The sequence below is a fragment of the Psychrobacter sp. JB385 genome, from assembly GCF_900163785.1.
Lineage (GTDB): Bacteria > Pseudomonadota > Gammaproteobacteria > Pseudomonadales > Moraxellaceae > Psychrobacter.
Window position 1 is genome coordinate 1 of the sequence record NZ_FUKN01000012.1, and the last position, 57671, is coordinate 57671.

Sequence of the window (57671 nt, forward strand, 5' to 3'; positions counted from 1 at the left end):
GTGGTTCGCCCATGTGAGAGTAGGTCATCGTCAGCTCCTTATTCTGACTAGCCCCTTGATACTAACGTATCAGGGGGCTTTTCTTTGCGTGGCTGTTTCAAGAATTCAAACACCCTACATATTAGGTTCTATTCAACGGACTTTGCAGCTACCTTCACGTTGATAGAAGCAAAAGCCCACATCATTATTCAGATAAGTGCTTTATCTGCAACTTCTATAGGGCTTATTCTATATATTCCTATCTCTACAGCACTGTCTACCTTTATCTCTCTATCAAACCATCTACCTATTCAATGTCACTATCTAAGCAATGTTAACCAATTGACATAGACTGTATTCCTATATGGATATTGTTGGATTGAGCTATTAGTGCTAGATTCATAGAACTTAAAATAATCAGTTTACTAGGACGACTCTTAGAAAATGGTTGATCTGCTATTCAATATCGATATTTTGATAATATAGTGAAAAATCACAATGGACTGCTTTGATAAACTTTATGAAAATAGGGAAATTATGAATAAATTGGGTGTTTTTTCTTTGATTGGTGCAGCACTGATAATGGGCAACACTGCCAATGCCGCTAAACTATCTGCTGCTTCTGCTGCCGAGTATGCTCAAGGTACTTATCCTGAGTACTTCGATCTCTTAAAGTTACCAAATGATGCAATCGTTCCAGCGGATGTGCGTAAAAACGTTGAGTTTCTCGATGTCGCTTTTCGTAAGCGCGGCTTTGTCACAAAGCATTTAGAAAATGATGGTAAGCCCATGCTTTTTGCCGAGCAGCCAAACGCTGATCCTAAACGCAAGACGGTGCTCTTTTACATGCATCTAGACGGTCAGCCAGTGGTCGCTGAGCAATGGGATCAAAAGGACCCGTGGATACCTGTACTTAAACATCGTGTCGCAGATGGTGAATGGGAAGAGATAGATTCCGCGAAACTGTTCAATGGTTCGGTCGATCCTGAGTGGCGTGTTTTTGGGCGCTCTTCTGCCGATGACAAGGCACCAATCATGATGCTTTTGGCCACCATGGATGCCATAAAAGCTAGCGGTGCTGCTCAAGGTGTGAATGTAAAAGTAATACTGGATAGTGAGGAAGAAAAAGGATCGCCTTCAATCAATAAGGTCATGTCAGCTAATAAAGACCTATTGCGCTCAGACGTTATTGTTATTAACGATGGACCTATGCACGCAACCAATCAGCCGACACTGATTTTTGGTAATCGAGGCGCTGCTCAGGCGCGCCTGACAGTTTATGGTGCTAAAGTACCGTTACACAGTGGTCACTATGGTAATTACTCGCCCAACCCTGCTCAGCGCTTGGCGACGCTGCTTGCCTCCATGAAGGGTGAGGATGGTCGTGTCACCATACCGGGGTACTATGATCGCGTGAAGCTCACCACTGCCGATCGCAAAATTATGGCTGCCGTTCCAGACGACGAAGCTGCGATACAAAAGCGTCTTGGTATCTCAAAGCCTGACAAAGTAGGGAACAACTATCAAGAGGCAATGCAATATCCATCACTCAATGTTCGTGGAATGGCGTCGGCTGCTGTTGGTGATAAAGTCGCTACTATCGTGCCTGATATGGCTGTTGCCGAGTTGGATCTACGTACAACGCCAGAGTCCGATGCCAACTACCTTACCAAGCTTGTTGAGACGCATATTCAAAAACAAGGCTATTACTTAGTGACAGGCGAACCCACTGATGACGATAGAGCGCGCTTTGATAAGTTAGCAAGCTTTTCTTATCAGAGTAAAGGTGGTAACGCTGCGGCGACGCCGATGGATGCCCCTATAGGCAAATGGGCGTACCAGTCGATGGTAGAGGCATTCGGCGCAAAACCTGCGCCAGTCCGTATTCGTATGATGGGCGGTACTGTGCCAACGGCGGAGATTGTAGATGCTTTGCAGGTGCCATTCGTCATTGTGCCGCTAGTGAATGCTGACAATAATCAGCACGCTGCGAATGAAAATATGCGCATGGGCAATTATATTAATGGCGTACGTACTCTTTATAGTTTAGTGACTAGTCCTTTATAAATAGAGGTGAAATCGGACAGTAATGCCTATGGTTAATTGACAATGACATTAGCACAATGTTCCCACCTGATTTCTTCTTAAATGAGAAGGTAAAACATCGTAGCGCCAATTGTAGTGTGGTTCGCCTATGTGAGAGTAGGTCATCGTCAGCTCTCTATTCTAAAGTAAAAGCCCCCTTCGCTAATGCGGATGGGGCTTTTCTTTGGCTCCAAATTAGGGTTTATCCAATTTGATTCGATAATTGCATTACTATGCATGTACTCACATGATTCTCACCTTTATTACAATGCAAATTCACTTTATTGAAATTGTTTTTAGAATATTATTTATACTATTATTTTTACTGGCAGTGATACAATATTTTATACTGTTGACTATTAGTTTATTTCTTAAATTAAATAGGGATTCACATGCCTGATAAATCTTTTCTAGAAAACTATTCTCTCTATAGAAAATTTCGAATTGACGTGCTTCCAAGGGCATTGAATCAATGGCCTGTTGTAAGTATAAATATGTCCTGTCCAAAATGTAAGTCGAATCAGACCTTTGTTATGAATAACTATTATTGGGAAAATTTTGAATATCAGAATTATCCCTCCGAAGGTGTTAATGTTCGACTTGTATATCTCTGTACTCATTGTCAGGAATTTGAGCGTCTCTTCTATGTTAAGGCAGGCGATGATAAGCAGGGTGCATGGTATATGAAAATAGGACAATTTCCTGCTTGGGAAGTGTCTGGTGATGCCAATGTTGAACTTCTTCTTGGCAAGCATGCTGGTTACTACAAGAAGGGTTTAATTTGTGAGTCCCAAGGCTATGGTATTGGGGCCTTTGGCTATTACCGACGAATAGTTGAAGAAGTAATTGATGAATTGCTCGAAGAAATAGCTGATCTTCTATCTGGTCAAGAACTTGCTGCATATCAAGTTGCACTTGAGAAAACGAAAACAACAATTGTGACTGCTGACAAAATAGTGATTGTAAAAGACCTTTTACCAGCGATATTGCGTCCTGATGGAATGAATCCTTTGTCTGCACTACATTCAACTTTAAGCCAAGGTTTACACGCAGAATCAGATGAAGATTGCTTAGATTTAGCAGAGAACTGTAGAGAAATATTAGTCTTCTTGGTAAATCAAGTTGCAGCTAGTAAACAAACAGCAAAGTCATTCACTGCAAGTATGAGAAAACTATTGGATAAAAAATCAGAGAAGAATAATTCATAGGTGTATACTATTTAACCGATATAACCTCTAGATTTATTTGTCATTGTATTGAAAATTAAATATATTTTTCTTAAAAAGTGTACATAATCTTACTGGAGAGGACTAATAAAGATGCCATTTAATGATCTAATGACTGACACTGTAAACTTGTTAAAAAAGAATGGGGAAGTAATTTCAAATATTAGTTCAAGTGTGCAGAAGAATAAAATCTTTATCCAACGCTCTGATATTCTTATAGAGACAGGCGATTTAATTCAGCGTTCAATGAGTAATGGAGCAGAAGAAACATACAAGGTTATTGATCCAGGCTTTCATGAGAGATTTCATAGTATTCCTGCTGGCTACCAAATGGATGTGATTAAACTGGGTCTTCCGGAAGCCGAAGTTGCCGTTCAGAAAGCTGCCGTTCAGCATATTACTTATAACATCTCTGGAGTAAACAATCGTTTTAACCAAAACTCAATAGATAACTCTGTAAATATTGTGAATTCGAATTCAGAGATTCAAGAGAATATATCTGCTTTGCGCGATGAAATTGATAGACTCAACCTTTCTAAAGAAGAGCAACTGGCATCATATGAAGTTATCGACGCAGTTGAAACTCAATTCGAAGGTGGTAAGCCAAGTAAAGCGATTGTGCGGATGCTTTTAAATGGACTACCTAATGCAGGAAGTATTGCTACAATCAGTTCCTTCTTCCTTTCTTTATTGGATAAATTATGAAATTAGATGATTTCGTTGCAGAAACCTTAAAGCAGATTATTAAAGGAGTGGTGGTAGCGCAGGAGTATGGTCAGACTCAAAATGCGAATATAAACCCTATCACAGCTGTATTTCAGAATCCTGCTGAAGGGCAAACGTTTTGCCAAGAGACTGGAGTTTTATTACAAAGAATAGGGTTCGATATAGCAGTTACAGTAAATGAATCGCAAACTTTGGCAAATGATGGAGAGTCTGTAGGCTCTATATCTGTATCTTCAATAAGTTCAAATAGTTCGCAGAATAGCTCAGTAAGTAGAGTTCAATTTGAAGTTCCGATACTATTACCCACAACTGGCAAGAAAAGATAGCCAATTAATTAACGCAGCTGTGAAACTTTCGCTACGTTAGAGTTTCATTGTTTAACAGGGACTAAAGCTTAAACTATCTTGCTAAATTTTAAGACTTTAACTAGTGAAAACGAAGTACCTATTCCTCAAAACAACTCACCCACCTCAAACTCTTCTTCAAAATCAAACCCTAATTGCTCACCTTTACGCTGTCTCATCTGCTCAATACGCTGTTTACGCCCTGCGATGAGCCGCAATACCTCACGGCGCTCCTCTGTACTCATACTTAACCACAATTGACGCTCAGGACGACTGCGCAAGCAACCAAAGCAATACCCTTTTTTATTGCTTTGACAGATACCGACACAAGGGTTGTCTATGTCGAACAGCTCAAATTGTGGATTCATGGCGGCTCCATTGCTATTACGGTCATTCCTTTGACTGGCGCAAACTATTGTCACAGCCCTATTATGTCGCAAATAGTGAATAATAGTGTGCCGTTTTATTGTTACTATGTTTATAGGGCGAGTGTTATGCTGAATGTCATATTTAATATAAAACAATCACAATAAATCGAATAAGCGAGATGATATATGAACCTCATTTATATTCATGGATTGGACAGCGATGCCAATTCTACCAAAGGTAGGCTATTAGAAGAATATTGCAAGCAGTATTATCCTGATATCACCGTATTACGTCCTGATTTGAATCAAGCGCCTGAGCACGTTTTTGAGCACATACTGTCATTAATACAAGATGCTGATAATAAAATCGAGAACATTGAAGAAAATGCGCTTGCGTCTAACAATACTGTATTAATAGGCAGCTCATTAGGCGGTTATTTCTCTACCTTAATCAGTAACCATACTGGTTGCCCAGCGCTATTATTAAATCCCAGTACGCAGCCTCACCTCACACTACAACGATTTGCCCATGAAGCTATGTCAGGTAATGAGGATAAAGATACATCGTTCGATGATTATGTTTTGCATTCGACGTCAGGCGGCTGGGATATTACCAATGCTGATTTACAATGGTTTGCGGATCATCCGTTATCGACGGTGACTCATCCAGACAAAGTGGCGGTACTGATTAAAGAAGGCGATGAATTATTAAACCCTGAGTTGGCCAAAACCTTTTATCAAGAGCAAGGCGCGACAGTGACGGTGCAAGCGGGCGGTGATCATAGATTCAGTGATTTTGGTGAGCAATTACCGATGGTACTTAAGTTGATACAGCAGTTGGTTGAAAAATGCATCAAATAAATAGACGACATTATGTGACGTGCGCGACCGACTATTACCATTAAGGTCGCTATTTTTCGTTATAATGGTTCCATAGAATCAATCGCACATGAACAATTAAGGATGCATTTGTGAGTCAATATAATGCGCAATCGTTAGAAGTTTTAGAAGGGCTTGAGCCAGTACGTCGTCGTCCCGGTATGTATACCGATACCACACGCCCAAACCATCTAGCGCAAGAGGTCATTGATAACTCAGTCGATGAAGCATTGGCGGGTTATGCCAAAACCATCAAAGTTCAGCTGCATAGCGATGGTTCGCTGTCAGTGGAGGATGATGGGCGCGGTATGCCGACCGATATTCACCCTGAGTTTAATCAATCCGGTATTGAGCTGATTTTGACCCGTTTGCATGCGGGTGGTAAGTTTTCGACCTCTAACTATGAGGTGTCAGGTGGTTTACATGGTGTAGGTATCTCTGTCGTCAATGCACTATCGACACGTGTCGAAGTCACCGTATGGCGTGACAGCACCCAGTTTGATATGGCGTTTGAAAACGGCGCACCCGTGACGCCATTGACCGAGGCGGTCAGCTCAAACAAACGTAAGCGCGGTACCAGAGTGCATTTTTGGGCCGATGGTAGCTTCTTTGATACGCCCAAATTTAATGTCAAACAGCTTAAGCACAATCTCAAAGCCAAAGCCGTTTTGGCGGCTGGACTGACGATTGAGTTTGTGGATGATATCAATGATGAAAAAGTCGTTTGGCAGTTTACTGATGGCGTGGTTGAGTATCTAAACGAGCAGTTAGATGGGCTTGAGACATTACCGCAAGCGCCGTTTTATTATAATCATGAAGCAAAAAATGGCGCGCGCGCAGGCATTACCTTTGCATTGTCTTGGTTGCCTGAGGGTGGCACACCGATTCAAGAAAGCTATGTGAACTTGATTCCGACCGCGCAAGGTGGCACGCACGTCAATGGGCTACGCACGGGTATTTTAGAAGCCTTACGCGAGTTTTGTGATATTCATAACTTGCTACCGCGCAGTGTGAAATTGACGGCAGAAGATGTGTGGGATGGGGTCAATTATATCTTGTCGCTGAAGTTCTCAGAGCCGCAGTTTTCTGGTCAAACCAAAGAGCGCCTGTCCAGCCGTGAAGCAGCTGGCGCGGTACAGACCTTGGCAAAAGATGCCTTTAGTTTGTGGCTCAACCAACATGCTGATATGGGGACACAAATTGCCGAGCTGGCGATTAACAAAGCAGGTCGTCGTCTAAAGTCCGCCAAAAAAGTGGCCCGTAAAAAAATCACTCAAGGACCTGCATTGCCAGGTAAGTTAGCAGATTGTCGTGGTGATCTGCGTGATGGTGCGGAACTGTTCTTAGTAGAGGGTGACTCGGCAGGCGGCAGTGCCAAGCAAGCACGTGATCGTCATTATCAGGCCATATTGCCCCTGCGTGGTAAGATTCTTAATACGTGGGAAGTCTCGTCAGATACGGTGTTGTCTAGCCAAGAAATTCACGATATTGCGATTGCGATCGGTGTTGACCCTGCCTCTGATGATTTGTCAGAGCTGCGCTACGACAAAGTTTGTATCTTAGCCGATGCTGACTCTGATGGCTTGCATATTGCCACGCTGATTTGCGCGTTATTCGTCAAGCATTTCCCAGCCCTCGTCGATGCTGGTCACTTATTTGTCGCCATGCCACCGTTGTACCGAGTAGATGTGGGTAAAGAGGTGCATTATGCACTAGATGAGTCTGAGCTTGAGCAGATTTTGGCAAACGTACCGGGCAATAAAAAAGCGCAAATCACGCGCTTTAAAGGGCTTGGTGAGATGAGTGCCGAGCAGTTACGTGAGACCACCATGAACCGTGATACACGGCGTTTGGTTCAGTTAGACATGGACGATATGGTGTTAACTAATGGCATTATGGATATGCTATTAGCGAAAAAACGCGCCGCTGATCGTAAGTCATGGCTTGAAAACAAAGGCAACCTAGCGGATATCTCGTAAGTACGGTGAGAGAACTGTTTATCATTCGCTTATGACTGGTAGGTATTGATTGCTTTGACCTATCCGTCGATAAGCGAGTGAATCATAAAACCTATAAAATTCAACTTAGTAGCCTAGGCTTGATGATATGATACAGTTATCTTTTACTATATGGTGCCATCATGACATCAAAGGTTTTGAAACGTTCTAAAGTATTGCCGAAGCTCAGTAGAGCGCAGTTGGGCGATAAAATCCCCAAACGTGGGGGTAAAGTGACACCCGTGGTCGCGTCTGCCTTAATAAAAATGGCCGGCTGGCGCAATGTGGGTAAGATTCCAAATATTCCGCAAGCGGTAGTCTTGGCGCTTCCTCATACCTCTAACGTCGATGGTATGTATGCAATTCCATGCTTGTTTGCCTTGGATTTGAACATAAGTATTATGGCGAAGCATACCTTGTTTAAAATACCTGTATTTGCTCAGCTTTTACATTGGGTAGGGGTCATTCCTATCAATCGAGGCAAGAAAGGGTCGGTATTGCAGGCAAGTATTGATAAGTTCAAAACAGGTAAACCGCTGTTTTTAGGATTGGCACCAGAAGGCACGCGCCAATATACTGAAAACTGGAAAACAGGGTTTTACTATTTGGCAGTTGGTGCGGGCGTGCCTATTTTACCAGTGGCACTGGACTACAACACCAAAGAAGTTCGTTTTTTATCGCCTATTTACCCTAGTGGCGATATCGATGCCGACCTACCAAAAATTTATGCTCAATATAAAGGAGTGATGCCCAAGCATCCTGAGCGTTTATCGAAGCCGCTACAAGATATGAATAACTCGCCTGATTAAAGAATGCCTATGGCGTTTCATGGCAGTGACGATATAGCTGTGAATGGCTTATTATCCAATCAGTAAAAAAAGCCCTTGATATCATAAGATCAAGGGATTTTTATTAGATGCGCTTCGTGTTGATTGTCACAACTTTGGCAACTTGCCTAAAAATTTGGCTGACCATTTGAAGCGCTGACTCCGCCATCAACAGGTAGATTGACACCTGTAATCATAGAGGCGTCTTCACTGGCTAAGAAGGTAATCGCTGCTGCGATGTCTTCAGGCGTTGCCAAACGACCAAGGGCTGAGCGTGCGAAAAATTTATCCTGCTTTGATTCATTGTCTTGAATGGCGGTGGTCATATTCGTTTTCGTCACGCTTGGATTGACCGCATTCACACGAACGCCATCAGGGCCATGATCTAACGCTAAAGTACGCGTTAGGTTGGTGACGCCAGCTTTGGCCGCATTGTAGGCTGCCATATTCCAATCACCGCCCATCCCTGACAATGAGGAAACATTAACGATATTGCCTTTGGTGGCGATGAGGTATGGCATGACCGCTTGAGAGACGTAGAAGTTGCCGTTCAAATTGATATTGATGGCAGTATTCCAATCTTCAGTAGATAAATCTGTTATCTTACCTTGTATGGCTTTACCAGCGTTATTGACCAAAATATCGATTTTTTCAAACGTATCTACCGCCGCTTGCACCATTTCTTGTACTTGGCTTTGCACGCTGATGTCACAAGTAACGCACAAATAGTTATCAGTGTGAATCCATGTATGATCTTCTGGAAACTCTTTTGCGGTTTCCTTTAAAGTTTCAGCTGTACGTCCAACCAAAACAACGTTCGCACCTTCTTGCGCGAAGCGGATGGCGGTTGCACGCCCAATACCTGAACCTGCTCCTGTTACGATCACGGTTTTTTCTTTAAAACGCTTCATCATTGTCAATCCTTGTTATTATATGGTATTCGTGAAATAGGCTTTATAAATGTACCTGAAAAAAGGGTTTGGTCGCAGTTTATAATCTGTAAGTCTGCATCCGATATGTATTTTTCTCACACTATCATAGCGATGCCCGCTTATAAAGGTGACACTGTTCCAGAAAACTGAGGCAATTTAACTTTTGAGCTTCTGGTAAGCGCGTGATAGTCAGTAAGACAAGCTGACGACATAGAGCGTTTCATAAAGCAGCTATAAGCTAGTAGGATAATACAGTCTCTTGCTTGCGTCATTACCTACCAACTAACGTGTTTATTTGATAATAAAGGGTTGAAAACGTGTCTTATTCGACTACTGCTATATCTGATCAGTATGAGATTGCGAAAGAGCTGACTTGCTATTTGCAGTCAGACGCCATTGAGATTTCCCTAGTTAATATGGATACCATTGAGCGTCAGTATGATGCTCACTATACTGCTCAGCAATACCTGTACCAGTTATTATCAGGCAAGCTGTCGGTGCTTAGAGTAACTTTGTCTCTACCTTTTGAGAGTAGTCGGACAAAAATTGAAGCTGTCCGCCTAGCGGTGCTAAAAGCCGCCGCAGTTTGGCAAAAAAAGCAAAATAAACAGAGCGAAACTGCTAGTCATGCGGTTTTGGTTATGGATGTCCATCTGACTGATGACAACAGAGAACATGAGAATGGGGTTAGTGATGACCAAAAATATAAAAATCAACGCGTCAAACATCATTTTGGCGCACGCTATTTTATGGAGCAGTTGGTTTTAGATACAGACGATAGCGTACAGCGACTACAAGTCTTTAGCTGGCACGATTGGCATTCAATATTAAAAGCACTGCAAACACCATGTGAGCTGTGGCGATTTTTGGATTATCATTTAGAGCAGTTAAAAAATGCTATCAATGGTCAAGTACCAAGCGTTGAAACAGAAACAGCGCTTGTCGCCCAGTTTTTAAACCGTCCTGCTCTCTTTGCACAAGCAATAGCGCTAGATAACGCACTGATCAAATACAATATTCAAGATGCGCCCAATCCCGCGTTAACCTCTATGACACTTGCTTATAAAAATCAAAGCATAACCGCACAGATGTCTCATCAGCATTTACAGCAAGCAGCACATCTATGGTCGCAGCTTAGTGCCCAGATGATAGAGACATCAAGAGGCAATCATATAGGCAATGATGGTAAAGCAGTCTTAGCTAATGAGGTCACTCATTGGCAACAACAGTTGTTGGATGAGTCGCTATTTTCGCGTCATGAATTGGTTCGTACCTTGTATAAACACCCAAAACAAGAACCACGCTTGCAGCAAACAGGGTATGTGGTGCATCAACATTCTTACGAAAGTTTGGGCCGACATTATGTATTAATCTTCTATGGACAGGATATAGAAGGGCACCACAGTAAAAAAACGATTCAACCAAATCTCTCAAAGATTGCTCAAGATGTTGCCACCCGTTTGCCAATCGCTGAGCTTCATCATGTTATTGTGCTTGGTATCGAGTTTATTAAGGAAGCTGAGGATACCTTTATGGATATTGATTTATGGATTCAGCCTGTCAATGCCATGACTCAGCGCGAGCGTCAATTAACCAAGCAACTACAGCAACTTAAAAAGCAAACTCCTAAATAACAACGCGCAATGTGGCGACTTATTTTGAAGGCATGTAAACTTTCTCTACCCATAAAAAAAGACAGCCTAGGCTGTCTTTTTTTTATTAAGCAATGGAAATAGTAAGTGCTTATTTGTTATTCAGATCGTCATTAATACCATTGTTTGGTAATAAATGATCGTCGCCAACGATATCATTATTAACGGTATTGTTGTTACCGATAGTCGTGTTATCAAGGCTGCTATTACCAAAGCCACTGGTACCAATGTTGTCATTGGCGATATCATCAGTATTTACGTTTGTGGTATCAACGATATCTGTATGCACATTGGTAGTTGACGTACTTCTCGTAGAGGCAGACGGCGTGTTTTCACGAACTGACTCAGCAAATTTGTCTTGAGTTGACTTGCTTGGCTGAAGCGTCGATTTTGCTTTTGCTTCGTCCGTTTCTCTATCCATTTTGTCTTGCATTTTGCGTAAGAAACGAGCAGCTGCTTCTTGACCACCAAGACCAAATGATAGTGCAAAAGCCACGGCTACCGCGCCTAATGTGAGACCAAAGGCTAGGTTGACGATAGAATCTGCAATGCCCATGGCTTTTAGACCCATGGCAAGTACTAAACCCATGATCAATACACGTACGATATTCGCTAAGAACTGTGATCCTTGCTCAGAACGCTCAACGACACCAGCGATAACATTGGCAAGCCAAAAACCGATGAAAAGAACAATCGCGCCTAAGATGATATTGGCACCAAAAGCGATAAACATGGTAATGATGCCAGAGATAGCCACAAAACCTAATAAGTCAGCAGCAGCGATGGCAGCAAACAACATTGCAAAGAAAATAATGGCATAACCAACGAGGTCAGACACTTTCTGACTGCCCATCGTCTGTTGTAGACCAACTTTTGCAGGTAATTGATTGATTTCAGTATTTTCAAGCAGGCCTTTGATGATATTAGCGACCATACGTACAACATAGAAAGTCACTACCAGAATGGCGACTGCCATGAAGATGTTTGGCAAGGCTTCCATGATTTTGTTTAGCATGTTCGTCGCAGGACGAGCAATCACTTCAACTTTTAACGCATTTAAAGCGGCAATAATGGTTGGGATAATAATGACCAAGAAAGCCAATGAACCTGCGATGTTCGGTAAGCTGTTTTGCTCATTCAAACCTGCTCGTGTTGCAAGTGCTTGTACATCAAAGGTAGAAACTAGGTTGGTCACGATACCGCGTACGATCTTGGCAATGATATAACCAACAACAAAGACCACACCCGCGAGAAGAATATTAGGAATAAAGTTAAAGATTTTATCAATCATGTTGGTCAAGGGCGCAAAGAGACCATTGAGCTGTAATTGACCAAGTACCATGGTCAAAACAATTAATAAGATGAACCAATAAACCATATCCGCAATCGTGCTACTCATCGGTTGTACGCCAGCTTTTTCGCTTAAACGCTCATCCATTGAGGTTTTCGCCAAAGCGGCATTGATAGCTGTGCGAGCCACAGTCGCCACAACCCAACCAATAACACCAACTGCAATAGCCACAATAAGATTAGGAATAAACATTAATACTTGGTTGACCATGTTTGCAAATGGTGCCGAAATAGAGTTTAGATTTAACTGGCTAAGCGCCCCTGAAATAGCAATGATAAAGATAAACCAAAACACAATCTTAGAAATAATGCCTTCAAGATCGTAAGTTTTACCCGTCGAGGAGTTCATACGTTGGTTCAAATTGACTTTGGATAATACCCCGCGTACCAGTGCTGCAACGCCAAGTGCCACAAGCCAACCGATAATGAAAATCAAGATAGCGCCGATAATGGAACCGATAGGCCCACCAAGATAACCATTGAACGATGTATACATTGGATTCATCTTATCCTCCTTTAATCATCATATAAAAGCTGCCGAACAATATTGCATATTCCATTATTATTAAGCGAATCCATTACATAGATGGTTATAATAAATAGTATTTTTTGAGTTAATTATGCAATGACATTATAATTTTTGAGGATTAAGCTTTATCAGAGAATATTGGTCTACCTTGTGTTAACCGCTTCACTACCAATACTTCAATAAATACGATAAAAGCTGACACTCGGTTACTTATCACTTTAACTAATTCAGCTTATCCGATGTATTAGTGGATTTAAAGATAGAAAGCTTAACGTGTTGCTGTATTTGTGTGATAACTTGTTATCGTAAGAAGAAATATTAACATAGACTGTACATTAGCCCGATAATTTTACGTCAAATATGGCCCCCAAAACGTAGATTTGATATGATGGCAAACAAATTAATAGACACCATTTTTATAACCCGAGAAATCTTATGAAAAAAATCACTACTCTAAGCGTTAGTGCCCTTGCCAGTGCAATGTTGTTGATTACTGGTTGTAGCACGAATAATGGCAATCAAGAAACCGCAGCAAAAAGCGTCTCAATCACCGAGCAAAGCCCAGCCACTGAAAAAGTTGGTTATAGCTTGGGTTATATGATGGCGGAAGGAAATAAAGAAGCGGTGCAAGACTTGAATCTTGATACGTTTGAGAAGGGGTTCCGTGACGGCTACGAAGGCAAAGACTCTGCATTGACGCAAGAACAAATGCAAGAAGTATTGACCACGTACCAAAAAGAGCAAGAAGAGAAGTTCGTGAAAGACATGGAAACCAAAGCAGCAGAAAACAAAACCAAAGGCGCTGCATTCTTAGCAGAAAATGGTAAAAAAGAGGGCGTGAAAACCACGGCTTCTGGCTTACAGTATAAAGTCATCAAAGCAGGTACAGGCAAGTCACCAAAAGCATCTGACGTGGTTGAAGTTAACTACGAAGGCAAACTGATTGATGGCACCGTATTCGATAGCTCTTATGAGCGCGGTGAGCCAATCGAGTTCCCATTAAATCAAGTCATCGCTGGCTGGACGGAAGGGTTACAGTTGATGAAAGAAGGCGGTAAATACGAGTTCTATATCCCAGCAGACATCGCTTATGGCGAAGCGGGTAACGCTGGTATCGAGCCTAACAGCACGCTTATCTTCACTGTTGAGCTATTAAAAGTAAAATAATACGCCAATCGGTATGTAGCAAACACAAAAAAGCCTTCATTGTTATGAAGGCTTTTTTATGACTATTATAGTTAGTTCAAAATAAAATCGATACGTTAATAGCAACGTGCTACTGGGTGAATTTTTCTTGCTTGCTGTTCGCGGGCGTGACAGAGGTTGCAAAAAATTTACCTCAGCAGCACTGTATTGGTTTTAGAGTAACTCGGCTATAAAATGTTTTACACACTGACATCAATTATAGATTCTTTTGGAATACTTTAGAGTTACGGCCATTATGGTACTTCTCTAGGCGCGCTGCGGGCAAAGCACTAGCATCCACTTCTTCAAAGCCTTGTTCAACGAACCAATGAGCAGTACGAGTGGTCAATACAAACAACTTATGCAGACCGTGACTGCGTGCTTGCTGCTCTAAAAATGCCAACAAATCGGCACCGCGACTGCCACTTCGATAATCAGGATGGACAGCGACACAGGCCACTTCTGCTGATGAAGCATCCAGCGGATGCAAAGCGGCACAGCCCAAAATCATACCGTCGCGTTCGATAACGCTATACTGATCGATCTCTTGTTCCAAACGCTCACGTGAGCGGCTGACCAAGATTCCTTGCTCCTCTAGCGGTGATAGTAGCTCGATAAGACCAACCACATCATCAATATCTGCCCGACGAATCTCTTCGTAAGGATCATGACTGATCAAGGTACCAGAGCCATCACGTGTGAATAACTCTTCTAGTAGTGCGCCATCTTTAGCGTAGGAGATGATGTGCGTACGGTGCACGCCTTGACGACACGCCAAGCTGGCACAATTTAGGAAATAATTGATTTCGCAGTTTAGGTCACGATCGCGTAAAAAACGATCGACTTCGTTTGGAATCATCTCACGTAGCAAACGATTATTATCATTGATACCTGTGTCTTCACCTAAAAATATCAACTTATCTGCACCAAGTGCCACAGCAGCACTGAGAGCCACATCCTCAGCCAATAAGTTAAAGACCTCGCCAGTTGCTGAATAGCCCATTGATCCTAAAATAACAATATGGTCATGCAGCAAATTATTTTTAATGGCTTCAACATCGATTGAACGTACTTCGCCTGTCATCTGATAGTCAACACCATCACGAATACCATAAGGACGAGCGGTCACAAAATTACCTGAAATGGCATCAATGCGTGAGCCATACATGGGCGAATTGGCCAGTCCCATCGACAGCTGGGCTTCGATCTGCAAACGAATCGCCCCAACGGCTTGTAAGATAGCAGGCATTGCGACTCTTGGAGTAATACGAATATCTTGATGTAATGGAGAGGCGATACCCGTCCCATCTAAGTTATTCTCGATTTGCGGTCGTGCCCCATGTACTAAGACAAGCTTGATACCTAAGCTGTGCAATAAAGCAAAGTCATGGATAAGGGTACTAAAATTGGGATGATTGACCGCCTCTCCGCCAAACATAATCACGAACGTTTTGCCGCGATGTGTGTTGATATAAGGGGCAGAGTTACGGAACCAATGGACGTATTCAGGGTTAATTTGTGGCATAGCACTAGTAGTCATAGTAGAGGCAATAGTTGTTTGAATAAAGAAAAGGCGTGGCAAAAAAATGCCAATCGCTAAAGATTTACCATAGCAAAAAACGCCGTTATGAGCTATCTTTTATTTCAGTCGTATTCATCAATCTGCATCGCTGATAGACTATATACACAACCGCTACACGGGGTTAGTGTACGTACAAACGCTTTTTGCTATGCTAAACACTATTATTTTGCCGATACTGACCAAACCACAGATCTTTACAGCGACAATGAGGTCTCTACACGGTCCAAAATATATTAAAAGCGATTCAAGCTTCACCAGCCGCGTTTTACCGATATATTAACTAGGGATAATGAAAACCATGAAAAAAAGTAACCAATTTGCTAGTCCATTTAGTGCTTGGAGCGGACATCGCTTGTTTCACGTTGTAGCTGGTACCCTTATCGGTGCAATGGTAGTGACGCAAGCGTCGGCAATGTTACCAACGCCAGAGCAAGCTGTTGATGGTTCGGTTGCCATGCAATCAGCGGCCAATACGAACAATCGCTCAAGTGCGCAAGCTGTCAATAGTAAGATTACAGCCTCATTGATCAGCACCGATGCAAATGGTCAAGAAGTCTTGGTTCCTGTTAATGCCAGTACACGATTGCAGTCAGGTAATGTCTTGGAATATCAAGGATACTTTACCAACACCAATGCGGATCGAGTCCGCAAAATGACCGTAACGATGAGTATCCCTGAACAAGTAGAACTCCTGCAAACCGTGTCTCCTGATTTTCCTTATGGCAGTGCCGATGGCAATACCTTTGCTCGTATGCCGCTGCGTGGAAAAGTAGACAATCAATTGCAGGAAATTCCATTGAAGTATTATAAAGCGGTGCGCTGGGATCTCGAAGGCGTTGGTCTTAACGACACGGTCGTGGTGAAATATCGCGCACGCGTTAAATAAGTTAAGTATTGGATGTGAGGGCGCATTGTACTGTCATTAATACTGTACTTATTTGACTATAAAAAGCACCACAGTGGATCGCTGCGGTGCTTTTTAACGTCTGGGGTTTCTAGCAGCACTGTTAAGGTATAAATCAAAGAGTTGCGTATTTGCTGGCTGATTTTTGTTTGATAAGCTGTTTGATCGCAGAGATTTGTGGTGTAGTGGCTTGCATGCCCGCAGTGATAAGGGCACTACGTTGGCTGGTATCAATTGAGCTGATATGAGAAACCTGAGGAGTAATCACAATATCTGCACGATCACGCTCCTGACGCATGGATGAGCGGTGAGTATTATTCGGCTGTGTCGCGATACTATTTTCCATAAATCCCCAAACGCTGCTGAGGGAGTTTAACGTGGGCAGTTTGTTTGCATCAGACGTCTGTTTTTGCGTTTCAACGGTTGTCACATCAACTGCGATAATAATATCAGCGCCCAAATCACGCGCACTATCCACTGGCACTAAGCTTACGACACCGCCATCGATATATTTTTTGCCGACGGTTTCGGGAATACGAGGGGCGATAAAGATGTTGGGAATGCTACAGGACGCTTGTACAGCGAGACCTGCGTCCCCTGTGGTAAACACTGCTTTTTTTAAGGTGTGCTTTTCGGCAGCAACGGCGGCAAAACGAATGGGGAAGTTTTCAATGGTTTGCCCGCCCACCTTGGCATTGATAAAGTTTTTAAGTTTGATGCCTTCGACAAAACCTTGGTTGGATAAAACAAAATCGGTCAATTCGCTGTCAGGCGTGGTTATTGCCAAGCGTTCAAGCTGGGCGGGTGTATAGCCACTGGCATATAAGCTACCGACCAAACTGCCGACACTGGTACCGACGATGAGGGTGGGGGTAATGCCTTGCTCTTCTAATGCTTTAATGACACCAACGTGCGCAAAGCCTTTCGCACCGCCGCCACCCAATACCAAAGCAACCCTTGGTGTCTCTATGACCTTTGTCAAAGACGCAGAATCAGTCGTTGCAGGGTTTAGTGTGCTACAAGCACTCATAGGTAATGCCAACATTGACAGTATACTCAGACGTATTAGCGTTGCATGACGCTGGTAGTGACGATAGATGGGAGCAAACATAAAAAAGACCTTATATAATGGTCATAATGTAGAAAAGAAGGCATCAGTTATTGCTATGATATAAATGACTGATTTGTCTTTGAATATTTATGAAGCAGTATCACTAAATAGGTGACAATAAGCAATCATACCAACTTAAAAAATACGGCAAGCAGCATCACATTCGCTTAGCCCATGAATTACGGTAAGATGTATCTTATATAGAAAAACCTATTACCTTTATCCATCATATTGTTAGGATCGTCGATGCCTGTTAGTCACTCGTCCATTCATTCAGCAGACTATACTAGACCTGACTTGTCTGTCTCAGCGCTCGACATGCCAGTGACTGCGCTGGCAGGTGTTGGATCAAAAGTCGCCGAACAGTTGGCGCAATTGAACATCAAGCGCGTGTTTGATTTGCTACTGCATTTGCCTCGAGATTACGAGGATCGAAGCCGCTCGCTGTCCATTGCTGAGGTTGAGCATGGACAATCCGCATTAATCACGGGACGGGTCGTGCATGTTGATAATAAACGCAGCGGAATGACTGTCGTGATAGATGATGACACTGGTACACTCTCTTTGCGATTTTTTAAAGTGTATCCAGGTCTTGCCCAAACCATGAGTTTGGGGACGGGGCTACAGCTGTTTGGCGAAGTTAAGGTGAGCCGTTATGGTAAACAAATGAGCCATCCTGAATATCAAATCATGACGGACGGTATCGCTGTGACGAACACAGGTTTGCAGCCCATTTATCCCAGCGTCAAGGGCTTACATCAAAATAAACTGCGCACACTGATCAAACTGGCTTTACAAACCGTTCGCAGTCAAGGTTTGCCAATGACGTTATTGACGGCGGCAGATTTTTCGGTGGTTGCGGATTTGCCATTGGTGCCTTTTGAACCGACAAAGTCATTGGTGACAGAGACAGAGTACTCAGAAGATATCTTTTCTACCTTGGCACGTAGTGTGCCAGACCATAATATCCATAAAGCTTATTCTGCGGCTGATGCTGATCACCAAAGTGCCAATCCTGAAGCAGTTAAAGTAGCCAATAGCAATGTCTATAATTTGACGATATTTGAAGCGTTGGTATTACTGCACACGCCGCCCACTTACACGGATGCTCGTCAACAATATAAGCTGCTGGCTCAATTGAGTGCGCGTACACATGCAGCTTGTCAGCGTTTGATCATTGAAGAGTTGGCAGCCCATCAGCTCAGCTTACTATACCGTCGTCAGCAGTTGCATCAGCATAAAGCTCCTAAGTGTGCGACCAACAGCCCGCTTGCCGATGCGTTGTTTGGTGCATTGCCGTTTGAGCTAACAGGTGCACAAAAAAGAGTGATGAAAGATATCACTGCCGATATGGCGCTTTCAATCCCTATGCTTAGGTTGGTGCAAGGTGACGTGGGTGCGGGTAAGACGTTGGTTGCCGCAGGGGCAGCGGGCTATGCACTTGATAGTGGCTGGCAAGTAGCGGTGATGGCACCGACAGAGATTCTGGCAGAGCAGCATTTGATCAACTTTAAAAACTGGTTTGAGCCATTGGGCATTAAGGTGGGCTGGCTGGCTGGTAAGCAAACGGCAAAGCAGCGCCGTGAAGCATTAGAAGCGGTGAGCGACAACACGGTACAGGTGGTAGTCGGTACGCATGCGCTGTTTCAAGAGCAGGTACAGTTTGCCAAATTGGGCTTGGTCATTATTGATGAGCAGCATAGATTTGGCGTCGAGCAACGCATGGCCTTGACCAATAAAGGGGTTGCCAATAGCACACCGCATCAATTAATTATGACCGCCACGCCAATCCCGCGTACGCTGGCGATGAGTGTGTATGGTGATATGGACACCTCAATCATTGATGAGTTGCCACCTGGACGAACGCCTATTACGACGGTCACCATTGATCGCAATCGCCGTGACGATGTGATCGAGCGCATTGCCATTAACTGCGAAGCGGGCAGGCAGGCGTATTGGGTTTGTTCGCTAGTAGAAGAGTCTAGTGTGCTGGACGCGCAAGCTGCTGAAGCGACCTATGAGGATTTAAATGAGCGCCTAGATATTCGCATTGGACTAGTGCACGGCAAAATGAAGTCTGCTGAAAAACAAGCCATCATGCAAGCGTTTAAAGCGGGCAGTCTGGACTTACTGATTGCCACCACTGTCATCGAAGTGGGGGTCGATGTGCCCAATGCGTCGCTCATGGTTATCGAAAATGCGGAGCGTTTGGGATTGTCGCAATTGCACCAGTTGCGTGGTCGAGTGGGGCGCGGTTCGACCAAGAGCTATTGCGTGTTGCTATATCAAAAACCCTTGTCCGAGACGGGGACGGAGCGTTTAAATGTGCTGCGCGATAGCACAGATGGTTTTGTCATTGCGCAAAAAGACTTAGAGCTGCGTGGTCCGGGTGAGCTTTTGGGCAAACGTCAAACGGGTAATGTCGGATATTACTTGGCCGACCTCATCCGTGATGAGCAGCTATTTGCCATTGCCCAGCGCTTAGCCAAGCATTTGATTGCAGACCCCGCGCGTAAAGCCGATGTCAGTCAGCTTATTCATCGCTGGATGCCGGAGGCGAGTCGTTATACCAACGCGTGACATGAATGTGAGTAATCGCGTCGTCAGAAGAGAACGGCTATAACAACTGTCAATATTAGGAACATAAAACAAAATGCATCACTATAAAGTGATGGGTTAGTATGTATGGTTCTTAATAGCTTAATAGCATTACCACGATAACGGATGAATATGCGCTGCCTAGTGTGCCTACATTGACCCTTTTAGTTTTATTATTGCCTGTATTTATAGAGAGTGACCATGAGCGATCTTAACGAACCCAACAAGTCATCATCTGATTCTGAGCTACCACCATATCGTCAGTCTGACGCCAACACTTACAAGCCCTCTGCAAAAATGCCACTATGGTTATTGCCCGTATTGGCAGGAGTGCTTATTGTTGGTGTTTTACTTGGCAAGTATTGGGGTGGTAATGATAAAGCAGGTGCGGATGGGGTAGCAACCCCTGCCACTGAACAAAATGAGGGCGCAAACAATAGTGCTTCTGGTGAAGAGCCAGCTGTATTATCGGTAGAAACAGTGACGCCAAATCAAGACGATATTGGGGCGACCTTGAGTGCTGATGGAACGATCAATGCCAAAGACACAGCGAATGTCAGTGCCAAAGTAAATGGCGTTGCTATTGAGCGAATACTGGTTGAAGAAGGTGATCGCGTCAAAGTGGGTCAAGTATTGGCCATATTTGATACAGAGGCCATGCAGCAGCAAGTCTTACAGGCAGAAGCTGATGTGGCAGAAGCGCAAGCAACGCTTGCCAATGCTAGCGCTGATGCTGTCCGCGTTCTGCCACTGATAGATATCGATGCGATCAGCAAACAAGAAGCGGATCGTTATCGTACGGCTGAGGTAAAAGCTCGCGCTGCATTGCAGGCATCAAAAGCGCGTCTGAGCAATCAGCAATTGACATTAAAAAATGCCAATGTGGTTGCGCCTGTCAGTGGCGTTATCAGTGAAAAAATGGCTGAAGTTGGTATGGTCGCTGGTGGTGAGCCATTATTTACGATTATCAAAGGCGGCGTTTTGGAATGGCGCGCGGAGATTGATCCCAAGCTGGTCAGCGACATTGCTATCGGTACACCAGTACGTGTCAGTTTGCCAGGTGGTGATTCAGTCATGGGACAGGTGACGCGTATTGCCCCGACCGCCGCTGACAATCGTCAAATCACCATTTATGCCAGTTTGGCCAACAATACCAAAGCACGTGCAGGCATGTTCCAAACAGGAGAATTCCTATTGGGTAGTACCAGTACGCAAACCATACCGAACAGCGCCATCGTGAGTAATGATGGCTACGATTATGTGATGCTGGTGACCAACATAACGACGCAAAACGGTAAGACCATGGGTCGTATCAAGCAGCAGCGAGTGACGTTGGGCGAACGACTTGGAGACAATGTGGCGATCACAGAGCCGCTACCTAACGATAGCCAAGTTGTGAAGCAAGGTGGTAGTTTCTTAAACGATGGCGATTTGGTTCGTCTGATTACCGCTACGAATCCAGCCAACAATCAAGCGGATACCACCAATAACTCAACTGGCACAGCCACGCAGGCGCGCGTATGAGCTTAAACGTCTCCGCTTATTCGATTAAAAACCCTTTGGTTGCTATTTTGCTGTTTGTGCTGCTGACGTTGGGCGGCATCTATGGCTTTATGAAAATGAAGGTGCAGCAATTTCCAGATATTGACTTGCCAGCGGTCGTGGTCACCGTAACCTTGCCAGGTGCTGCTCCTTCGCAGCTGGAAAACGATATTGCAAAAAAGGTAGAAAATAAGCTCACCAGTATTGAAGGCGTCAAGCACATCAGAACGACGTTGCAAACGGGCGCGGCCACTATGGTGACTGAGTTTGTGTTAGAAAAAGATATTCAAGAAGCCGTGGATGATGTGCGGTCAGCGGTCGGAGAGGTACGTGGCGACCTGCCAGCAGCGGCTAATGACCCTATCATTACGAAAGTCTCGACCGCTGGGTTCCCTGTGGTGACTTACTCTGTCTCTGCCGAAAACATGAGTGTGGAGGACTTATCTTGGTTTGTGGACGATACCGTTACCAAACGTCTTTCGGATATTCCGGGTGTCAGTACGGTCGGCCGTATTGGCGGACTGCAACGCGAAATCACTGTTGCCGCTGATCCAATAACGCTCAGTGGTTTGAAGTTTTCGATTGCCCAATTGTCGGATCAAATAGCAGGTATTCAGCAAGACAGCTCAGGCGGTGAGGCCGAAGTGGGCAAAACCACTCAGACTATTCGAGTGCTTGGCGCGGTTGAACGTGCTAGTGAGCTGAATGATTTGCAAGTGGCCGTGCCGACAGGGGGTACGCAAGCGCTGGGTCGTATGGCACAAATCACAGATGGCGCTGCTGATCCAAGCTCTATTGCCAAGCTGGACGATAAAACAGTGGTAGCATTCAATATCACTCGATCACGAGGTGCCAGTGAGGTTGATGTGATGGCGCTGGTCGATGCAGAATTAGCAAAGCTTACAGCAGATGAAAGCAACATCACTATTGAAAAAGTCTACGATCGAGCGACGCCCATTTCTGAAGACTATGATGCATCGTTACGTATGCTGATTGAAGGTGGTCTATTAGCAGTCGTGGTGGTTTTTTTATTCTTACGCAATATTCGAGCCACCATCGTGGCCGCCGTTGCGTTGCCTTTGTCTGTCATACCTACTTTTTTAGGTATGTATTTGTTTGGCTTCAGTCTCAATATCATATCGCTACTGGCATTGTCATTGGTGATTGGCGTATTGGTTGATGATGCGATCGTCGAGGTTGAGAATATCATCCGCCACCTTCGTATGGGCAAGACGCCTTATGAAGCAGCGATGGAGGCCGCTGATGAAATTGGCTTAGCGGTCGTCGCTACTACCTTTACTCTGATTGCAGTGTTTTTGCCCACAGCCTTTATGGGCGGGATTGTGGGGCAGTTCTTTCGCCAGTTTGGCTGGACGGCAGCCTTATCAATTTTTGCATCACTAATGGTGGCACGTTTAATCACACCAATGATGGCCGCTTATATCCTGCGCCCAGAAAAAAAGCATATTGAAAAACAAAGCGCGCTGATGGGTTGGTATCTTAAAATAGTAGGGTGGACACTGCATCATCGTTGGATCACGATAGGCGCAACACTGATATTATTTGTGGCTTCTTTAACACTGGTGAAGTTATTGCCCACGTCTTTTATTCCTGATAATGATATCGATCAAACCCGTGTGGAGATTGAACTGACGCCTGATGTAGCGTTGGCAGATACTGAGCGAGTTGCTGCGCTAGCAAGCGAGCGTATTTTGGCGATGCCTGAAGTGACGCATATTTTTTCTTCCATTGGCGAAGCACAGGCCACGATGGACTCAAGCTCAAGTGGTGGCAGCAAAGCAGAGAATATCGCAGGATTAGATATTGTATTGGCGCCAAGAGCCGAGCGAGCATCTAAACAAGAGATTGAACGAAAAATTAGTCGTGTGTTGTCAGCAGTACCTGGTGCGCGCTTTACCGTTGGTCTATCAAGTGGCGGTGAGAGTGGTTATAACTTCTCTATGACCAGTACCAATCCGCAGTTACTTGAACAGACTGTTCAGCAAGTTATGTCGGAGATTCGAGCATTGCCTAGTGCAGGTTCAGTGACCAGTGACCGCAGTTTGCCGCGACAGGAGCTTACTGTTACGCCAGACAGGCTTGCAATGGCAGATAAGGGCGTGACCACGCAAGATATCGCAACGACATTACGGATCGCGACCGTTGGTGATTATGAACAGCGCTTGTCCAAACTCAATCTAGACACACGGCAGATTCCTATCGTTATTCGTCTGCCAGATGTTGCCAAGCAAAACGTCAGTCAATTAGAAGGGTTATACGTTCCTAGCGCTGCACCAGCAGGACAAGGTGTGCGTGTAGGCGAGGTCGCTGACCTTGATTTTGGTACAGGGCCTGCACAGATCAGCAGGCTTGATCGAGAGCGTGCGATTAGTATTACGGTTCAGCCGGCAAATGGCGAGCTTGGGGATTTGGTGCAAGCAGTCAAAGCGGTCCCTGCTATGCAGACATTGCCGTCATCGATTACGATTATTGATCAAGGTCAAGCAGAGAACATGGCGGAGCTATTTAATGGTTTTATCATCGCTATGTCGGTAGGGGTGGTTTGTATCTTAGGCGTCCTTATTTTGCTATTTGGCCGTATATTGCAACCATTTACTATTTTAATGGCGCTGCCTCTCTCGATTGGCGGTGCTTTTGTGGGCTTGGTTATTACTAATAGTAGTCTCTCAATGCCATCCATGATTGGTTTTATTATGCTGATGGGTATCGCAACCAAAAACTCTATCTTACTGGTCGATTATGCCCTGATTGCACAGCGTCGTGGTTTGGCACGTTTTGAGGCGATTGTCGATGCTTGTCGTAAACGTGCGCGTCCCATCATTATGACGACCATCGCGATGGGTGCAGGTATGTTGCCATTGGTATTTGGTTGGGGAGATGCTGACCCTACGTTTAGACGTCCGATGGCAGCAGCTGTGTTGGGCGGGCTTGTGACGTCTACCTTATTGAGTTTGGTCGTGATTCCAGTGGTTTATACCTTGATGGACGACCTATCAGGTTGGTTTGCCAAATGGCTTGTGCCAAGTGGAAAACCAAGTGCTACTACCGAAAAATAAGCTAGCTAGAGAAGCGAGAGTGTCAGTAATACTGGTTCAATTGTAATGACAGGACGATACTTATTCATGAAGTCTGATCGTGTCAGTGCTATATAATCAAATGGAGAGACTGACCATCACATAGGATGTGATTGACCCAAACTGTACTACCACAAAGGAATGTCATCATGTACCGATTTTTATCTTTAAGCACTATACGCTTTTATCATAAAGCGCTCACTGGTTTATTACTGAGCGCATGGGTGGTGGGTAGTAGTCATGCTGCTATCTATCATATAGATCCCACGCATACTAATGTACGCTTCGCGATCGACCACTTCAAAACCTCTACCAACACGGGTGGTTTTTATAACTTAACAGGTCAGTTGGAGTACGATCCAGTGGCCAATATAGGCAATGTCTCGCTTATCATTCCTTTGAACAGTTTGATGACAGGTGACAAAGCCTTTGATATAGCGCTTAAAAGTGCAGATTTTTTTGATATCGAAAAATTTCCAATGGCTCGTTTTGAGTCCACCAAGTGGCATTTTCAGATGGATAAAAATCGTCCAGCAGTCACCAAAGTAGACGGTATGCTCACGCTACATGGTCAGACCAATCCAGTGACTTTAACGGCCACAAAGTTTAACTGCTATTTCAGTTATATATTGAAAAAATCGGTGTGTGGCGGTGACTTTACAACCACTATTGATCGGACAAAATGGGGAATCAGTAAATATACCTTACTAGGTATCACTGAAAAGGTTGATTTGACCATTCAGATTGAAGCAGCAAAGCAGTAACTGTTAAGCTCACTCATATTGATCAATATGTACAACATAAAAAAGCCGACACTTATTGCCTGAGTCTCGGCTTTTTTAGCACATGATAGTGCATTACTTTCTAAACGAATATTTCAATATCAGCAACAAGCCGACTAGTAATTTACATTAACGGTCACTGTGTCAGAGTAGCTGGCAGGTTTAACATCAGCGTTTGGAACAGTCACGTAGACGGTATGCAGTTGCACAGTACCACTGCCTGTACCAAGGAGTCCATTGGTTAACGTATCATAGGTGTTGCCGTTATTACCCCATATAGTGTCCGTCGGGTTTGAAAATAATTGATAGGGAAGTTGATGGGTTCCACTTTCGGTATCAATCATAACACCTTGACCATTTATATTGCCATTAGAGGGCGCTAATCCAATATTGTAAGGCGAGCCATTGGTACAGGTCATATCAATTGCGCTGTTGTTGCTACCTGTAAAACTGGTTGCGCTTGCTGGATGGCTACCAAGAATAATATTAGAGGTAGCGTTAATCTTACACGCATTAACAACAGTAGCCTGTACTTTAAATGGGAACTGACTTTGTTGATAAGATTCCGTTTCGCATCCAATTGGCGTTGAATCGGCGGTGGATTGATATGTTAGTATTGTGTGATTACCGCTAAAATCATTACTATAAACGCCCTGCATGGCTAATGTATTGCCAAAGCCTGGCAACAAAGCGAACTTAATAACGAGGCTGTCGGTAAACGTGGCATTGGAAGCAATAAAAAAGGGCGGCGGCTGGTAAACAGAGTCATTATCCTCTCCCCAGAACGAACCATCTGGCAATGTCATAGCAAAAGCCAGCTTAGCATTATTGGATGCAGTCAAATAGCGTGGGTTCAGAGAAGTACCATTGTCATTATTACCAACCCCAAGGCAGACCGAAACATATTTACTCGATTCGGTATTGTTAGTGCAGCTGTAGTTTAAAGTGGCAGTAATTTGGGCATCGTTGGCATTGACTGGAGTAATAGTATTACTGATATTGACAGTATTCGTACTCATGCTTGCTGTGCAAGTAGTGTCAGCCTGTGCATTATTTATCGACAACCACAATATGACTGGTATTACCAAGAAGCTGTAACGCCATTGAAAAATATTTATCATGGTTGTTCCTTTTGACAAATGAAAGGACCAATGAGAGGGATCTCATCACCTTGCTTGAAATAATCGAATCCAACAGTGCAAATCTCACCAGAGGGCGTCGTCACCTCAAGTACATTGTGCTCATCGAGCGTGTCGAGATATACCTCGCCATCAAAACCAATAACAGTCGAGGGTACTTCTGTGTTGGTCATCAACCGTACTTGGCTGCCAAGAGGCAGTGGTTGGTTACTACTGTCTGTTAGAAGCACAGAGGCTGCGCGCACTGGCGTGATGCCAAAAGTAACGAATATACCTGCGCGATCTGTAGGTGTGGCATCGATACTCACCTTATCGATACGTAAATCAGCAGGCAGCTCTAAGGGGTTAATACCGATTTTATTGTCTTGGTAAGCATTCAGTGGTGATACCAATAATAAGCCGCGGCTATTGGTCGTACCAATAGGACTGTTTTGCAATAATACTGGCACATTGGCAATGCCTCCTGTTGAGATGACAGCAAAGCCGTTGTTGATTTGACGCGCCGCAAACAGACCACCGCCCATTTTAACCAGCGCACCGCTAGCACTCGCATAGCTTGCACGGTTGTTGGCATTGCTACTGATACCTGCTTGTACTCGGCCATAACGCCCAAGGTAACTTAACTCTGCAAGACCACCTGTACTGTCGTCTCTATCAGCACTCTCTTCTAGACGGTGCTGCGCTTGTGCTCGCCAGCCAAAGCCACTTGCACTTGGCGCAGGCCGTGATATATCAGTTGCAAAGACAGTGCTGTCATCGGTGTACTGCACACTATTATTCAGTGAGATATTACGATCTAGGGAAAAAGAGGCGCTCAAAAAAGCGCTGTTATTATTGGAATCATTGACATCGTGATTATAATTGGCGTTTAAGCTGAGTCGTCGACCAAATGACTTCGACCAATAGGCACTGGCAAATTGTGTGGTCTCGCGCTCAACTTGTGCTACTTGGTTATAACTGACACCAAAACGTCCTAAAGATTGCGTACTATAACCCGCTGAGACTTGCTCACTTCGGCGAGCAGGGGCAGAGCCGTATTGCGTACCCACATCGCGGTAATTGCCGTTAGTACCGGTAGCTCCGAGACCAATATTGAAACGACTATTATTCCATGAATAATTTGCACTGTATTGCAATCCGCTTTGGCTCCGATTTTCGCTGCCTGCTAATGAGACAAACAATATACCGCCTGACCTACCAAGTAACCACGTACCACCAACCCCTGCATTACTGAGACCACTGGTCACTTCGGCATGTGTTTCTGCGGTAAAGCGGTTATTCACGCCATAACGCCATGTGCCACTTGCTGCCACATCATCACTGTAATCAAAAGAATGAATGCCATAGTTCTCACGCACAGCACCAATCTCCACCGACCAGTCAGAAAGCCCAGGTTGCAACAAGCGATGTGCATCATATAAAGAGAAATTCAGTGTTGTAGATTGTCCTAGTGCGTCAGTTACGACTAGCTGAGCAGTACCTGCACCGCTAAAGCTAGGAGCGGTATTGAGCTCAAATGGACCAGCAGGTACGTCACCACTGTATTGTTTTAGACCATTTACATAGAGTTCTACTGCTGATGGCAATGTGGCTTCACCAAAAAATAAAGGCAATGGCGTGGTTGAGCGGTAGGGTTGAAGATCAAAATTGGTACCGATTTGAAGTCCACCCAAACGCGTCGATCGTGTCCATGATAGCGCGCCTGTAAGAATATCACCTGCACGGACGGTAATGAGTTTGTCCGGAAAAGACTGGCTCCAATTGGTATCTAGACGAACGCTTCGATTATTCCAATTATTATCACTACTGCCTGACGCATGATTGGCGGTTGTAAGTGCCGTCGAGCTGAGCACACCGTGCTTGTTAAAAGCACGTATTTCAGTATAAGCGCTAAGACTTTTGGCACTATTTTCAGTTTGCGTGCCATAGACATTATAATTGAGTAATATGCCAGGAGAAGCAGTGGCCTGCGGACGCTTGTTGGTGCGTGTACTGCGGACGGTAGTGTCCAAATTGAGCATGGCTAAAGGTGCGACAAGTTTGAGTGTTTGCTGGCGAGCATTATAGTCAATTTTTAGATTAGGTAAACTATTGAGCGCTATAATGTCGGTTGCATCGGAGGGAATGATAAAGCCAAGTTTTTGCAAAATTTTGGTACTTGCCCAAAGCTTGTCGTCACGGTAGTAAAAATGCGTCAAACCTACACTGGCACCATTTAGCGTGACCTCTAGATAGAGATCTAGTCCAGCTTCATCATCAGAGCGGTAGCTGTCTAGGTTAAGTTGGGAGAGTTCAGTATTGTCAGTCTCTATAGCAGCAATGTCATTTGATTCTACAGCGTGGCTAGCAGATACTGCCACGCATTGTAGAAATATTGCATTAACGAGTGGACGTATCCATCGTGACGTCTGGCGTTGTCTGAGTACCATTCATCATAACCTTGAATTTACCACCCGATGTCAGGACAGAAGACGGTATATTCAGCGTCCAATTCATAGTGGCACCAGGTAGTACATACCCTAGCAGCCCTGGATTAATAACCGTACTATTACCTGCTGTATCCACAAAGCTTAGACCAGCCAATTGAGCACGGCCGTTGCCACGATTACTTACACGAAGCTTTATCTCTTTGCCATCAGGTTGCAGATGAGTACTCCACTGCAATTGTGGACTGGTCTTCGTGACGCCAACAGGCTGCACAAAGACGGGCAGAGAGTAGCTTAGCGCAAATTGTAACCCTGTCGTTTGTTTATCAGACTTGATGGGTAGCTCGTTCACCAAGACACGATAAGCATCCTCGACAGCGTCTGCCCCTTGTGGTGGTGCTTTGGCACGGATAATTCGGATCAGTTGTTTTTCACCCGGACTTATCTCAATCATCGGCGGGCTGGCGAGCAGTCCTCGAGAGGGTGTCAACTGATCGCCTTGATCGTCTTGTGACCACTGATATACACGCACTTGCGCACGTACCTTATCGTTGCCGGAGTTACTAAGGGTCAGGCCACTGGCATTCTCGCGGGCTTGTAAGCTTAAAGAGATAGGGGATACCTGCAAGCCACTTGCTATTGTCAAACTAGATGACAATAGCAAGCTTGAGGCTAACAAGGATTTTACGATATAGCGTAGGCAGAGATTTAGCATGGGTATTAGTAGATAACGGAAGCAACAATAGTATCTGTATATGTATCCTGCTTCACGTCAGTGCTACCTGTGATTGTGGCATATACAGAGTGAGTAAGAGGTGTAGTCACACCTTTACCTGTACCAGCAATGCCATTACCTTCGGCATCAGCACCAAGAGCGCCAGTATTCCCCCAAACTGTACCATCCGCATCAGAATTTAACTGATAAGTAATGGTGTCGCCTAATGTTCCAGTCATAAGACCTTCACCAGTCGTACTAGTGGAGTTACCTTTAGACGATAGATTAATAACGTAAGGTGCATCATTAGAACACTTCACTGAAATATCTCCAGCAGATTTTTTATTAGCAATATCGGTGCCTAAGGTGCCAGCAGCAACATCTGTAAAACTGATAGCAGCAGCAGAAGCATTTACCTCGCAAACAGAAGTAATTGTCGTCGTAATAGTAAACTCAGATTCCTTCTTACCAGATGCATTCGCAGAAATAGCGGCAAATCCGCCAATAGTTAGTAAGGCAGCCGTCATTAGGGTTTTATTAAATTGCATGGTAACTCTCCAGTGGGTGTTCAGTGTGTTTAGACGATGCATAAGAACAATTCAAGTGAGGATCAAGTAGTGCGGCATTGCATGCTATAAATAACATTTGTTTAATGTCTCTGGTTCATAACCACAAAGGATTTATCTATAGATGAGTATTTTTTATATATCGAATATAAACCGTCTATCGATAATATGAACCGTCTGTCTATTTTGTTACTCGATTGTAATACAGAATTTACACAATTGCACGTTAAATATTTGATTTATATTAGAATATATTTTGCATAGAAAGGATACTGTGTCAGCAGTTTGTTTATATTTCACTTATTATTTTTCTATTAAAATCTTGAAGTTATGAAATATATTTAGAGTTAACACTATACTGGATATGGCATTGAACGCTCTTCATTAGGTATAAAGACTAGAAAGCAAGCGGTAAGATGACTGTAACGACAAACGGTATTAATTTGAGATTAAAAGGAGTTTTTTGTAATGGATAGTCATAATAAATGAAAGTAGATACTGCCTATTATTAAAAATTAGTCAAATTACGACTACTAAATTTTTTAACTTTTGAATTTCAAACGATAGAGGCAGAAGTTGCCAATAAGATATTTTTGGACTCAATACCCAAGCCTATATTTTAAAAAACGTGGGTAAATATGCGCCAGTTCACGGCTTGTGCAGGTACTGTTTATACTCAGTACTCCAATAGAAAAATCGCATACTTATACTGCATAAAAAAAACGGTGGTCATACATAGAGTATGACCACCGCCGGAGAAACATTAAACAAACTGGTTATAGATTAAATAGCAGTCTTCTTAAAACGCTTGCGATAAATGCTGCGGATGATTGGCATAAATACCATCAAGATTGCAAGTATCCATAAAACGATAGTGATAGGGCTGCTCCACAAGATAGACAGTTCACCTTGAGAGATGGATAGGGCACGTCTTAAGTTAGACTCCATAAGCTCACCCAATACATAGCCTAAAATGAGGGCTGATAATGGGAAGTTTAGCTTACGTAAGAAATAACCAAATACACCAAGTGCTACCATGAATACCAAATCAAACGTTGTACTGTGAATCGAGTACACACCAACAAAGCTGACTGCGGCAATGCCAGGTATTAAGACATAGTTTGGTACATCAAGCAGTTTTGCAAATAAGCCAACCAAAGGAATGTTCATCACTAACAAAATAACGTTACAGATGAACAAAGAGGCAATAAGACCCCAAACGATATCAGGTTGCTCAGTAAATAGCTGCGGACCTGGCGTAATGTTATACAAGGTCAATGCACCCATCATAACGGCTGTTGTACCAGAACCTGGTACACCTAACGTCAACATCGGTACAAATGAGCCACAAGCTGAGGCATTGTTTGCTGCTTCTGGTGAAGCAACACCGCGTAGATCACCGTCACCAAAAGTACCCGTTTCACCAGCGATTTTACGTTCACTCGCATACGTCATGGCACTGGCAATAGTTGCGCCTGCACCAGGTAGAATACCAATGACAAAGCCCATCGCGCCGCTTCGTAACATCGCACCTAGACTGAACATAAATTCTTTAAAGTTCACTAAGCTACGTTTACCTTGCTCGATCACCTTGTGTCCAGTGGTGGTTCTTTCGAGCAGAATTAGAATTTCGCTCACACTGAAGAAACCAATAACGATGGTTGTAAACTGAATACCATCTGATAAATTGACCGAATCAAACGTAAAACGGTAGATACCAGTAACGGCATCAACACCAACGGTTGCGAGACCCAAACCAATCAAAGCGGCAATACCAGTCTTAACAGGTTGGTCGCCCACTAAACCGCCCAAGCAAGTGATGGCAAATACCATCAATACAAAGTACTCAGAAGGTCCAAAAGAGATGGCCCATTTGGCTAATAGAGGCGCAAACAATACCACACCGATGGTAGCGATAGTGGCACCGATAAAGGAGCTAAAAGCGGATAAAGACAGCGCAATACCGGCTTTTCCTTGCTTTGCCAAGGGATAGCCATCAAGCGTCGTCATAATGGCAGCCGCATCACCAGGTACGTTGATAAGAATAGCAGAGATACGTCCACCATACTCACAGCCCAGATAAACAGCCGCTAGTAGAATCAGTGCGCTCTCTGGTGGTAACCCAAGTGCAAAAGCAAAAGGTAATAATATCGCCACCCCGTTGATAGGGCCAAGACCCGGCAACATACCGACAATCGTACCCAAAAACGCGCCGATAAGTGCAATCAGTAAGTTTTGTGGGGTAGATGCGACAGCGAAACCATGCATTAAAAAATCAAAAGTATCCATGTTGGCTATCCTATAATCCCTGATAATATTCCGAGTGGCAAAATGACATCTAAACCTAAGTCAAATAAAGCGTATAAGGCAATACTGATCACAACTGAAAAAATTAGGGTTTTAAGTGGCTTACCTGCAAATAGTAGGCCTACTGCAAAAGACATCAAAATGGTAGAAACGATAAAGCCTAAGGGCTCAAAAATAAGGCTATAAACCAATAAGGCCAAGGTACAAAGCGCCAAATTTCTGATGATGGGTTTGCTCCATCCCAAATCAATCGGCTTAGTAAAACTTGCAGGACGAAAAGCGACCACTAAAGCGCCAAAGGCCAACAAAGAAAAAATTAAAATAGGGTAAGGGCGAGGACCAATCGGGTCATAAGCAATGGGGGCAACATAACTAGTGGCTAAGTAGACTAGAAATAGACTTACTAGCGCCATCAGCCCAGAAAACACACGTTCCATTGTCATAAGGAGCACTCCTTGAATTATGGGGAAAAAAGGCTGACAGATAGGTATCCTGCCAGCCTTTCGAAATACCAAACACCTCTAAGGTTCAATAAGGGTATTAAATCCTAATAGAATTATTTGGCTGGTTCTTCCGCTCCAACAAGGCCATACTCAGCAGACAATTCACGTAATTCGCCAGTACGCTTGTAAACGTATTCTTGTAACTCTTCTCCAGTCATAGAGAATGGTAATAATTCTTGCTGCTCACGTATTTCAGCAAATTTTGGATCAGCAAGCATTTTGTCAAAGGCATCTTTCCACCAGTTATAGGCGCCAGCACTCACATCTGGTCCCATGTAGTAACCACGAACCACAGGCCAAGTGACATCATAACCTTGCTCTTTTGCAGTAGGGACATCAGCCATACTACCGCCCAGTCTTTCATCTGCAAAGACTGCCAATACACGTAATTTACCAGCTGTGGCTTGTGGCATAATCTCAGCAATACCTGCACTCACAACGGTGATGTGATTACCCATAACGGCTGTAATGGCTTCACCACCGCCTTCCATCGCCACATAAGTCATGTCGCTAGGATTCACGCCAACGGCTTTGGCTAAAATGGCTGTTTGCATCCAATCCTGACCGCCGACACTACCACCAGCACCGAAGCTGATAGATTTTGGATCTGATTTTAATTTGGCAACCAGTCCAGCTAGATCCTTGATTGGTGAATCAGCATTAACCGCAATAGCGCCATAATCTGTACCAACACCTGCTAGCCATTTCACATCTTTTTCAGTGAATTTACCAAACTTACCTTGTGATAGGTTAAGGATAGAGCCGGTAGAGAAAGCAACGATAGCATCACCATTATCACGATCATTCGCAACGATTTTGTTATACGCAACTGCGCCAACGCCGCCTGGCATATAAGTGACACGCATAGGATCTGTTAAGACGCCAGTATCTCGCAGGCCCGCTTGAGCAAGCTTACAGGTCAAGTCAAAACCACCACCTGGTTTTGCTGGTGCAATACATTCTGGACGTGAAGGAGCGATTAGCTCACTGCCGCCAGTTGCAGTTGCATCTGTACTTGCAGTTTCGTTTGCATTGTTACAGGCGGTAAGGGTTAAAACAGACAGGCCAAGAGCCAGATAGGATAGTTTTTTCACACGACACTCCTTGTGTGTTTTGTTTACGAAAAAATCAATAAAATCTTAATGAGGATAGAAAGAGTACTGCCTGAAATCTCAATGTAAGATTCGTTTAAATTAATAAACTTCTCGGCAAGATAGCTTTCAATGTTATGCAAAAGTAACAGAATATTTTAGAAATGACAAGAAACATATGTATGTATGTATGAATATTATTTTGAGGTCATGAAGCAGAAAGTAACGGAACGCGAGTTATCAAATGGTTTAATGACAGCTAAAACGGTATGCTTTTCTTCTGTACAGTACAGAATACAAGGCATCTATCAATCATGACAAATGGTCTTTAAATCAGTTGTTTAGGTATGCCACTCTGAAAATTTTCCGAGTATAGTCACGATATTTTTATAACTATTTATTTTCGATGAGTAGATGGTATGTCGCAATCGGGCATGAAACGATGGCTTATGTGATCTGCTCATGAAAAAATACCCCAGTTCTGACGATGATAAAATGACAACAGCCAACCGGTTTAAAAGGTAAACAAGTTGGTGTTATTTGTGGTCAGTATTTGTGCGGTCAATTCGTCGCAATTTATAATTTTTTTGAACGTGGTCAGTGCTTTGGTAAAATTGATTTGGCCCTCATTTTGTGTATGAGGCCAATCACTACCCCAAATCAGACGATTTTTCATATTGCGTTGTATCAATAATTTGAGAGCATCCTTGGCATTTTGAACGCCTATCTCGTTTCCCAATCGATAGTAGCCAGAGACTTTGACCCAGTGTTGATCGGGATCAAGCATATCTAGCAATTGAAGGAATTCTCGATCCTGCACCCCCTTGATAGGATTGAATCGACCAAAATGATCAATCACAATATTGAGTTTATATTGTTTTAGTATCGGTAATAACTGGATCAAATAAACAGGCGGCGCTTGAATCTCTACCTGCCAATTTATATCAGCCAGCTGCGATAAAAAAACTTTCCATTGCGGGCTGGTGAGATCAGGACAGGTGATACCAAACAGGTTGATACGGATACCGACCACACCTTGTTGATCTAGTGATCGTAAGGTAGAGGTGTCTATCGTGTTTGGAAGAACCGCAATACCTCTGAGGCGCTCAGGGTATTTTAAAAGGGCTTTGAGCATATAACTATTGTCTGTACCCAAAAAACTTGGCTGAACCAAGACGGCCTTGCAAAAGCCATGCTTATCAAGCTGCTCAATATAGCTCTCTACACTGGCGGTATAGTTGGGTCGATAGCGCGCAGTCGCTGGATACGTCTCATGGTGTAAAAATACATGTGCATGAGCATCCATGTAATCCATATAAATCTCTTTTTTTAGTAGCAGTTAAAACACGATTTGGATAAATAAAATCGCTATTATGCCAACAACAATATCTAAAGGTACGGCTTTAAACAACAAAATATGTAAAAGCTTATTTTTATCAATGTGTACTTGTGCGGCTCCCAATATGAGACTGCCGCCTGATGAAAAAGGCGAGATGGATGAGCTTTGAGCCCCTACTACAATGCAGATAAATAAGAAAAAAGGGTTCAAACCAGAGGCTACCGCCAAGGCGGGTACCATAGGAAATAGCGTAGGAGCAACAACCCCAAGTGTACTGGCAAATATCGACATAATTGCACTAATAATAAATAATAAAGTGGGTATCAACCAAATAGGCACATTGGTACTGAGCCATTCTGTCAGCTCATAAATTACCCCTACCTCCACACCCAAACTGATCAACATACCAACGCCGCAAATCATAATGAGCGTATTCCACGGTATTAGGGCAATCACTGTTTTTTCATCACCCAGCTTCAAAACCAAGCTGACTAAAGCGAAAAAGATAGCGATAAAACCAATGTCTATCCGAGCGTTCAAAAACTCAATCGTTTCTACATTTGGTATGAGTAGGTTTGAAATAGGCACAACGAGTACCGTGGCCATCATAATAAAAATCAGCATGATAGACTTTTTTTGTTTACTATCAAACGCTTCTGGTATGATGGTTTGGATTGCTATTTTGCTAGATTTGGCATTGATAGAGCTATAAATACCTAATAGAACCACAGGCATCAAAAAGGTTGCCGCAAAGATTCCTAAACCGTAAGTAAAGGTATTGTCATTTGCCACGCCAGCGCCACTCATAAGCTCTCGAAAAATAACACCGCTCTGTGAAGTGATAAAATTGGCCCCTGCAAGTGCCCCATAGTTCACCGACAAGGTAGCAATAATAATATTCAAGTTGGTTCTTTGAGACAACAACAAAATCATCGGTGCCATAGTAGCGAGCACAGTGTAATAGCCAGCTCCCAAAGCGGCTACAATCGTGGCGGCAAAGAAAATAGCCAAAGGCAAAAATGCTGGAAAGCGTCGACATTTATATATCAAATGTTCACACAGTTTTTCTAAGGCACCATTGGCAAGAGAGAAGTTGTAGAAGAGAGTCACTGCCAAAATAACGAAGAAAATTTTGAGTGGCCATAGCTTAATCACTTCATAGGCGCTCAGTTGCATACCAAAGCAACCGATCAGGTATGAGAAGACAATCGCAAATAAGCCAATATTGATTTTTGTGGTGTAGCCCAGTGCAATAGATATCACAATGGCGGCTATAATGTAGAGAGTCATCACTACTCCTTGATCTTAACTGCATGAATTCTATAAAAATCCATATCAATTTTTATGGATTAAAGAGTGTCACGATAATATTGACAAATAGTGTTCTAGATTAGAAAATCGTATAAGCTTTAAAAGTGCGATTGACCGAATGAAATAATAGCAAAAAAGCACATGTTAATTAGATAAGATTGCCTATAAAAAACCAATCGAGTGTTACTATTAAAATGATACGTATTAAACTTGTTTAGAGCTTAAGATACTGTCATCAAATAGATCCTGCTTATGGGATTCTAACAACGCTCAACGAGATTAAGCAGCGCTTAATACGCTCTCTATTGTGGTGGAAAAAATGTTAAAAAACTTCAAACAATTTAAAATGCCACGGTATGAGCAAGTACGGTGGCATATCCAGACTTTGCTGACAGAAAGTAAATGGGACGAAAATACCGCACTACCTACCGAACAAGAGTTCGCAGATAAATATCAAGTATCGGTAGGAACGGTTCGTAAAGCTGTCGAAAAGCTGGTAGAAGAAGGCGTCCTCATGAAGCAGCAGGGACGAGGTACTTTTCTAAAACGACCAAATTTTGAAAGCTCGTTATCAAGGTTTTTTAAGTTCCGTGATAAAGAGGCTTCCTATGTCGTTCCCACTGGAGTGGTTAAAAAGGTAGAGACTATAGAAGGTGTCGATGCCATCAATAAAAAACTGAATATCGGTAAAAACAAAGAACTCATTTATATAGAACGTGTGCGTATCGTCGAAAATACGGTCATGCTGAGTGAAAAAATTTGGTTACCCAAAAGCCTGTATCAGCCTTTTGTCAACCTAGCGCCCGAAGATTTCGAAAACCTCTTATATCCTTTTTATTATAAGGCGTGCGGACAGTTTGTCTCGTCTGCTGTCGAAAAGCTTTTCTTTATCACTGGGTATGTCGATGCTTATTTGGGCAATGACGCACAAGAAAATTTGGTTAAAGTATGCCGCGTTGCCAAGAACCTAAAAGGTGATCCAATTGAGTACAGAGAATCGTATGGATTGGCAGAAGATTTTAGTTATGAAATTAATATCAACTAGTCATAGTCAACTATCATGCATTAGATATGAGTTGATAGTTAAAGAGCTTACGGTTTAAGACAAGATTAAAACAACTAATGATATGAGATACCTATGAATAAGAGTTATCTCATCGCTTTTCGCTTATAAACAAGCAATTATTTGTCGTTGTTTCTCCTACATTCACTCTCCAATTAGATTTTTCTTTATCAGATAGACTATCAATAGCACTGTGATTTTCACATTGTCTGGTTTAAATTTATTTAATAACATGAATTTTATTCATCTTTAGTTCAAATTAAGTCGTTTTTATTCATGTGTTGATTCAGGCATAATTCCCTTATACAAAAATTTGGTTTCATATTTGATTATAAGGTAGTGAATTGCCATGAGTAACGATTTTACTTGTTCAATTTCGAGCATCCGTTTTGATGAAAACTATCATCCTGCAGACAGCACCCGTCTAACCACGAACTTTGCCAATTTGGCTCGAGGCGAGCACCGTCAAGAGAATCTACGTAAGACACTCAGAATGATAAACAATCGTTTTAATGCGTTGGCGAGTTGGGATAATCCGACAGCGGACCGCTATTCTGTGGAAGTTGACATTGTTTCTGCAAACATGGACATCAAGGGCAACGGGGACACTTTTCCTGTCATTGAAACATTGAAGACGACCATTATCGATCATAAAGACAATAAGCGTATCGAGGGTATGATTGGCAATAGCTTCTCGTCTTATGTGCGCGATTATGATTTTAGCATCGTACTGCCAGATCATTTTGACAAAAACCCAACCTCGCCGCCACCTGAGCATTTTGGGGATCTTCACGGCAAGCTGTTTCAGCATTTATTAAATTCAGACGCTTACCAAGCCAATTTTAGTAAAAAGCCTGTGATTTGCTTGAGTGTTTCAACCAGTAAAACCTATCACCGCACCAACAATCAGCATCCGGTGTTGGGAGTGGAGTATAGACAAGATGAATATTCGTTGACGGATGAATACTTCCACAAAATGGGTTTGACCGTTCGTTACTTTATGCCTACAGGCAGTGCAGCACCGCTCGCGTTTTATTTTGCAGGCGATTTGCTGAGTGATTACACCGATCTTGAGCTGATTAGTACAATTAGTACAATGGATACGTTTCAAAAAATCTATCGACCTGAAATCTATAACGCCAACTCTACCGCAGGTCAGGTTTATCAACCCAGTCTTAAGTATCAGGATTACTCACTGACGCAGATTGTGTATGACCGTGAAGAGCGCAGCCAATTAGCGGTGAAGCAAGGAAAAATTACTGAAGAGCAGTTTATCAAGCCATATCAGTCCATCCTTGAGCAATGGGCAGCAAATTACTCTGCCCAAAAAGAGACGGTCAAAAGGCACGCTGCTTAATACGCTAAAGTGGCCGAGATAAGACATTCCCCATATATAAAAAATACATAGATAAGAGACACATTAACAATGAAAATATTATTACCGACGTCGACTGCTGGCAGCTTACCAAAACCCTCTTGGTTGGCAGAACCTGAAAAAATTTGGTCACCTTGGGCGTTAGAAGGTGAGCAGTTGATTGAAGCCAAACAGGATGCGTTACGTTTGTCACTGCAAGAGCAGTTGCATGCAGGCGTCGATATCGTCAGTGATGGCGAGCAGACCCGTCAGCATTTTGTCACCACCTTTATTGAACATCTCGATGGCGTCGATTTTGAAAATCGTGAGACCGTTCGCATTCGCAATCGCTATGATGCCAGTGTGCCATCAGTTGTTGGTGATGTAAGCCGCCAAAAACCTGTGTTTGTAGACGATGCCAAGTTTTTACGTCAGCAAACCGACAAGCCAATAAAATGGGCACTTCCAGGTCCAATGACGATGATTGATACCTTATATGATGGGCATTATAAAAGTCGTGAAAAATTGGCGTGGGAGTTTGCCAAAATTTTGAATCAAGAAGCCAAAGAATTAGAAGCCGCTGGCGTGGATATCATCCAATTCGATGAGCCCGCGTTCAATGTATTCTTTGATGACGTAAACGACTGGGGTATCGCCACATTAGAGCGCGCCATCGAAGGCTTAAAGTGCGAAACCGCTGTGCATATTTGCTATGGTTACGGCATTAAAGCCAATAACGATTGGAAAAAAACACTGGGTTCAGAGTGGCGTCAATACGAACAAGCATTTCCCAAGCTGCAACAATCAAAGATTGATATCGTGTCACTTGAGTGCCAAAACTCTCATGTCCCAATGGATTTGATTGAGCTTATCCGCGGCAAAAAAGTAATGATTGGTGCCATCGATGTGGCAACCAACACCATTGAAACACCAGAAGAAGTGGCCGCTACGCTACGAAAAGCCTTACAATTCGTGGATGCAGATAAGCTTTACCCATCGACCAATTGCGGCATGGCACCGTTGTCTCGCGACGTGGCACGAGGTAAGTTAAAAGCACTAAGCGCTGGTGCTGAACTGGTTCGCCAAGAGCTGGCGCGCTAAGCGTACGATGCGCGATAAATTTAGGACATATATGATGATTGAAGCCAGTGATTTTAGAAACGCGATGGCGCGCCTTGCGACAGCAGTCAGCGTGATTACCACAGAAGGGGAGTCGGGCGCACACGGTTTTACTGCCTCCGCCGTTTGTAGCGTTAGCGATAATCCGCCAACCTTATTGGTGTGTATGAACCAAGCGGCGCGCTCACACGGTCATTTTATTGATCACAAAACCTTATGCGTTAACGTGCTAAGCGCACGGCATGAGTCGCTATCCAACACTTTTGCGTCCAAATTGTGTTCTAAAGAGCGGTTTGAACAAGGCGCTTGGGGCACGTTAGTCACAGGCGCGCCTGTCTTGGCAGACGCGCTGGTCAGTTTTGATTGTGAGATTGAGCAGGTGCAGTCAATGGGCACGCACAGCGTTTTTATGTGCCGCGTCGTTGCTATCAAACATGCTGAACAAGAAGGCGAGACAGACGAAAGCTTGGTCTATTTTAATCGCGCATATCATCAAGTGGGTCAGGTCGAAAGCGCTTAACCAACCCTTTTCATCATCCAACCAAAAGTAACGATTCTGTGGAACTTATCATTTTTTTAATCATTGGGGCAGTAGCAGGCTTTGCAGCGGGTCTGTTCGGGGTAGGTGGTGGCACGATCATTGTGCCGCTGTTATTTATCGTTTTTACCCAGATGGACTATAGTCCCGATACCGTCATGCATTTGGCACTAGGCACCTCGCTTGCAACCATCATTGTCACCTCGATCAGCTCGCTCATGGCGCATAATAAAAAAGGTGGCGTCATGTGGCCTGTGTTTAAAAATCTCACACCAGGCATGGCGCTTGGCTGCTTTTTTGGGGCAGGGATTGCAGGCGCACTCTCAGGCACTCATCTTCAGCTGATCGTGGGTACGTTTTTGCTGTGGGTGGCATTTAACATGTTTACGGGTGGCAAAAAGCGATTGGCTACTGATGTCAGCGCTGCCGATACTGTGTTGCCATCGACGTCTAAGCAACTGGCAGCAGGAGCAGGCATTGGTGTGGCGTCTGCCATTTTTGGTATTGGGGGTGGCAGTTTAACCGTGCCGTATCTCACGCGTTATGGCGTGGTGATGCAAAAAGCAGTGGGCACGTCTGCTGCTTGCGGTCTGCCTATTGCTATTGCTGGCGCACTTGGTTTTATGGTCTTTGGAATGAAAGATCACGTCGATATTCCCAACGCGATTGGTTTTGTGCATATTTATGCCTTTTTGGGTATCAGCATCATGAGCTTTTTTACCGCAAAAGTAGGCGCAAAAGTCGCACACCAATTATCACCAACATTATTAAAAAAATGTTTTGCGGTGCTCCTTATGATGGTGAGCTGCTTCTTTTTATATAAAGGGTTGTTTTAAGGATTTGGATTGGTGTGTCTGAAATATGAAGACCAAGGACGATATAGTGTTGCTTAATATTGAAAATCACGCCTAGTTTAGTAGTTTGGTATAAGTGGTTTTATTGATCTCGTTTATTTTGGGTGGTTTATTAATAAGTTTGAAAGGTAAGGTGACGGGTTCCGTTTGGGTATACTCAAAACTCTTAGAAAATATGACTTCTCTTAAAATATCTCGGAGTTGAAACTTTAATTATTTGTAGTAAAAGACAAATAATCATTAGAAACATACCTAACCAACCAATAGGAGAAAAGACTTCTCCAACAACAATAACCGCAAGTATTGTTGCTACGATAGGCTCCAATAATGTAATTAACGTAGCTTGGCTCGCCTCAATGACTTTCAGTGCTTGACCAAAAAGTAAGTACCCTATAAACATAGGTGCAATTGCCATGTATAAGGCAGCTGTTATATGTTTACCATCTAAAAATAGGTTATCACCTGTAAATAGTAATGAAGGTAACAATACGATTGCGGAGAGACCAAACATACTTGCCATTGCAGATTTAGATTCTACTCCTGTCTCTATCATGTGCCGTGCTGACCACGAGTAGGTGGCATAAGTTAATCCTGCAACCAAACCTAATAATATTCCCCATTTTTGATGGTTCGCCACTATATCTAGGTCAATATTTTTAGTTTTTCCTATAGTCAGTAAGCTGACACCAACGGCACCAAATAGAAAACTTATTACCCATTTTTTATTAATCTTTTTATTGCTGATTAGACGCTCCATTATTACTGTAAAAAATGGCGCGCTAGCAATTGAGATAACCGTTCCAATAGCGACACCAGCTAGACGCATAGAAGAATAAAAAGCTAATGGATAAATGGCAACACATATCGCTCCTATTAATAAGGCCTTGGGCTGAGAAGTTAATTTTATTTTATCATTCATTATGTGTTTTCTAGCGTTTACTACTAGCAGTACACCACCTATACCCATTGCAAATGCACCAGTTGCTAAAGGACTGACCTCAGGCGTAAAAGCGGATACAGTACCTGTTGTACCCCAAAGAATGCTAGCAATAATCACAAATACAACAGCGCTCAAACTAGATTTCACCTGCAACATAATAGCTACTCTCAAGGTTATATTGAATAATACTATTATAGAGAGTTATTAATACTAGATTGTGCAGATTGGACGGTTTTGTCGATTGGTCAGACGCGTTTGAATTAGAACAGTCTAGAAGGTGAAATGCCGAAATGTTTTGAAAAACGGCGACTGAATGCACTGACATTAGCGTAACCAACTAATTCAGCAATGATAGAAATGGGTGAGTCAGTATGTAGTAATAAAGCTTGAGCCTTTTGCATTCTTAGCTCTGTAATGTACTCAGTTACTGTCTGACCAGTCTGTGATTTAAAGTTCTTTTTAAACTGTGTAGCGCTCAAACAAGCAATACCTGCTAAAGCGTCTATAGATAAGTTATGAGAAAGGTTGTTATTAATATAGTCCACTACCTCTCTAATTCTATGGTCATACTGAACGAATAATTTTTGTTCTTCTAAAAGTCTGTAAAAAGTAGTGAACATCAATGCTTCAATTTCAGCGTGGATTTGATGCTTGAGCTGACTCTCAGCAAATTCTAAAAACAATAACAATGTTGAGCTAATTGAAAAAACAATTTTTTCTGAATCAAGAATATGATCTGGTAAAAAATCTGTATCAACAACGATGAATTTTGCATTTTCTTCAGCATTAAAATAATGCTTTTCACGCGCCTTGACTACAACACATTCCCTTGGAGTAACTTTACCAATATAACTTTCAACCTTAATGTTGATAACGCCTCGAAGTGGTAAAACAATTTGATGAAAGTCATGAGAGTGTCCTTTAGTCTGATGATTGTAAGATCTAATCGAGAGTGTATTTGTCATTTCTTTCTCTATAGCAGCGCTTATATAAATAAAAATAATGCTCTAAAAGCTCACTGTATGTACAAAATGAAGTACATTGCGACTATATTAGCAAATGAAACCTTTGCTATCACTAGCCCACAGCCAAGGGTTCTAGTCCTCACTAGGGTACCGAACTTTTAGTAGCGGTATTTCGGCTTTTTTCGCTATTTATTTTATATTAGTTTATGCTTCTATACTCTCTACCCAAGAAAACGCTTCTAATATACGCATCCATTGATCGTCCAATCCCGCTTTTAGCAATAACGGCTCATCAGTGATCGGATGGTTGAGCGCCAATGTCTGAGCATGTAATAGCATGCGCGTACAGTCATAGTAATTACGAAAAAATCGTGTCTGCCGTATATCGCCATAGCTGGTATCACCGATGATGGGATGAAAGACATGTTTCATGTGTCGCCGTAGCTGATGCTTGCGTCCAGTCTCAGGTATCAAGCGCACAAGGCTATAGCGGCTCGTGTCATGTTTTTTTGATACAGCGAAGGGTAGCTCCACTTGTGCCAAGCATTGCCAATGAGTGACGGCTTCTTGAGCAGGTTTGTCCCAATCGGCAAATTTGTCAGCAATGGCATCGGGCTGGAAGCTCAATGCGTAATCAATGCTACCTTGCTTTGGCATAAATCCGCGCACTACGGCTATATATTGCTTGGATACTTCATGCGCAGTAAATGCCTCGGTCAGGATACGCGCCACGGCTGAGCTTTTGGCAAACAATAGCACGCCTGATGTCGGCCTATCTAATCGATGTACAGGAAAGACATGGCAACCGACGGCATCACGGGTGAGCTGCATGGCAAAGCGCGTCTCGCCTTTATCGAGCCAACTGCGATGCACCAATAAACCTGCTTGCTTGTTAATCGCGACCAAAAATTCATCTTCATAGATAATCTCTATTTGGTCGGTGCTATCGGGTTCGATATCTATATTTTCCGTGCTCATGCTATCGCTGCCATTATGATTTAAAGGATTGATATTTTGCTCATTCGTCATATACAAAAAATCCTTCGTCATCTTGAAAGATCAGATGGCGAAGGATTTATCGTAGTACAATAGTATGACAGATAATTACTCAGTATGACAAGTAATTGAATAGTAAAAATATTATATAAATCAATATCTTAAACTATTCAACCGTGACTGATTTTGCCAAGTTACGTGGCTGGTCAACGTCCGTGCCACGCATCACTGCCACATGATACGACAACAGTTGTACGGGTACGCTGTAGACGATAGGCGCTAGCGTTTCGCACACATCAGGCACATGCACCACGTGCAAACGGTCTTCTGCGATCATCTGACTGGCTTCGCTAGCGAATACAAACAACTCACCGTGACGAGCATGTACCTCTTGCATGTTGGCTTTTAACTTATCAAACATACTGTCTTTAGGCGCAAGTACAACGATAGGCATATCTCTATCAACCAGCGCTAAAGGACCATGTTTTAGCTCGCCTGCGGCATAACCTTCTGCATGAATATAAGAGATTTCTTTAAGCTTTAACGCGCCTTCCAAAGCGATTGGGAACTGTAACCCGCGACCTAAGAACAAGCAACTTCTCTTATCTTCAAAATGCTCACTCATCGCTTGAATAGGCGCATCTAGGTGCAAGCTGGCATACAACTGACCTGGTAGCTGCTGTAACTCATCAATCAGTGTCGTTAAATGCTCTTGAGTCATACGCTGCTGAGTTGACCCTACTTTTAAGATTAATAGCATCAAAGCGACTAATTGGGTTGTAAATGCTTTGGTCGAAGCGACGCCAATCTCAGGTCCTGCCAGTGTCGGTAAGAAAATATCAGTCTCACGCACAAGCGACGAGGTAGGGACGTTGCATAGTGCCAAGCTTACCAAACCTGTAGGCATGTGCTTTTGAATGTCGCGCAAGGCTGATAAAGTATCCGCTGTCTCGCCTGATTGCGAAATACAAATCACCAGCGAATGGTCAACCACGACTGGATTGCGATAACGGAACTCGCTGGCCACTTCAACCGAGCAGGGCACACGAATCAAGCTCTCAAACCAGTATTTTGCGACCAAACCTGCGTGATAGCTGGTACCGCAAGCAATAATTTGTACGTTGCGGATACCTGATAGCTGTGCTTCATGACGCTGTAAAAAATCATCGCGTAATTTGACTGTGTCGCCATTGTCTACCGCCATCTCGATAGTACGAGCGACTGCATCTGGCTGCTCATAGATTTCTTTGAGCATATAATGCTTAAACTCACCTTTATCGGCATTGTGCTGTGTCGCGTCAATTTCATGTATTTGACGTTTCACTTCCACACCATCGGCAAAGACTTGAATACTTTTACGAGTCAGCTTGGCAATATCGCCTTCTTCTAAATACATAAAACGGTTGGTCACAGGCAACAAGGCCAATTGATCTGAAGCAATGAAATTCTCGCCAATACCCACACCAATGACTAATGGTGAGCCAAGGCGTACGGTAATCAATTCTTCAGGACAGTCAATATGTACAATACCTAGGGCAAAGGCGCCATGTAACAATGGAATGACCTTGCGAACGGCTTCTAGTAAGTCAGGCGTTTGTTTATAAATATCATGAATCAAGTGCGCAACGACTTCGGTATCTGTCTGTGAGGTAAACTCATAGCCCTTCGCAAGCAAGTCTTCTTTGAGCTCAGCATAGTTCTCAACGATACCATTGTGAACCACAGCAATCTTGCCTGAAACGTGAGGGTGGGCATTACGTTGGGCTGGTTCCCCATGAGTCGCCCAGCGTGTGTGAGCGATACCAATATGACCGTCGAACAGTTCTGGATTGGTAGCTACCGCATCGACTAGAGCCTGAACTTTGCCTACTTGGCGTTCGCGGTGTAGTTCGCCATCACGGATCACAGTCAAACCAGCAGAATCATAGCCTCGATATTCCAAACGTTTGAGACCTTCTAATAAAATATTGGCAATATTACGCTCAGCAACTGCCCCTACAATTCCGCACATGGCTATTCCTTACTTTTGATTTTTGATATATGGTGAGGAGTCTCTCAATAAATCGTACGAATGATTATTGAGTATCCACAAAATAATGCTTCTATAAAAACGATGAAGCAGCACCACAAAGATTGCCGTACTGCTCAACTGCTAACTGGTATTAATGTCGTGATTAACGATTTAGCTATTTTTTTTAGCTGGTCTTTGGTACTGCTCTTTTTGCGTCTGACGAGCGCGCCCAAATGCTAAGGCGTTGGCATCCACATCTTTGGTAATCACTGAGCCTGCTGCCACTGTCGCAGTCTCGCCAATCGTCACTGGCGCAACGAGACTGGCGTTAGAACCGATAAACGCATTGTCTTTGATAAGCGTCGGTGATTTATTGATACCGTCATAGTTACAAGTAATCACGCCTGCGCCGATATTGACGCCTGTGCCAACGCTCGCATCTCCAATATAGCTCAGATGATTTACCTTGCTACCTTGACCAATCGTGGATTTTTTAATTTCAACAAAGTTACCAACTTTACTGTTATCAGATAATACCGTCTGAGGGCGTAAGTGGGCAAACGGACCAATATCGACACCTGCACCTATATCGGCACCATCGATGACACAATAAGGTTTGAGATGACACGCATTGCCAATTTGGGCGTTTTTAATGATACAGCCAGCTTCGATATAGACATTGTCGCCTAATGTACAATCGCCTTCGAACACCACGCCGACATCTACAAAAACGTCTTGACCTGCGGTCAATGTGCCTCGAATATCAACACGAGTAGGGTCAGCAAACTGGACACCCGCTTCTTGTAAATCAGCAACCAATTTGCTTTGCCAAGTACGTTCCAAGCTGGCAAGCTGCTGACGGTTATTCACGCCTTCAATCTCAAACGTGTGCTCAGGTTCGATCGCAGCAATCGTAATCCCATCAGCGACGGCCATTTTGACAATATCTGTCAGGTAATATTCTTGCTGGGCATTGTCGTTAGACAGTTCCGGCAAATATTTATGCAATAAAGCATTATCGACACAATAGATGCCACTATTGATTTCTTGAATGCTTTGCTCATCAGCGTCAGCGTCTTTTTGTTCGACGATAGCCGTGATATGACCTTCTGTATTGCGTTTGATACGGCCTAATCCAAACGGATTATCTACTGTCAATGTCAGCATAGACATACCAGCAGTATTGGCCGTTTTCAATGCAGATAAGGTTTGACAGCTTACCAATGGCACATCGCCATATAAAATCAGACTTTGTCCCTCTTTTGGTAAGTCAGACAAAGTAACCTTAACGGCGTGCCCCGTTCCCAATTGTTCGGTTTGAGCAACCCAAGTAATGGAAGAATGCCCATATTGAGTGGTGATTTCTGATTTTACTTGGTCACCACCAAAGCCATGGACAATGATGGTCTCGTCAACTGTCAGCTTATGGCAAGTGTCCAATACGTGACCAAGTAATGATTTACCAGCCAAAGTTTGAAGCACTTTTGGCTTGGCAGACTGCATGCGCGTGCCTTTACCAGCCGCTAGAATAATTACAGAAAGGGGAGATGTCATAATAGCTCTTATGAATGTAACAAAATATAATATTCGATTATAGCGTAAATGTTTGTTTGGCGTGATGTGATGACGTTCAAGCTTTGTAACTTAGCGCTATAAAAAAATGTGTGTAGCGATACTTAAAGCCATTATTCAAAGTCATCAAGCTCAATACTCTTAACTTAATACTATTAAATAGCTACTAAAGAGAAAAAACCATCATCACAATTATCCATACGACAACTGCCATGACGCCCGCAATAATATCATCGAGCATCACCCCTAAGCCGCCTGCGACTTTACGATCAGCCCAACCAATTGGGGGTGGTTTGATAATGTCGAAAAAGCGGAAAAGTACAAAAGCCAGAAGTAAGGCAGCGAGGGAAAATGGCTGCGAAATATACTGCCAAAAACTATCAGCCGTCATGCTCATATAAGAAAAAGGCAATAAGGTAATCCACATGCCGGCCCATTCATCCCACACAATATGGGGGTCATCATGCCCTTTCATTAGCTCTGAGGTACGGCCACATATCCAAATACCAAGGATAGAGGATAAAACAGTAATCAGCAAAAATGGTAAAAATCCAAGGCTTAAAAGAGGTATGGCGACAATCAAACCACCTACCGTTCCCCAAGTACCAGGCGCACGGCGGGGCAGGCCACTACCCAAACCCAGTCCAAGCCAATAAATCATGCGATCGAGCATACTGGCATTTACTGGGAGAGGCGGGCAGTCATTGGCTTTACGAATATCGGGCTTAGATAAATCATGGTCGATCATGGGTTAACCTGTAAAATGTTGGTAACCAGTAAGCGTAGGCCATATACTAAATGGCGCTGGATGGGTTGGGGTGACTGCCTGTCCTTGATAGTAAAGCTCAGGACGTACAGGCACAGTACTGCCTGTCGTAATACCTGTCATATCTGCTATTGCGATAACATCACCAATATAGGTAACAGGGACGTTGCTGGCAGGAGGAATAACATGAGCTGGCAACGTAAAAGCCAATTCATAATCGTCACCACCAGCCAACTGACACAGTAAACGCTCGGACAGATCAACGACTGACAAAGACGTGCTACTGGGTAACTGTTCTAAATTCAAACGGATATTAACAGCACTTTGCTGACAGATATGTCCAAGATCTTGGTATAGACCATCAGAGATATCAATCATCGCTGTTGCGCCGATTTTTGCTAAAGCGGCTCCCAGTGCAACTCGAGGCGTCGGCATGTGCAGACGATGCGCCAGTGCCACGCCTTGAGTATTGTCAGGATGTTGCAACGCATAACTGGCGTCGCCCAATGTCCCTGACACATATACTCTGTCACCAACCTGTGCCCCTGAGCGGTAGATAGCGGGCGTATCTTTTGCCAATATGCCTTGGGCACTGACGCTAAGTACTAAGCTATCGCTACGCGTGGTGTCCCCACCGATTAAACTGACGCCAAATAGCTGACAGGCATGAAACAAGCCTTTGGCAAATTCGCTAAGCCATTCGCTTGTTGCCAGACGTTTGGGCAAGGCTATTGCCAGTAAAATACTGTGCGGCGTTGCACCCATGGCAGCAATGTCTGAGACATTAACCGCCACCGCTTTATACCCAATAGCAAAGGCAAGCTTCTCAATCTGCTCCCAGTCCGCACTAAAATGTCGACCTTGAACGAGTGTGTCAATGCAGCTAACCAAACGCGAACCTACAGGCAAGGTCATGACGGCAGCGTCATCACCAATACCCTTTTCAAGACCACTTGATAAAGGCTGTGCGGCTTGCATCTGCAAAAATATACGCTCAATCAGCTCAAACTCATTCATGATTAATCAGTCTTGGCTTTTGGCGTCAGCGTCTTTTTTATTCGCTTTAAATTCACTGATATTGGCACTGGCTTTGCTCGCGCTATTACGTTTGACGCTGGCATTGTTGGCGCTGATACGCGGTTTGCTTGATGCCGTCGGTTGATTGTCGCTATCAGTTTTAGCGGTTTCTACCGTTGCTGCTTCAGGCGTGTCGACTGCTTGAGCTTCAGACTGTTTGGCCGCTGCTTTTTGTGACGTGCGCAGATTGGCTTTGCTATCGGCTTCTATTTCAATGACTCGCAGTTCCACGGCCATTCTATCGAGTACGGCATTGATCAATTTGTGCGCATCAGTGGCACCAAAATGATTGTTCAACTTCATTGCTTCATCAAGAATGACTTTGTAAGGAATCTCAAAGCGATTCTGTAGCTCATAAGCGCCAATCAGCAAAATGGCGTGCTCAACCGTATCTAATTTGTTGATATCACGATCAAGATGTTGGCTGATAAGCGCATCTAGCGTCTCAATTTGCTCTGGGATATCGCGCATCATTTCATGATAATAACCGATATGTACTGTGTGCATGGCATTGGTCGCACGTGTACGGGCAGCGATATCGTGTGGGGCATTGGCCTTCCAACCAAGCTTGCCATCTATGTCGAAGCGGCGATCAGTAACCAGCCATTCGTATAGACCTTGCATGGCAAAACGTCTTGCCTTACGGATAGCGGTGTGACTGGTCTTATAAGAAGACTCACTCATATCAAAGGTTTGATCACCCGCACTGCTGCTGGCTATGCGAGTAGCTTCAGCTTGTGGATCGTTGGCTTGTGCGGTTTTCGCAGCGCTGATAGCGCGCTTGAGTTGGTCAGTCATAGGGGGTCTGTACCTAAATTTTGAGATAATACCTATTTAAAATATAAATCAATAACGTGCGTCATCATGGTCGGCAAGCGTTCCACTCATAATGCTCTTAATGATTTGAGTGAGATTTTTATATTCTAAAAAAGGATAGAAAGACGGTGAAAATTCAATAAACAACCAGTTGTTGGTACTGGCTAATGTCATGTGAATGCGGCTATTATCAAAAAGCCGCATCCGTAAAATTTATATCAGACAGTATGAGTTTAAACATATAATCTTGTTTTAAATAAAGATTACTTTATTCAAAAGTTAAGCGACGTCACTCTCATCGTCAATATCTAACTGTGACAACACGGCAATCATCTCGAGCACGACCATAGCGGCCTCTGAGCCTTTGTTACCTGCTTTGGTGCCAGAACGCTCAATGGCTTGCTCGATACTGTCAGTGGTCAAAACGCCGTTTGCAACTGGGATGTTGTAATCAATGGCGACACTGCTTAAGCCTTTTGCAGACTCGCTTGCGACAAAATCAAAGTGCGGCGTGCTACCACGGATAATCGCGCCTAAAGCAATGATGGCGTCAAAACGATCTGACTCAGCAGCGCGCTGGGCAACCAAAGGAAGCTCAAAGGCACCAGGCACACGAATCACGGTAATATTGCTACCCAAAACGCCATGACGTAATAGCGCATCAATGGCGCCATCTACCAATGACTCAACGACAAAGCCGTTAAAACGACCGACCACGATACCGATGCGGGCGTCGGCGTTTTGATGCAAATTACCATCGATATGGGTCACGTCATTGCGTTGCTGTTGTAAATTTGACATAAAAAATCCTTTGCCTAATTGGCGTTCAATGGAAATATAAGAGGAAACAGAGCGTTAAATATAGCAATAGATTCAAATAATTGATTTGCTTGTCGGCTCACTGATGAATGAGTCGTCAAAAAACAGGCAGTTAAATGAATAAAAATAAGTGGTTAGTACTATGATAACATTTTTTATGATTTATTGGCATTTTACCAATGTCTTATAAGCGCATCTGTATGCCTTGTGATGCCATGTACTGTTTGGCCTCTAAGACCGTATACTCACCAAAGTGAAAAATACTGGCGGCGAGCACAGCATCTACGCCGCCCTCTAAGACGCCTTCGGCCAAATGTTGCAGATTACCAACGCCGCCTGAGGCAATAACAGGGACATTCACTTGACTGGTGATGTGTTGCATGAGCGCCAAATCATAGCCTTTTTTGGTGCCATCGCCATCCATTGAGGTGACCAGCAATTCGCCCGCACCCAACTCTGCCATTTTGCGCGCCCAAGCAACGGCATCAATACCTGTGGGTTTACGTCCGCCATGGGTAAAAATCTCCCAACGCGGCACGACAATACCATCCACTTCGATATCTGCAACGCGCTTGGCATCAATTGCCACCACGATACATTGATTGCCAAATTTTTGCGCCGCTTCACCAACAAACTCAGGCGTAAACACAGCAGCTGAATTGATCGCAACCTTATCCGCACCAGCATTTAATAGATTGCGAATGTCAGCGATTTTACGCACACCGCCACCGACGGTTAGCGGAACGAATACCGTCTCAGCCATGCGCTCAACCGTATGATACGTGGTATCACGCTCATCGTTGGTGGCCGTAATATCCAAAAAAGTAATCTCATCCGCGCCTTGTTCGTTGTAGCGTTTGGCGACTTCAACTGGATCCCCTGCGTCTTTGATATCGACAAACTGGACACCTTTGACCACGCGGCCATTATCCACATCAAGACAGGGAATGATACGTTTTGCTAGCATAAAACCGCCTATTAATTCGTGCAAGAATACAAAGATGAATCGTATAAAATGCTATGATACGCGTAACTATTTTACAAAACAAATGCAAAGGTTGCTTATGTGCCAACTGCTCGCCATGAATAGCAAAAATCCAGCCGATATTAGTTTCTCTTTTGCGGGTTTTCGGGCGCGCGGTGGCTTGACCGACGACCATATTGACGGCTTTGGTATTGCTTATTTTGAGCCGACAGGCATACGACTTTACTGTGACAATCGAGCAGCGATGGATTCTCCACTTGCCGAATTGGTCAGTCAAACCCGAGTGAAAGCGGCCAATACCATTGTCCATATTCGTAAGTCAGATGATCAATTATTATGTAATGCCCATCCCTTTACCCGTGAGATTTGGGGCGAGGCTTGGGTGTTTTCTCACAACGGTAAAATGACCATCAGAGATGCCTCAGATAGCGACCCCATTAATCAAGCAACAGGCAAACAAGGTAAATCTAATCATTATATTCCAGTAGGCGATACCGATTCAGAATTTGCCTTTTGCTACTTGCTCAATCAACTCAAAGACCGTTTTGAGCACAAGCCTGATGCACAAACGCTGTATGTGTTTTTAACAGAGCAGTGCCGTTTTTTGGCAAATTACGGATTGTTTAATTGTCTGCTGTCCAATGGCGAATGGATGCTTGGCTATGCCACGACTTTATTGTTTTATGTGACGCGGCAAGCCCCCTTTGGGTCAGCGGCGCTCATTGATGTGGATGTAACGATGGATTTTGAGACCGTCAATGAGGCAAGCGATGTCATCACAGTCTTTGCCACCACGCCACTGACATCTGATGAGGAATGGCAGCAGCTTGCTGTCAACGAGTGCATTATTTTTGCCGATGGACATAAGGTTTACCAAGATGTACCTACATCGCCTGTTTATTTATCGATTGAAAAAGGCTTAGAGATTGCAAAAAATGCCTAGTTTATGTGCCAGTTAACGTAATTGCGGCTTATCGTTACTTTATCTTATTGCCATTTTCTATAGTATCAACCAAATTATATAGAGTAGGTGGCAGCCAAAGCTGTTTAGCGATATTTAAAATTTGCTTATCAGCAAGGTAATGGTCACTATTACTATCTGTTGTCACATATATTTTGACCCAAATTCAATGTATTATTTTACGCGCTACTTTTACTATTTAACTATTTCTACCATTTAACGATTACAAGTGAGATGTCATGTCCGTCTATACCCAGTTAACCGATGACCAGTTTGCCGCCTTTTGCCAAAGCTTTGGCGTGTCGTTTGCGCGCGCGATTCCAATTACGCAGGGTATCAAAAACTCAAACTGGTTTATTCAAACGACTGATGATACAGATGGCACATACTCTTACGTATTTACCTTGTTTGAAGAACGTCCACCTGCTGATATCGAAAAAATGGCCGTTATTCTCAATCAGTTGAATGGCAAGTTGCCCGTTGCTGCGCCGCTATCTGTTATTGAGTCAAATAGTGCTCAGGTGGATGGCGACATCGAGGACAAGCGTTATGTGATTCATTATGAAGACAAAGCCATCACTTTAGTGCCATGCCTTGCAGGGACGCATCCAGAGCAAACGACGCAAGCCATGTGTCATGAGATTGGTGCCGCTCTCGCGTTACTACATGAGACCTTGCAAGCGCTACAACCAAGCGAGCAATATGGTGTGCCTTTATATCCATGGAGTGAGGTACGCGATCGTGAAATGCAATTTATGCCAAGTGATGAAGCCAAGTTGATGAGTGATATCTGGCGCGCTTATACAGAATTGCCGCTTGCAACCTTGCCAAAGGGTTTGTGTCATTTAGATATGTTTGCGGACAACACACTTTGGCATCTCCAAAAAGGGGAGTCTCGTCTAACAGGGCTATTAGATTTCACTGAGGTCAGTGCCGAGCATTATGTGATGGATATTGCCATTACTGTTAACGACTTCTGTACGACGTGGGGCGATGCCGAACAAGGCGAGTCGGTGAATTTTGATCGCAGTAAAATGGCAGCGTTTTTGCAAGGATACGAATCTAAGCGTCCGCTTGGTGATGACGAAAAACGCGCCTTGCCAGTGATGCTTGCCAAAGCGGCGGTTATTTTTTGGTTATTACGCTTGAATGTGATCCACTATAACCGTACGGAAGGGCGCACGGGCGACAATATCATGGTCAAAAACCCTGATTTGATGAAACGTCTGTCCGCTTATCATTGGTCGCAGGTAGAAAAAGCGCAAAATACTGTTTTTGTCCTTGAGCATGCACGCTACAAGGGTGATGATAGAAACAACGATGTTGAAGATTATAAGTTAATAGGCGTATTTGCCACTGAGCAACAAGCGCAAACCGCGATGGCGCAGCTAAAAAACCAGCCTGGATTTAGAGACCACCCTAACGGTTTTCATATTGATGCATACCCACTTGGTCAGATTAATTGGTCACAGGGTTTCGAGCTTTATTAAGAATACTGGTATAAATTTATCATTTGTGAAGATTACAAATCATTATTTTTAAGGAATGTATCATGACCGATCACATTGATAACTGGCACAAACTGGCGCGTTACGATACCAACATGCAAGGCGAGCTGCATGCCAATCTGCTGCGCAACAATGGCATCACCGTGTCGCTACAGCCGCTTAGCGCAATGCCCGGTATGAATTCAGGCATTGTACTATGGGTTCAGGATACCGAGCTGGCACAGGCTCAGCGTATTTTGGATAGTATTGATACAGAAGGGGAGACGACTCCCTACGAGATGTTTGATGAGCCGACAGAAACGGCGCTAAACGCGACTGCAAATCCTGCAAAAGACAATCATAACGGCGGTACTCTATAAATGTGTCAGCTCTTAGGAATGAACTGCAATACACCAACCGATATTGGATTTAGCTTCGCTGGTTTTCGCAAGCGCGGCGGAATGACGGACAGTCACGAAGATGGCTTTGGCATTGCGTTTTTTGAGCGTAGTGACTGTACTAATAATGATTCGACAAATGCGTCAACGGGACTGCGCTTGTTTCACGACAATCGTCCCAGCCATGAATCTCCTGTAGCGGACTTGGTTAATAACTATCCAATCAAAGCAATGAACGTTATCGCGCATATTCGTAAAGCCACTCAAGGCCAAAACTGCTTGGCAAACACGCATCCGTTTGTCCGTGAAGTGTGGGGCGAGCAGTGGGTATTTGCACATAATGGTCAGATGAATAGCGACTTCATTAAACGCTGTCAACGTCTACAAGACAATGGTAATGCATCACATTGCCAACCAGTAGGGTCAACTGACTCTGAAATGGCATTTTGTTATTTGGTGAATCGTTTAAAAAGCACCTTTAAAACCCGTCCTGATGACCAAACACTGTTTAATTTTTTGACCACGCAATGTCGTTATCTCTCTGCAAACGGTCTATTTAATTGTCTGATATCCAATGGCAGATGGCAGATGGCATATGCAGGTAGTTTATTGTTTTATCTCACACGTAAAGCGCCGTTTGGCGAAGCCAAACTCGCGGATGATGATATGGCGATTAACTTTGGTGATGTCACCACAGACACGGACAAAGTGACTATCTTGGTGACTGTCCCACTGACTGAAAATGAGAAATGGCAGCAACTGGCTGTCAATGAATGTCTCATCTTTCAAGATGGTGACGTTATTTATAAAGATAGCCCAAGCCAGCGCAAGTTTTTGACGGTTGAGGAAGGCATTGCGATTGCACGAGCGGTTGGGGCGAGTGTTTAGGTAAAGCTTTTGCTTAGAGCATTTTAATTTAGATGGTAGGGCTTGAGCAATGCTATCGATTCAACACATATATTTTGATGATCATCAAAGTTTTGATAGTTTTGAATTCAAAAATAGTGATTATTTTGTTCTAACGGTCTACCTAATATTAGGTGAGGATAGGGGTAGTAGTCTTTTTTACTTTGATGTCACCAATGACTACTGTCCTAGCTCTGACAATATCATTATGAAAGATTACGAAGTTTACTGTCGGAAGAAAGCAATATTTGTGATGAAGAATCTTGATAAATATATCTTGTTCAATTTCATTAATGCTTTAATCAAAGAGGAAAGCATTGATAAGAACGAAAACGAGATATCCAACGGTTTATCAAAGTATTTTCATTGGGAATTTGATAACTATGTACCTTAACAGTCACGGACTTTAAAAGGTTAAGACAGTAGTACTGATTAAACTAAATACTCTCCACAACAGCGCTTAAACTTCTCTCCCGACCCGCAAATGCATGGCTGCTTTTGGCTTACATTCATCACGACAGTCGGATCTAAAAAGTACCAACGCGCATCTTTACTACTTTTGTCTTTTACTGTCACAAAGTTAGACAACTCATGATGCGCTTGTATTTTTTCTGCTAAATTACCTGCATTATCTTTGGTATTAAAATACGCTTTAAACTCAACCTGTGCATGGCGTTTACCCAGCTTTGGTGTGTGCTCTACAATTTCTAATCCTGCCCAATCCGTTTGTCTTGCCCATGACTCAATCGACTTGATATCCAGTAATGCTTGCTGCGCGGGTAAAGTTGTCTTGACGATATAATCTGGCTTGACCAACACAAAGGCACTATAACGCGTGCGCATCAGTCGCTCGGCATTTTCTGCTTTTATACCGTCTGCTCTATCATTTTCTTCGTGACAAAGGCTTTCATGATAAGGCTGGCAGCAGTCTTTATAAGCGATGGGTTTTGTCAA

The 57671-nt window shown here is 43.6% G+C and carries 49 protein-coding genes (1 of these 49 running past the window's edge); 24 read left to right on the forward strand and 25 right to left on the reverse strand.

Annotation, left to right across the window (positions count from 1 at the left end; genetic code table 11):
* The first annotated feature begins 516 nt into the window (after nucleotides 1–516).
* The 4 genes from CZ794_RS06360 (at nucleotide 517) to CZ794_RS06375 (ending at nucleotide 4342) form a co-directional block, all read left to right on the forward strand.
* Nucleotides 517–2046, forward strand: coding sequence for a M20/M25/M40 family metallo-hydrolase (locus CZ794_RS06360; protein WP_218778310.1), 1530 nt, complete (start codon nucleotides 517–519; stop codon nucleotides 2044–2046).
* A 410-nt stretch (nucleotides 2047–2456) separates the two neighbouring features.
* Nucleotides 2457–3272: a hypothetical protein gene (locus CZ794_RS06365; protein WP_087040815.1), complete on the forward strand. Its 816-nt coding sequence runs from the start codon at nucleotides 2457–2459 to the stop codon at nucleotides 3270–3272.
* A gap of 111 nt (nucleotides 3273–3383) precedes the next feature.
* Entirely contained in the window at nucleotides 3384–3995 is a 612-nt protein-coding gene (locus CZ794_RS06370) for a hypothetical protein (RefSeq protein WP_087040816.1), read from the forward strand.
* Nucleotides 3992–4342 (forward strand): hypothetical protein, encoded by a 351-nt coding sequence (locus CZ794_RS06375; RefSeq protein ID WP_087040817.1) that lies wholly within the window; start codon nucleotides 3992–3994, stop codon nucleotides 4340–4342. Before CZ794_RS06370 ends, CZ794_RS06375 begins: the two co-directional genes overlap by 4 nt.
* A gap of 125 nt (nucleotides 4343–4467) precedes the next feature.
* Here the strand turns inward: CZ794_RS06375 and CZ794_RS06380 are convergent, their stop codons facing one another.
* Nucleotides 4468–4728 carry a DUF1289 domain-containing protein gene (locus CZ794_RS06380; protein ID WP_087040818.1) on the reverse strand — a complete coding sequence of 87 codons (261 nt, stop codon included), beginning with the start codon at nucleotides 4726–4728 and terminating at the stop codon, nucleotides 4468–4470.
* Between the two features lie 186 nt (nucleotides 4729–4914).
* Between CZ794_RS06380 and CZ794_RS06385 the strand changes: the two genes are divergently transcribed.
* The 3 genes from CZ794_RS06385 to CZ794_RS06395 all read left to right on the forward strand — a co-directional run bounded on the left by CZ794_RS06385 (nucleotide 4915) and on the right by CZ794_RS06395 (nucleotide 8413).
* On the forward strand, nucleotides 4915–5589 hold the full coding sequence (locus CZ794_RS06385) for a YqiA/YcfP family alpha/beta fold hydrolase (RefSeq protein WP_087040819.1): 675 nt from the start codon (nucleotides 4915–4917) through the stop codon (nucleotides 5587–5589).
* A 110-nt stretch (nucleotides 5590–5699) separates the two neighbouring features.
* The gene (gene parE, locus CZ794_RS06390) at nucleotides 5700–7586 is read left to right on the forward strand and encodes a DNA topoisomerase IV subunit B (RefSeq protein WP_087040820.1); all 1887 of its coding nucleotides are present in this window, start codon (nucleotides 5700–5702) and stop codon (nucleotides 7584–7586) included.
* Nucleotides 7587–7747: 161 nt separating this feature from the next.
* Nucleotides 7748–8413 (forward strand): lysophospholipid acyltransferase family protein, encoded by a 666-nt coding sequence (locus CZ794_RS06395; RefSeq protein WP_087040821.1) that lies wholly within the window; start codon nucleotides 7748–7750, stop codon nucleotides 8411–8413.
* A 146-nt stretch (nucleotides 8414–8559) separates the two neighbouring features.
* On the opposite strand, the gene CZ794_RS06400 is transcribed toward CZ794_RS06395, so the two are convergent.
* Nucleotides 8560–9345: an SDR family NAD(P)-dependent oxidoreductase gene (locus tag CZ794_RS06400; RefSeq protein ID WP_256958897.1), complete on the reverse strand. Its 786-nt coding sequence runs from the start codon at nucleotides 9343–9345 to the stop codon at nucleotides 8560–8562.
* 335 nt (nucleotides 9346–9680) lie between these two features.
* Between CZ794_RS06400 and CZ794_RS06405 the strand changes: the two genes are divergently transcribed.
* Nucleotides 9681–10997 carry a hypothetical protein gene (locus CZ794_RS06405; RefSeq protein ID WP_087040822.1) on the forward strand — a complete coding sequence of 439 codons (1317 nt, stop codon included), beginning with the start codon at nucleotides 9681–9683 and terminating at the stop codon, nucleotides 10995–10997.
* 109 nt (nucleotides 10998–11106) lie between these two features.
* On the opposite strand, the gene CZ794_RS06410 is transcribed toward CZ794_RS06405, so the two are convergent.
* Nucleotides 11107–12870 (reverse strand): mechanosensitive ion channel, encoded by a 1764-nt coding sequence (locus CZ794_RS06410; protein ID WP_087040823.1) that lies wholly within the window; start codon nucleotides 12868–12870, stop codon nucleotides 11107–11109.
* Nucleotides 12871–13329: 459 nt separating this feature from the next.
* Between CZ794_RS06410 and CZ794_RS06415 the strand changes: the two genes are divergently transcribed.
* Nucleotides 13330–14061 carry an FKBP-type peptidyl-prolyl cis-trans isomerase gene (locus CZ794_RS06415; RefSeq protein ID WP_087040824.1) on the forward strand — a complete coding sequence of 244 codons (732 nt, stop codon included), beginning with the start codon at nucleotides 13330–13332 and terminating at the stop codon, nucleotides 14059–14061.
* Between the two features lie 235 nt (nucleotides 14062–14296).
* On the opposite strand, the gene argA is transcribed toward CZ794_RS06415, so the two are convergent.
* The gene (argA, locus tag CZ794_RS06420) at nucleotides 14297–15619 is read right to left on the reverse strand and encodes an amino-acid N-acetyltransferase (RefSeq protein WP_087040825.1); all 1323 of its coding nucleotides are present in this window, start codon (nucleotides 15617–15619) and stop codon (nucleotides 14297–14299) included.
* 340 nt (nucleotides 15620–15959) lie between these two features.
* On the opposite strand from argA, the gene CZ794_RS06425 reads away from it, so the two are divergent.
* Nucleotides 15960–16547, forward strand: coding sequence for a hypothetical protein (locus CZ794_RS06425; RefSeq protein WP_087040826.1), 588 nt, complete (start codon nucleotides 15960–15962; stop codon nucleotides 16545–16547).
* Nucleotides 16548–16680: 133 nt separating this feature from the next.
* Here CZ794_RS06425 and CZ794_RS06430 read toward each other — a convergent pair whose 3' ends face one another.
* A complete protein-coding gene (locus CZ794_RS06430; RefSeq protein ID WP_256958898.1) occupies nucleotides 16681–17676 on the reverse strand; it encodes a patatin-like phospholipase family protein in 996 nt (331 codons plus the stop codon).
* 246 nt (nucleotides 17677–17922) lie between these two features.
* On the opposite strand from CZ794_RS06430, the gene recG reads away from it, so the two are divergent.
* From recG to CZ794_RS06450, 4 genes are all read left to right on the forward strand, one after another.
* A complete protein-coding gene (recG, locus tag CZ794_RS06435) occupies nucleotides 17923–20256 on the forward strand; it encodes an ATP-dependent DNA helicase RecG (RefSeq protein WP_087040827.1) in 2334 nt (777 codons plus the stop codon).
* Nucleotides 20257–20475: 219 nt separating this feature from the next.
* Complete coding sequence (locus CZ794_RS06440) at nucleotides 20476–21798, forward strand: efflux RND transporter periplasmic adaptor subunit (RefSeq protein ID WP_087040828.1); 1323 nt, start codon at nucleotides 20476–20478, stop codon at nucleotides 21796–21798.
* Nucleotides 21795–24893: an efflux RND transporter permease subunit gene (locus CZ794_RS06445; RefSeq protein ID WP_087040829.1), complete on the forward strand. Its 3099-nt coding sequence runs from the start codon at nucleotides 21795–21797 to the stop codon at nucleotides 24891–24893. Before CZ794_RS06440 ends, CZ794_RS06445 begins: the two co-directional genes overlap by 4 nt.
* A gap of 167 nt (nucleotides 24894–25060) precedes the next feature.
* Complete coding sequence (locus CZ794_RS06450; protein ID WP_087040830.1) at nucleotides 25061–25675, forward strand: YceI family protein; 615 nt, start codon at nucleotides 25061–25063, stop codon at nucleotides 25673–25675.
* 134 nt (nucleotides 25676–25809) lie between these two features.
* Here CZ794_RS06450 and CZ794_RS06455 read toward each other — a convergent pair whose 3' ends face one another.
* The 9 genes from CZ794_RS06455 to CZ794_RS06495 form a co-directional block, all read right to left on the reverse strand.
* Nucleotides 25810–26814: a spore coat U domain-containing protein gene (locus tag CZ794_RS06455; protein ID WP_087040831.1), complete on the reverse strand. Its 1005-nt coding sequence runs from the start codon at nucleotides 26812–26814 to the stop codon at nucleotides 25810–25812.
* Nucleotides 26811–29261: a fimbria/pilus outer membrane usher protein gene (locus CZ794_RS06460; protein ID WP_087040832.1), complete on the reverse strand. Its 2451-nt coding sequence runs from the start codon at nucleotides 29259–29261 to the stop codon at nucleotides 26811–26813. The genes CZ794_RS06455 and CZ794_RS06460 overlap by 4 nt, the downstream gene beginning before the upstream one ends.
* Nucleotides 29212–29886: a molecular chaperone gene (locus CZ794_RS06465; RefSeq protein ID WP_256958899.1), complete on the reverse strand. Its 675-nt coding sequence runs from the start codon at nucleotides 29884–29886 to the stop codon at nucleotides 29212–29214. Before CZ794_RS06465 ends, CZ794_RS06460 begins: the two co-directional genes overlap by 50 nt.
* Before the next feature lie 92 nt (nucleotides 29887–29978).
* Nucleotides 29979–30521 carry a spore coat protein U domain-containing protein gene (locus CZ794_RS06470; protein WP_179207263.1) on the reverse strand — a complete coding sequence of 181 codons (543 nt, stop codon included), beginning with the start codon at nucleotides 30519–30521 and terminating at the stop codon, nucleotides 29979–29981.
* Between the two features lie 801 nt (nucleotides 30522–31322).
* Nucleotides 31323–32828, reverse strand: coding sequence for a tripartite tricarboxylate transporter permease (locus CZ794_RS06475; protein WP_087040835.1), 1506 nt, complete (start codon nucleotides 32826–32828; stop codon nucleotides 31323–31325).
* Nucleotides 32829–32833: 5 nt separating this feature from the next.
* Entirely contained in the window at nucleotides 32834–33289 is a 456-nt protein-coding gene (locus CZ794_RS06480) for a tripartite tricarboxylate transporter TctB family protein (RefSeq protein WP_087040836.1), read from the reverse strand.
* Between the two features lie 113 nt (nucleotides 33290–33402).
* Nucleotides 33403–34443 (reverse strand): tripartite tricarboxylate transporter substrate binding protein, encoded by a 1041-nt coding sequence (locus CZ794_RS06485; RefSeq protein ID WP_087040837.1) that lies wholly within the window; start codon nucleotides 34441–34443, stop codon nucleotides 33403–33405.
* A 511-nt stretch (nucleotides 34444–34954) separates the two neighbouring features.
* Nucleotides 34955–35755: an amidohydrolase gene (locus CZ794_RS06490; RefSeq protein WP_087040838.1), complete on the reverse strand. Its 801-nt coding sequence runs from the start codon at nucleotides 35753–35755 to the stop codon at nucleotides 34955–34957.
* Between the two features lie 24 nt (nucleotides 35756–35779).
* Nucleotides 35780–37069, reverse strand: a complete 1290-nt coding sequence (locus CZ794_RS06495; protein WP_087040839.1) for an SLC13 family permease — start codon at nucleotides 37067–37069, stop codon at nucleotides 35780–35782.
* Nucleotides 37070–37409: 340 nt separating this feature from the next.
* Between CZ794_RS06495 and CZ794_RS06500 the strand changes: the two genes are divergently transcribed.
* The 5 genes from CZ794_RS06500 to CZ794_RS06520 all read left to right on the forward strand — a co-directional run bounded on the left by CZ794_RS06500 (nucleotide 37410) and on the right by CZ794_RS06520 (nucleotide 42000).
* On the forward strand, nucleotides 37410–38135 hold the full coding sequence (locus CZ794_RS06500) for a GntR family transcriptional regulator (protein ID WP_087040840.1): 726 nt from the start codon (nucleotides 37410–37412) through the stop codon (nucleotides 38133–38135).
* 367 nt (nucleotides 38136–38502) lie between these two features.
* On the forward strand, nucleotides 38503–39510 hold the full coding sequence (locus CZ794_RS06505) for a DUF1852 domain-containing protein (RefSeq protein WP_087040841.1): 1008 nt from the start codon (nucleotides 38503–38505) through the stop codon (nucleotides 39508–39510).
* Nucleotides 39511–39579: 69 nt separating this feature from the next.
* Nucleotides 39580–40608, forward strand: a complete 1029-nt coding sequence (locus tag CZ794_RS06510; protein ID WP_087040842.1) for a methionine synthase — start codon at nucleotides 39580–39582, stop codon at nucleotides 40606–40608.
* A 34-nt stretch (nucleotides 40609–40642) separates the two neighbouring features.
* The gene (locus tag CZ794_RS06515) at nucleotides 40643–41146 is read left to right on the forward strand and encodes a flavin reductase (protein ID WP_087040843.1); all 504 of its coding nucleotides are present in this window, start codon (nucleotides 40643–40645) and stop codon (nucleotides 41144–41146) included.
* A 38-nt stretch (nucleotides 41147–41184) separates the two neighbouring features.
* Nucleotides 41185–42000, forward strand: coding sequence for a sulfite exporter TauE/SafE family protein (locus CZ794_RS06520; protein WP_087040844.1), 816 nt, complete (start codon nucleotides 41185–41187; stop codon nucleotides 41998–42000).
* A gap of 184 nt (nucleotides 42001–42184) precedes the next feature.
* On the opposite strand, the gene CZ794_RS06525 is transcribed toward CZ794_RS06520, so the two are convergent.
* The 10 genes from CZ794_RS06525 to hisF all read right to left on the reverse strand — a co-directional run bounded on the left by CZ794_RS06525 (nucleotide 42185) and on the right by hisF (nucleotide 52947).
* Complete coding sequence (locus CZ794_RS06525) at nucleotides 42185–43114, reverse strand: DMT family transporter (protein WP_087040845.1); 930 nt, start codon at nucleotides 43112–43114, stop codon at nucleotides 42185–42187.
* Between the two features lie 104 nt (nucleotides 43115–43218).
* Nucleotides 43219–43923 carry an AraC family transcriptional regulator gene (locus CZ794_RS06530; protein WP_087040846.1) on the reverse strand — a complete coding sequence of 235 codons (705 nt, stop codon included), beginning with the start codon at nucleotides 43921–43923 and terminating at the stop codon, nucleotides 43219–43221.
* A gap of 204 nt (nucleotides 43924–44127) precedes the next feature.
* Nucleotides 44128–44901, reverse strand: coding sequence for a tRNA pseudouridine(65) synthase TruC (gene truC, locus CZ794_RS06535; protein ID WP_087040976.1), 774 nt, complete (start codon nucleotides 44899–44901; stop codon nucleotides 44128–44130).
* A 184-nt stretch (nucleotides 44902–45085) separates the two neighbouring features.
* Nucleotides 45086–46930, reverse strand: coding sequence for a glutamine--fructose-6-phosphate transaminase (isomerizing) (gene glmS / locus CZ794_RS06540; RefSeq protein WP_087040847.1), 1845 nt, complete (start codon nucleotides 46928–46930; stop codon nucleotides 45086–45088).
* A 171-nt stretch (nucleotides 46931–47101) separates the two neighbouring features.
* Nucleotides 47102–48484, reverse strand: coding sequence for a bifunctional UDP-N-acetylglucosamine diphosphorylase/glucosamine-1-phosphate N-acetyltransferase GlmU (gene glmU / locus CZ794_RS06545; protein WP_087040848.1), 1383 nt, complete (start codon nucleotides 48482–48484; stop codon nucleotides 47102–47104).
* A gap of 184 nt (nucleotides 48485–48668) precedes the next feature.
* On the reverse strand, nucleotides 48669–49250 hold the full coding sequence (locus tag CZ794_RS06550) for a phosphatidylglycerophosphatase A (protein ID WP_087040849.1): 582 nt from the start codon (nucleotides 49248–49250) through the stop codon (nucleotides 48669–48671).
* Nucleotides 49251–49253: 3 nt separating this feature from the next.
* Nucleotides 49254–50285, reverse strand: coding sequence for a thiamine-phosphate kinase (gene thiL, locus CZ794_RS06555; RefSeq protein ID WP_087040850.1), 1032 nt, complete (start codon nucleotides 50283–50285; stop codon nucleotides 49254–49256).
* A 6-nt stretch (nucleotides 50286–50291) separates the two neighbouring features.
* Entirely contained in the window at nucleotides 50292–51143 is an 852-nt protein-coding gene (gene nusB / locus CZ794_RS06560; protein ID WP_087040851.1) for a transcription antitermination factor NusB, read from the reverse strand.
* 297 nt (nucleotides 51144–51440) lie between these two features.
* Entirely contained in the window at nucleotides 51441–51962 is a 522-nt protein-coding gene (gene ribE, locus CZ794_RS06565) for a 6,7-dimethyl-8-ribityllumazine synthase (protein ID WP_062845688.1), read from the reverse strand.
* A 202-nt stretch (nucleotides 51963–52164) separates the two neighbouring features.
* Nucleotides 52165–52947 (reverse strand): imidazole glycerol phosphate synthase subunit HisF, encoded by a 783-nt coding sequence (gene hisF / locus CZ794_RS06570; protein ID WP_087040852.1) that lies wholly within the window; start codon nucleotides 52945–52947, stop codon nucleotides 52165–52167.
* Between the two features lie 97 nt (nucleotides 52948–53044).
* Between hisF and CZ794_RS06575 the strand changes: the two genes are divergently transcribed.
* The 5 genes from CZ794_RS06575 (at nucleotide 53045) to CZ794_RS14280 (ending at nucleotide 57111) form a co-directional block, all read left to right on the forward strand.
* Nucleotides 53045–53908, forward strand: coding sequence for a class II glutamine amidotransferase (locus CZ794_RS06575; RefSeq protein WP_087040853.1), 864 nt, complete (start codon nucleotides 53045–53047; stop codon nucleotides 53906–53908).
* A gap of 257 nt (nucleotides 53909–54165) precedes the next feature.
* Nucleotides 54166–55416 carry a homoserine kinase gene (locus CZ794_RS06580; protein ID WP_087040854.1) on the forward strand — a complete coding sequence of 417 codons (1251 nt, stop codon included), beginning with the start codon at nucleotides 54166–54168 and terminating at the stop codon, nucleotides 55414–55416.
* 62 nt (nucleotides 55417–55478) lie between these two features.
* Nucleotides 55479–55793, forward strand: a complete 315-nt coding sequence (locus CZ794_RS06585) for a hypothetical protein (RefSeq protein ID WP_143515708.1) — start codon at nucleotides 55479–55481, stop codon at nucleotides 55791–55793.
* Nucleotides 55794–56699, forward strand: a complete 906-nt coding sequence (locus tag CZ794_RS06590) for a class II glutamine amidotransferase (protein ID WP_087040855.1) — start codon at nucleotides 55794–55796, stop codon at nucleotides 56697–56699.
* A gap of 49 nt (nucleotides 56700–56748) precedes the next feature.
* Nucleotides 56749–57111, forward strand: coding sequence for an Imm8 family immunity protein (locus CZ794_RS14280; RefSeq protein WP_087040856.1), 363 nt, complete (start codon nucleotides 56749–56751; stop codon nucleotides 57109–57111).
* 38 nt (nucleotides 57112–57149) lie between these two features.
* Here the strand turns inward: CZ794_RS14280 and CZ794_RS06600 are convergent, their stop codons facing one another.
* A protein-coding gene (locus tag CZ794_RS06600) for a YchJ family protein (RefSeq protein WP_087040857.1) crosses the window boundary here: on the reverse strand, nucleotides 57150–57671 show its 3' portion. Its footprint extends 42 nt past the window's final position; only the last 522 of its 564 coding nucleotides appear in the window; the start codon falls outside the window, past its right edge — the gene reads right to left on this strand; it ends in the stop codon at nucleotides 57150–57152.

Coding starts and splice junctions, on each gene's coding strand:
- thiL (WP_087040850.1), bottom strand. CDS start 50,285: ATGAATGAGTTTGAGCTGATTGAGCGTATATTTTTGCAGATGCAAGCC.
- CZ794_RS06360 (WP_218778310.1), top strand. CDS start 517: ATGAATAAATTGGGTGTTTTTTCTTTGATTGGTGCAGCACTGATAATG.
- CZ794_RS06385 (WP_087040819.1), top strand. CDS start 4,915: ATGAACCTCATTTATATTCATGGATTGGACAGCGATGCCAATTCTACC.
- CZ794_RS06585 (WP_143515708.1), top strand. CDS start 55,479: ATGACCGATCACATTGATAACTGGCACAAACTGGCGCGTTACGATACC.
- CZ794_RS06440 (WP_087040828.1), top strand. CDS start 20,476: ATGAGCGATCTTAACGAACCCAACAAGTCATCATCTGATTCTGAGCTA.
- CZ794_RS06425 (WP_087040826.1), top strand. CDS start 15,960: ATGAAAAAAAGTAACCAATTTGCTAGTCCATTTAGTGCTTGGAGCGGA.
- CZ794_RS06380 (WP_087040818.1), bottom strand. CDS start 4,728: ATGAATCCACAATTTGAGCTGTTCGACATAGACAACCCTTGTGTCGGT.
- CZ794_RS06590 (WP_087040855.1), top strand. CDS start 55,794: ATGTGTCAGCTCTTAGGAATGAACTGCAATACACCAACCGATATTGGA.
- CZ794_RS06370 (WP_087040816.1), top strand. CDS start 3,384: ATGCCATTTAATGATCTAATGACTGACACTGTAAACTTGTTAAAAAAG.
- truC (WP_087040976.1), bottom strand. CDS start 44,901: ATGAGCACGGAAAATATAGATATCGAACCCGATAGCACCGACCAAATA.
- CZ794_RS14280 (WP_087040856.1), top strand. CDS start 56,749: ATGCTATCGATTCAACACATATATTTTGATGATCATCAAAGTTTTGAT.
- argA (WP_087040825.1), bottom strand. CDS start 15,619: ATGACTACTAGTGCTATGCCACAAATTAACCCTGAATACGTCCATTGG.
- CZ794_RS06445 (WP_087040829.1), top strand. CDS start 21,795: ATGAGCTTAAACGTCTCCGCTTATTCGATTAAAAACCCTTTGGTTGCT.
- CZ794_RS06525 (WP_087040845.1), bottom strand. CDS start 43,114: ATGTTGCAGGTGAAATCTAGTTTGAGCGCTGTTGTATTTGTGATTATT.
- CZ794_RS06470 (WP_179207263.1), bottom strand. CDS start 30,521: ATGCAATTTAATAAAACCCTAATGACGGCTGCCTTACTAACTATTGGC.
- CZ794_RS06400 (WP_256958897.1), bottom strand. CDS start 9,345: ATGATGAAGCGTTTTAAAGAAAAAACCGTGATCGTAACAGGAGCAGGT.
- CZ794_RS06500 (WP_087040840.1), top strand. CDS start 37,410: ATGTTAAAAAACTTCAAACAATTTAAAATGCCACGGTATGAGCAAGTA.
- glmS (WP_087040847.1), bottom strand. CDS start 46,930: ATGTGCGGAATTGTAGGGGCAGTTGCTGAGCGTAATATTGCCAATATT.
- CZ794_RS06505 (WP_087040841.1), top strand. CDS start 38,503: ATGAGTAACGATTTTACTTGTTCAATTTCGAGCATCCGTTTTGATGAA.
- CZ794_RS06410 (WP_087040823.1), bottom strand. CDS start 12,870: ATGAATCCAATGTATACATCGTTCAATGGTTATCTTGGTGGGCCTATC.
- ribE (WP_062845688.1), bottom strand. CDS start 51,962: ATGTCAAATTTACAACAGCAACGCAATGACGTGACCCATATCGATGGT.
- hisF (WP_087040852.1), bottom strand. CDS start 52,947: ATGCTAGCAAAACGTATCATTCCCTGTCTTGATGTGGATAATGGCCGC.
- CZ794_RS06475 (WP_087040835.1), bottom strand. CDS start 32,828: ATGGATACTTTTGATTTTTTAATGCATGGTTTCGCTGTCGCATCTACC.
- CZ794_RS06365 (WP_087040815.1), top strand. CDS start 2,457: ATGCCTGATAAATCTTTTCTAGAAAACTATTCTCTCTATAGAAAATTT.
- CZ794_RS06480 (WP_087040836.1), bottom strand. CDS start 33,289: ATGACAATGGAACGTGTGTTTTCTGGGCTGATGGCGCTAGTAAGTCTA.
- CZ794_RS06530 (WP_087040846.1), bottom strand. CDS start 43,923: ATGACAAATACACTCTCGATTAGATCTTACAATCATCAGACTAAAGGA.
- CZ794_RS06415 (WP_087040824.1), top strand. CDS start 13,330: ATGAAAAAAATCACTACTCTAAGCGTTAGTGCCCTTGCCAGTGCAATG.
- CZ794_RS06510 (WP_087040842.1), top strand. CDS start 39,580: ATGAAAATATTATTACCGACGTCGACTGCTGGCAGCTTACCAAAACCC.
- glmU (WP_087040848.1), bottom strand. CDS start 48,484: ATGACATCTCCCCTTTCTGTAATTATTCTAGCGGCTGGTAAAGGCACG.
- CZ794_RS06490 (WP_087040838.1), bottom strand. CDS start 35,755: ATGGATTACATGGATGCTCATGCACATGTATTTTTACACCATGAGACG.
- CZ794_RS06395 (WP_087040821.1), top strand. CDS start 7,748: ATGACATCAAAGGTTTTGAAACGTTCTAAAGTATTGCCGAAGCTCAGT.
- CZ794_RS06495 (WP_087040839.1), bottom strand. CDS start 37,069: ATGACTCTCTACATTATAGCCGCCATTGTGATATCTATTGCACTGGGC.
- CZ794_RS06450 (WP_087040830.1), top strand. CDS start 25,061: ATGTACCGATTTTTATCTTTAAGCACTATACGCTTTTATCATAAAGCG.
- CZ794_RS06575 (WP_087040853.1), top strand. CDS start 53,045: ATGTGCCAACTGCTCGCCATGAATAGCAAAAATCCAGCCGATATTAGT.
- recG (WP_087040827.1), top strand. CDS start 17,923: ATGCCTGTTAGTCACTCGTCCATTCATTCAGCAGACTATACTAGACCT.
- CZ794_RS06455 (WP_087040831.1), bottom strand. CDS start 26,814: ATGATAAATATTTTTCAATGGCGTTACAGCTTCTTGGTAATACCAGTC.
- CZ794_RS06460 (WP_087040832.1), bottom strand. CDS start 29,261: ATGGTACTCAGACAACGCCAGACGTCACGATGGATACGTCCACTCGTT.
- CZ794_RS06550 (WP_087040849.1), bottom strand. CDS start 49,250: ATGATCGACCATGATTTATCTAAGCCCGATATTCGTAAAGCCAATGAC.
- CZ794_RS06375 (WP_087040817.1), top strand. CDS start 3,992: ATGAAATTAGATGATTTCGTTGCAGAAACCTTAAAGCAGATTATTAAA.
- nusB (WP_087040851.1), bottom strand. CDS start 51,143: ATGACTGACCAACTCAAGCGCGCTATCAGCGCTGCGAAAACCGCACAA.
- CZ794_RS06580 (WP_087040854.1), top strand. CDS start 54,166: ATGTCCGTCTATACCCAGTTAACCGATGACCAGTTTGCCGCCTTTTGC.
- CZ794_RS06430 (WP_256958898.1), bottom strand. CDS start 17,676: ATGTTTGCTCCCATCTATCGTCACTACCAGCGTCATGCAACGCTAATA.
- CZ794_RS06515 (WP_087040843.1), top strand. CDS start 40,643: ATGATTGAAGCCAGTGATTTTAGAAACGCGATGGCGCGCCTTGCGACA.